The organism is uncultured Pelagibacterium sp., assembly GCF_963972885.1.
Lineage (GTDB): Bacteria > Pseudomonadota > Alphaproteobacteria > Rhizobiales > Devosiaceae > Pelagibacterium > Pelagibacterium nitratireducens.
Genome location: NZ_CAXAXY010000001.1, coordinates 1 through 57,671, shown reverse-complemented (window position 1 = coordinate 57,671; position 57,671 = coordinate 1). Strand labels below are relative to the sequence as shown.

At 61.5% G+C, this 57,671-nt stretch carries 54 protein-coding genes (1 of these 54 running past the window's edge); 36 read left to right on the top strand and 18 right to left on the bottom strand.

All coding sequences use genetic code 11. From position 1 onward, the window contains the following. The 3 genes from AACZ55_RS00270 to AACZ55_RS00260 all read right to left on the bottom strand — a co-directional run. Positions 1-115 carry the start of a carbohydrate ABC transporter permease gene (locus tag AACZ55_RS00270; protein WP_338607832.1) on the bottom strand. It extends 746 nt beyond the left edge of the window, so 115 of the gene's 861 nt are visible here — the first part of the coding sequence; it begins with the start codon at positions 113-115; its stop codon lies beyond the left edge, outside the window. After that, positions 115-1,047, bottom strand: a complete 933-nt coding sequence (locus AACZ55_RS00265; protein ID WP_339641766.1) for a sugar ABC transporter permease — start codon at positions 1,045-1,047, stop codon at positions 115-117. Before AACZ55_RS00265 ends, AACZ55_RS00270 begins: the two co-directional genes overlap by 1 nt. A gap of 112 nt (positions 1,048-1,159) precedes the next feature. Further along, entirely contained in the window at positions 1,160-2,422 is a 1,263-nt protein-coding gene (locus AACZ55_RS00260) for an extracellular solute-binding protein (RefSeq protein WP_339641763.1), read from the bottom strand. A gap of 334 nt (positions 2,423-2,756) precedes the next feature. Here AACZ55_RS00260 and AACZ55_RS00255 point away from each other — a divergent pair, with 334 nt between their 5' ends. Genes AACZ55_RS00255 through AACZ55_RS00245 form a run of 3 tightly spaced genes read left to right on the top strand, consistent with a single transcriptional unit; the run spans position 2,757 to position 7,249 of the window. Beyond that, entirely contained in the window at positions 2,757-3,998 is a 1,242-nt protein-coding gene (locus AACZ55_RS00255; protein WP_338607829.1) for an ROK family protein, read from the top strand. An 8-nt stretch (positions 3,999-4,006) separates the two neighbouring features. Next, positions 4,007-6,358 carry a PIG-L family deacetylase gene (locus AACZ55_RS00250; RefSeq protein ID WP_339641759.1) on the top strand — a complete coding sequence of 784 codons (2,352 nt, stop codon included), beginning with the start codon at positions 4,007-4,009 and terminating at the stop codon, positions 6,356-6,358. Further along, complete coding sequence (locus AACZ55_RS00245) at positions 6,359-7,249, top strand: DMT family transporter (RefSeq protein WP_338607827.1); 891 nt, start codon at positions 6,359-6,361, stop codon at positions 7,247-7,249. A gap of 111 nt (positions 7,250-7,360) precedes the next feature. Here the strand turns inward: AACZ55_RS00245 and AACZ55_RS00240 are convergent, their stop codons facing one another. From AACZ55_RS00240 to AACZ55_RS00230, 3 genes are all read right to left on the bottom strand, one after another. Then, a complete protein-coding gene (locus tag AACZ55_RS00240) occupies positions 7,361-9,853 on the bottom strand; it encodes a PIG-L family deacetylase (RefSeq protein WP_339641756.1) in 2,493 nt (830 codons plus the stop codon). Between the two features lie 238 nt (positions 9,854-10,091). Further along, on the bottom strand, positions 10,092-11,981 hold the full coding sequence (locus tag AACZ55_RS00235) for a TIM barrel protein (protein WP_339641754.1): 1,890 nt from the start codon (positions 11,979-11,981) through the stop codon (positions 10,092-10,094). Positions 11,982-12,089: 108 nt separating this feature from the next. Next, entirely contained in the window at positions 12,090-12,752 is a 663-nt protein-coding gene (locus AACZ55_RS00230) for a TetR family transcriptional regulator (protein ID WP_339641751.1), read from the bottom strand. Between the two features lie 175 nt (positions 12,753-12,927). Between AACZ55_RS00230 and AACZ55_RS00225 the strand changes: the two genes are divergently transcribed. Further along, a complete protein-coding gene (locus tag AACZ55_RS00225) occupies positions 12,928-13,809 on the top strand; it encodes a shikimate dehydrogenase (RefSeq protein ID WP_338607823.1) in 882 nt (293 codons plus the stop codon). Positions 13,810-13,819: 10 nt separating this feature from the next. Here AACZ55_RS00225 and AACZ55_RS00220 read toward each other — a convergent pair whose 3' ends face one another. Beyond that, entirely contained in the window at positions 13,820-14,509 is a 690-nt protein-coding gene (locus tag AACZ55_RS00220) for a GntR family transcriptional regulator (RefSeq protein ID WP_339641748.1), read from the bottom strand. Positions 14,510-14,772: 263 nt separating this feature from the next. Here AACZ55_RS00220 and dctP point away from each other — a divergent pair, with 263 nt between their 5' ends. From dctP to AACZ55_RS00170, 10 genes are all read left to right on the top strand, one after another. Then, positions 14,773-15,759, top strand: a complete 987-nt coding sequence (gene dctP, locus AACZ55_RS00215) for a TRAP transporter substrate-binding protein DctP (protein WP_339641745.1) — start codon at positions 14,773-14,775, stop codon at positions 15,757-15,759. Positions 15,760-15,862: 103 nt separating this feature from the next. Next, positions 15,863-16,369, top strand: a complete 507-nt coding sequence (locus tag AACZ55_RS00210; protein ID WP_339641742.1) for a TRAP transporter small permease subunit — start codon at positions 15,863-15,865, stop codon at positions 16,367-16,369. Continuing rightward, positions 16,366-17,667: a TRAP transporter large permease gene (locus tag AACZ55_RS00205; protein WP_339641740.1), complete on the top strand. Its 1,302-nt coding sequence runs from the start codon at positions 16,366-16,368 to the stop codon at positions 17,665-17,667. The genes AACZ55_RS00210 and AACZ55_RS00205 overlap by 4 nt, the downstream gene beginning before the upstream one ends. Before the next feature lie 18 nt (positions 17,668-17,685). Then, positions 17,686-18,126 (top strand): type II 3-dehydroquinate dehydratase, encoded by a 441-nt coding sequence (locus AACZ55_RS00200; RefSeq protein ID WP_339641737.1) that lies wholly within the window; start codon positions 17,686-17,688, stop codon positions 18,124-18,126. Positions 18,127-18,128: 2 nt separating this feature from the next. Then, positions 18,129-18,545, top strand: coding sequence for a heme-binding protein (locus AACZ55_RS00195; RefSeq protein ID WP_338607817.1), 417 nt, complete (start codon positions 18,129-18,131; stop codon positions 18,543-18,545). Between the two features lie 393 nt (positions 18,546-18,938). Next, entirely contained in the window at positions 18,939-19,832 is an 894-nt protein-coding gene (locus AACZ55_RS00190) for a ThuA domain-containing protein (RefSeq protein ID WP_339641734.1), read from the top strand. A gap of 92 nt (positions 19,833-19,924) precedes the next feature. Beyond that, on the top strand, positions 19,925-20,368 hold the full coding sequence (locus tag AACZ55_RS00185; protein WP_339641731.1) for a c-type cytochrome: 444 nt from the start codon (positions 19,925-19,927) through the stop codon (positions 20,366-20,368). Between the two features lie 61 nt (positions 20,369-20,429). After that, a complete protein-coding gene (locus tag AACZ55_RS00180; protein WP_339641728.1) occupies positions 20,430-22,124 on the top strand; it encodes a PQQ-binding-like beta-propeller repeat protein in 1,695 nt (564 codons plus the stop codon). 100 nt (positions 22,125-22,224) lie between these two features. Continuing rightward, positions 22,225-23,007: a hypothetical protein gene (locus tag AACZ55_RS00175; RefSeq protein ID WP_339641725.1), complete on the top strand. Its 783-nt coding sequence runs from the start codon at positions 22,225-22,227 to the stop codon at positions 23,005-23,007. 92 nt (positions 23,008-23,099) lie between these two features. Beyond that, positions 23,100-23,426, top strand: a complete 327-nt coding sequence (locus AACZ55_RS00170; RefSeq protein WP_339641722.1) for a metalloregulator ArsR/SmtB family transcription factor — start codon at positions 23,100-23,102, stop codon at positions 23,424-23,426. 5 nt (positions 23,427-23,431) lie between these two features. Here the strand turns inward: AACZ55_RS00170 and AACZ55_RS00165 are convergent, their stop codons facing one another. The 3 genes from AACZ55_RS00165 to AACZ55_RS00155 all read right to left on the bottom strand — a co-directional run bounded on the left by AACZ55_RS00165 (position 23,432) and on the right by AACZ55_RS00155 (position 26,343). Then, positions 23,432-23,893 (bottom strand): Lrp/AsnC ligand binding domain-containing protein, encoded by a 462-nt coding sequence (locus AACZ55_RS00165; protein ID WP_339641719.1) that lies wholly within the window; start codon positions 23,891-23,893, stop codon positions 23,432-23,434. Positions 23,894-23,957: 64 nt separating this feature from the next. Beyond that, positions 23,958-25,793 carry a DNA helicase RecQ gene (gene recQ, locus AACZ55_RS00160; protein ID WP_339641716.1) on the bottom strand — a complete coding sequence of 612 codons (1,836 nt, stop codon included), beginning with the start codon at positions 25,791-25,793 and terminating at the stop codon, positions 23,958-23,960. A 91-nt stretch (positions 25,794-25,884) separates the two neighbouring features. Then, on the bottom strand, positions 25,885-26,343 hold the full coding sequence (locus AACZ55_RS00155; protein ID WP_339641713.1) for a MarR family winged helix-turn-helix transcriptional regulator: 459 nt from the start codon (positions 26,341-26,343) through the stop codon (positions 25,885-25,887). 263 nt (positions 26,344-26,606) lie between these two features. Between AACZ55_RS00155 and AACZ55_RS00150 the strand changes: the two genes are divergently transcribed. The 3 genes from AACZ55_RS00150 (at position 26,607) to AACZ55_RS00140 (ending at position 29,555) form a co-directional block, all read left to right on the top strand. Next, positions 26,607-27,149 carry a TRAP transporter small permease gene (locus AACZ55_RS00150; protein ID WP_339641710.1) on the top strand — a complete coding sequence of 181 codons (543 nt, stop codon included), beginning with the start codon at positions 26,607-26,609 and terminating at the stop codon, positions 27,147-27,149. After that, on the top strand, positions 27,146-28,468 hold the full coding sequence (locus AACZ55_RS00145) for a TRAP transporter large permease (RefSeq protein WP_338607807.1): 1,323 nt from the start codon (positions 27,146-27,148) through the stop codon (positions 28,466-28,468). The genes AACZ55_RS00150 and AACZ55_RS00145 overlap by 4 nt, the downstream gene beginning before the upstream one ends. A 61-nt stretch (positions 28,469-28,529) precedes the next feature. Continuing rightward, the gene (locus tag AACZ55_RS00140; RefSeq protein WP_338607806.1) at positions 28,530-29,555 is read left to right on the top strand and encodes a TRAP transporter substrate-binding protein; all 1,026 of its coding nucleotides are present in this window, start codon (positions 28,530-28,532) and stop codon (positions 29,553-29,555) included. Positions 29,556-29,610: 55 nt separating this feature from the next. On the opposite strand, the gene AACZ55_RS00135 is transcribed toward AACZ55_RS00140, so the two are convergent. Genes AACZ55_RS00135 through AACZ55_RS00125 form a run of 3 tightly spaced genes read right to left on the bottom strand, consistent with a single transcriptional unit; the run spans position 29,611 to position 31,975 of the window. Beyond that, positions 29,611-30,474, bottom strand: a complete 864-nt coding sequence (locus AACZ55_RS00135; protein WP_339641705.1) for an SMP-30/gluconolactonase/LRE family protein — start codon at positions 30,472-30,474, stop codon at positions 29,611-29,613. Further along, positions 30,471-31,076: a 2-dehydro-3-deoxy-6-phosphogalactonate aldolase gene (locus AACZ55_RS00130; protein ID WP_339641702.1), complete on the bottom strand. Its 606-nt coding sequence runs from the start codon at positions 31,074-31,076 to the stop codon at positions 30,471-30,473. Before AACZ55_RS00130 ends, AACZ55_RS00135 begins: the two co-directional genes overlap by 4 nt. After that, complete coding sequence (locus tag AACZ55_RS00125) at positions 31,073-31,975, bottom strand: 2-dehydro-3-deoxygalactonokinase (protein WP_339641701.1); 903 nt, start codon at positions 31,973-31,975, stop codon at positions 31,073-31,075. Before AACZ55_RS00125 ends, AACZ55_RS00130 begins: the two co-directional genes overlap by 4 nt. A 227-nt stretch (positions 31,976-32,202) precedes the next feature. On the opposite strand from AACZ55_RS00125, the gene AACZ55_RS00120 reads away from it, so the two are divergent. From AACZ55_RS00120 to AACZ55_RS00060, 13 genes are all read left to right on the top strand, one after another. Beyond that, positions 32,203-32,970, top strand: coding sequence for a FadR/GntR family transcriptional regulator (locus AACZ55_RS00120; RefSeq protein ID WP_339641829.1), 768 nt, complete (start codon positions 32,203-32,205; stop codon positions 32,968-32,970). Between the two features lie 259 nt (positions 32,971-33,229). Beyond that, the gene (gene chvE / locus AACZ55_RS00115) at positions 33,230-34,297 is read left to right on the top strand and encodes a multiple monosaccharide ABC transporter substrate-binding protein (protein WP_339641699.1); all 1,068 of its coding nucleotides are present in this window, start codon (positions 33,230-33,232) and stop codon (positions 34,295-34,297) included. Between the two features lie 84 nt (positions 34,298-34,381). Beyond that, the gene (mmsA, locus tag AACZ55_RS00110) at positions 34,382-35,914 is read left to right on the top strand and encodes a multiple monosaccharide ABC transporter ATP-binding protein (RefSeq protein ID WP_338607801.1); all 1,533 of its coding nucleotides are present in this window, start codon (positions 34,382-34,384) and stop codon (positions 35,912-35,914) included. 33 nt (positions 35,915-35,947) lie between these two features. After that, a complete protein-coding gene (gene mmsB / locus AACZ55_RS00105) occupies positions 35,948-37,150 on the top strand; it encodes a multiple monosaccharide ABC transporter permease (protein ID WP_339641697.1) in 1,203 nt (400 codons plus the stop codon). Between the two features lie 57 nt (positions 37,151-37,207). After that, complete coding sequence (araD1, locus tag AACZ55_RS00100; protein ID WP_339641694.1) at positions 37,208-38,206, top strand: AraD1 family protein; 999 nt, start codon at positions 37,208-37,210, stop codon at positions 38,204-38,206. 12 nt (positions 38,207-38,218) lie between these two features. Then, positions 38,219-39,961 carry an L-arabinonate dehydratase gene (araD, locus tag AACZ55_RS00095; protein WP_339641691.1) on the top strand — a complete coding sequence of 581 codons (1,743 nt, stop codon included), beginning with the start codon at positions 38,219-38,221 and terminating at the stop codon, positions 39,959-39,961. Further along, entirely contained in the window at positions 39,961-40,884 is a 924-nt protein-coding gene (locus AACZ55_RS00090; protein WP_339641688.1) for a Gfo/Idh/MocA family oxidoreductase, read from the top strand. Before araD ends, AACZ55_RS00090 begins: the two co-directional genes overlap by 1 nt. A gap of 242 nt (positions 40,885-41,126) precedes the next feature. Beyond that, a complete protein-coding gene (locus AACZ55_RS00085; protein WP_339641685.1) occupies positions 41,127-42,149 on the top strand; it encodes a TIGR03557 family F420-dependent LLM class oxidoreductase in 1,023 nt (340 codons plus the stop codon). Next, entirely contained in the window at positions 42,149-42,958 is an 810-nt protein-coding gene (gene cofE, locus AACZ55_RS00080; RefSeq protein WP_339641681.1) for a coenzyme F420-0:L-glutamate ligase, read from the top strand. Before AACZ55_RS00085 ends, cofE begins: the two co-directional genes overlap by 1 nt. Before the next feature lie 188 nt (positions 42,959-43,146). Beyond that, positions 43,147-44,085, top strand: coding sequence for a putative F420-0 ABC transporter substrate-binding protein (locus AACZ55_RS00075; protein ID WP_339641678.1), 939 nt, complete (start codon positions 43,147-43,149; stop codon positions 44,083-44,085). Between the two features lie 142 nt (positions 44,086-44,227). Continuing rightward, complete coding sequence (locus AACZ55_RS00070) at positions 44,228-45,286, top strand: putative F420-0 ABC transporter permease subunit (RefSeq protein ID WP_339641676.1); 1,059 nt, start codon at positions 44,228-44,230, stop codon at positions 45,284-45,286. After that, positions 45,283-46,056: an ABC transporter ATP-binding protein gene (locus tag AACZ55_RS00065; RefSeq protein WP_339641674.1), complete on the top strand. Its 774-nt coding sequence runs from the start codon at positions 45,283-45,285 to the stop codon at positions 46,054-46,056. The genes AACZ55_RS00070 and AACZ55_RS00065 overlap by 4 nt, the downstream gene beginning before the upstream one ends. Positions 46,057-46,152: 96 nt before the next feature. Continuing rightward, complete coding sequence (locus AACZ55_RS00060; RefSeq protein ID WP_339641672.1) at positions 46,153-47,154, top strand: TIGR03842 family LLM class F420-dependent oxidoreductase; 1,002 nt, start codon at positions 46,153-46,155, stop codon at positions 47,152-47,154. Between the two features lie 255 nt (positions 47,155-47,409). Here AACZ55_RS00060 and argE read toward each other — a convergent pair whose 3' ends face one another. The 4 genes from argE to eutB all read right to left on the bottom strand — a co-directional run bounded on the left by argE (position 47,410) and on the right by eutB (position 51,854). Beyond that, positions 47,410-48,576, bottom strand: coding sequence for an acetylornithine deacetylase (argE, locus tag AACZ55_RS00055; RefSeq protein WP_338607790.1), 1,167 nt, complete (start codon positions 48,574-48,576; stop codon positions 47,410-47,412). A 75-nt stretch (positions 48,577-48,651) separates the two neighbouring features. After that, the gene (locus AACZ55_RS00050; protein ID WP_339641669.1) at positions 48,652-49,836 is read right to left on the bottom strand and encodes a M24 family metallopeptidase; all 1,185 of its coding nucleotides are present in this window, start codon (positions 49,834-49,836) and stop codon (positions 48,652-48,654) included. Between the two features lie 33 nt (positions 49,837-49,869). Continuing rightward, positions 49,870-50,862 carry an ectoine utilization protein EutC gene (gene eutC, locus AACZ55_RS00045; protein ID WP_339641667.1) on the bottom strand — a complete coding sequence of 331 codons (993 nt, stop codon included), beginning with the start codon at positions 50,860-50,862 and terminating at the stop codon, positions 49,870-49,872. Then, on the bottom strand, positions 50,862-51,854 hold the full coding sequence (gene eutB, locus AACZ55_RS00040; RefSeq protein WP_339641664.1) for a hydroxyectoine utilization dehydratase EutB: 993 nt from the start codon (positions 51,852-51,854) through the stop codon (positions 50,862-50,864). Before eutB ends, eutC begins: the two co-directional genes overlap by 1 nt. 394 nt (positions 51,855-52,248) lie before the next feature. On the opposite strand from eutB, the gene ehuB reads away from it, so the two are divergent. The 5 genes from ehuB (at position 52,249) to AACZ55_RS00015 (ending at position 56,025) form a co-directional block, all read left to right on the top strand. Further along, on the top strand, positions 52,249-53,118 hold the full coding sequence (gene ehuB / locus AACZ55_RS00035) for an ectoine/hydroxyectoine ABC transporter substrate-binding protein EhuB (protein ID WP_339641662.1): 870 nt from the start codon (positions 52,249-52,251) through the stop codon (positions 53,116-53,118). A gap of 112 nt (positions 53,119-53,230) precedes the next feature. Then, a complete protein-coding gene (gene ehuC / locus AACZ55_RS00030; RefSeq protein WP_338607785.1) occupies positions 53,231-53,902 on the top strand; it encodes an ectoine/hydroxyectoine ABC transporter permease subunit EhuC in 672 nt (223 codons plus the stop codon). 4 nt (positions 53,903-53,906) lie between these two features. After that, a complete protein-coding gene (ehuD, locus tag AACZ55_RS00025; protein WP_338607784.1) occupies positions 53,907-54,599 on the top strand; it encodes an ectoine/hydroxyectoine ABC transporter permease subunit EhuD in 693 nt (230 codons plus the stop codon). Then, positions 54,596-55,375, top strand: a complete 780-nt coding sequence (gene ehuA, locus AACZ55_RS00020; RefSeq protein WP_339641659.1) for an ectoine/hydroxyectoine ABC transporter ATP-binding protein EhuA — start codon at positions 54,596-54,598, stop codon at positions 55,373-55,375. Before ehuD ends, ehuA begins: the two co-directional genes overlap by 4 nt. Before the next feature lie 125 nt (positions 55,376-55,500). Next, entirely contained in the window at positions 55,501-56,025 is a 525-nt protein-coding gene (locus AACZ55_RS00015) for an Lrp/AsnC family transcriptional regulator (protein ID WP_338607782.1), read from the top strand. Positions 56,026-56,092: 67 nt separating this feature from the next. On the opposite strand, the gene AACZ55_RS00010 is transcribed toward AACZ55_RS00015, so the two are convergent. Continuing rightward, the gene (locus AACZ55_RS00010) at positions 56,093-57,022 is read right to left on the bottom strand and encodes an aldo/keto reductase (protein WP_339641656.1); all 930 of its coding nucleotides are present in this window, start codon (positions 57,020-57,022) and stop codon (positions 56,093-56,095) included. 196 nt (positions 57,023-57,218) lie between these two features. Here AACZ55_RS00010 and AACZ55_RS00005 point away from each other — a divergent pair. Continuing rightward, positions 57,219-57,671 (top strand): aldehyde dehydrogenase family protein (locus AACZ55_RS00005; protein ID WP_339641653.1); only part of this gene is annotated, 453 nt, incomplete at its 3' end.

Here is a 57,671-nt window from a genome sequence, read left to right as displayed (position 1 = left end):
GGGTGATCATCAGCACTCCGCCAATGAGCAACAGTGTCCAGATCAGGATACGGTCCGGGCGGATGGAAGCGGCGTTGTGTTTGAGCTCGGAGCTCGTGGCAGCTGTGGCGGTCATCAGCGTGTCCTCAGAACCCAGAGTTGCAGCAGCGAAACGATCAGAAGGATGGTAAAGAGCACCACCGTCTGCGCTGCCGCATAGCCCATGTTGAAGGAAGAAAAGGCCGTCTGGTAAATCATCAGCACCAGCGGCTTTGTCGTGTTGAGCGGCCCGCCCGGATCGTTGCTGGTCATGTTGTAGACCTGATCGAAAATCCGCAGGAATCCGATCGAGGAAAAGACGACGAGGAATACGGTCGTGGGCTTGAGAAGCGGCAGGGTGATCTTGCGCAGGATGGCCCACTCGCCAAGCCCGTCAATGCGCGCCGCTTCATAATAGGTCTGGGGAATGGCCCGCAGTCCGGCCATGAAAATGATGATCTGGAACCCCAGCCCCGCCCAGATCGCCGTCACCATGATGGCGGGCAGAGCCTGCTCTGTCGAGCGCAGGAAAGGCTGGGCCGGAAGGCCCACAGTGCCCAGAAAGCCGTTGATTATGCCGATCGGTGGCGGCTGATAGAACCAGCGCCAAACCCACGCCATGGCGGCGGCCGTCGTCAGGAACGGCAGGAAATAAAGGGCACGTATGAAACTGTGCATGAACCGCACACGGTCGAGATAATAGGCCACGGCGAACGAGATGACGAGGCTGATCGGCGTGCCGACAATCAGATACGCGAACGTATTGCGGAACACCTGCCAGAACAGCGGATCGTTGTAGAGCTCGATATAATTTTCGGCCCCGATGAACTCGGCCGGTCGCAGAAGATCCCAATCGGTGAATGACAGCCAGAACGCCTGCACAGTGGGATAGAAACGGATCACCACGTAAAAGACCACGGGCAGGGCCAAAAACGTCCACACCCAGACCAGGCGCTTCTGTCCAATGCTGAGACGATTCCAGGCTCCGGGTCGCTCCACGGTGCCATTTGCCGATGCTGCCGCAGTCATCGCCTGCCACTCCTGCTGATTTGCATAACCGGTACGGCCGGGCTGTTGTCCGGCCCGATTGGATCGAATGCCAAAAGAGCGGACCGGTCAGTCAACCGGTCCGCTCCCATTGTTACTGGTCGGCGTAGAAGTCGTCGAGGATGGCCTGTTCTTCCTCGGCGGCCGCAGCCAGCGAGTCTGCGGGCGACTGACCCTGCAGCGACATGCGGCTTTCCATGTCGATCGCCACCTGCCGCTGGGCGGCCTCGTCCACAAAGATCGTGGTGTGGGCGTATTCAAGTCCTGCAAGGAACGGACCATAGATGGGGTCTGAAAGATTTTCCTCGGTCAGGGCAACATCCTTGCGGGCCGGCAGTTCGCCCACCACGTCGAGCCAGATTTCCATGGCTTCGGGCGAGCTGATATAGGCGAGGAACTTCTGGGCCGCTTCGAGCTCTTCGCCTTCGGCGCGCGCGCCGATCGCATTGGCAAAATAGCTCGCATAGTTCGAACGCATGCCGTCTTCATTGGCAGGCAACTCGGTCACACCCCACTCGAATTCCTCGATGGAGCCGAACGCACCAAGACGGAAAGTGCCATCGATGGTCATTGCGGCGCGGCCGGCGCGGAAGGCGGCCTGCGGCTCATCCATGAACCCGACCTGGGTCACGGCATCATCGCCCAGATAGAGGTCGGCCTGCCATGTTGTTGCGGCAAGGCCCGCTTCGTCATTGTAGGTCACGGTGCGACCATCGTCGGAATAAGGCTGGCCGCCGAACTGGCGGACGAGGCCCTCGCGCCACCACTGGTGGTCCTGACCGGCCATGCCCATCGCAATGCCGACCGTCGTGATGTTGCCGCCGCCGTCACGCTCAACTGTCGCTTCCGCAGCTTCGACGAGCTCGTCGAGCGTCTGCGGAGGGCTTTCCGGATCGAGCCCGGCAGCTTCGAGAATGTCCTTGTTGTAGAACAGGGCCAGCGAACGGACGGCGGTGGGCAGCCCCCAATACTGTCCGTCACGCTCCATGGCGGAAACGATGGGGAAGAAATCGGCTTCGATTTCCTCGGTCGGGAAAACCTCGGGATCGAGCGGCTGGATCAATCCGCCAGCGATGAAATTGTCGAGCCAGCCATAAAACAGCTGGGCCACATCCGGACCCTGACCGGCAACATTGGCGGCCACGACGCGGGTCTGGTAATCGGCATAGGGGAATGTCTGGTGATTGACCGTGATATCGGGATTGGCTTCTTCGAAATTGGCGATCAACTGGTCCATTGCCTGGACGCGGGTGTCAAATACATACTGCCAGTATTCGATTTCCACCGCCTGGGCCGAACCCAGGGCAGCCAGGCTGACGCCAGTTGAAAGTGCGGTCAATGCAAGTGCTCTACGCATGCTAATCCCTCCTTTGGGAGCAGGGAAACATCTTCCCTGCGTGATTGCTTGGCGGCTCGGACCCCTCCGTCCACCATCCGGTCATCGTCAAATGATGTGCGATGCCTTGTCAATAAAATAATTTACTTTCGTTATTGGAGCGACGAGTCACGCCGGATCGAGATTAACGCTTGGCGCAGCCGCGAAAAATCGAAACAATGACCAATCCACTCCGCGTTCGGTGCCGCTGCGGCCGCGGATTAAGCGCGATTAAATTAATCTACTTGTGTTATTCGGACGGCGTGCATAATCTGCTGGTCCGATAGCGCGCGCCCAATCGGCAAGAGGGGAAACCTTGACCAGTTCGGAAAAGCACGGTCGTGGCCCACGCCTCGTCATCGGTTCCAATCCAGAGCGCAACCGGGCTCATAACAGGCGCGTGGTGCTCGAAGTGATCCGCACCCACGGCCATATGGGACGCACCGAAATTGCCCGCCGCGCCCGCATTACGCCTCAGGCCGTCGCCAATATCGTCGATGACCTTTTGAGCGAGGGCATGCTGGTGCAACTGGGCCGGCTGCGTTCGGGCCGCGGCCAGCCGCCGATCCAGTTTGCCATCAATCCCGACGGCCCCTTGACCGGGGGCGTGGAAATCGCCGCCGATCATATAGCGACCACCCTGCTCGATCTCTCTGGTGCCGTCCGCGCTCAGGCGATCGCTCCCCTTCAATCGGCAACGCCCGATCAGGTGCCCGGCAGGGTATCGGAGGAAATCGACAAGCTCTGCGCCCAGATCGGCGCTTCGCGAGACCGGCTGATCGGGTTTGGCGCCGTGATGCCGGGGCCGTTCGAGGTCGAAGGGATGAGTTCGGTCGGACCCGCGACGCTGCCCGGCTGGAAGGGCATCGACGCTAAGGCGACACTCTCCCGGGCCATTGGCCAGCCCGTGTCGATCGAAAATGACGCCACCGCCGCCGCCGTTGGCGAACGGCTCTACGGGGCCGGGCGCCAGATTTCCAATTTCTGCTTTCTCTATTTCGGCGTCGGCCTGGGTCTTGGCGTTCTCAAGGACGGCGTTCCACTGCGCGGTGCCTTCGGCAATGCTGGCGAAATCGGCCATGTGGCGCTGGTGCCGCGCCATGGCTTACCAAGTTACGGTCCCGACGGTGCGCTGGAGCGCTTTGCTTCGTTGTATGCCTTGCGCGAAAAACTGGCGGCCAGTGGCCGTCCCAACATCGACAGCGGCGCTCTCGAACCGCTTTTCACCCAGAACGATCCGGTGCTTGCCGATTGGATCAAGCAAGCGGCCGACTATCTGGCGCCCACAGTTGCCATGATCGAAAACATCTTCGATCCCGAAACCGTGGTGTTCGGCGGCAATCTTCCCGATGTTATCCTCGATGCGCTGATCGCGGCGCTCGAACCGCTGCCGGTTTCTGTCTCTACCCGTACCGGACGTGCCCAGCCGCGAGTCGTTCGCGGGCAAACGGGGCGCTTTACCGCGGCACTGGGTGCGGCTGCTCTCGCCCTGCACGATATCTTGTCGCCTCAACTCTCACTCGAATATTCGCCGGCGGTCGCAGCTGCCCGGCCATAGGACTGTCCATGCCCCTATCGCGCCTTGAGCTTTCCCATCGCTTCACCCAGCGTCGCGCCAATTCACGACTGGTTGCACTCCACCGGGCCCTGGCTCGGTTGAAATCGTGCGTCACGGTGCTTCACACCGGCGCCCATCCTGACGACGAGCAGAACGCCATGCTTGCCTTCATGCGCTTTGGGCTCGGCATGCGTACCATCATCGGCTGTTCGACGCGCGGGGAGGGCGGCCAGAATACGCTCGGTCCCGAGCGCGGCGGCGCGCTTGGAGTGGTTCGCACCCACGAGCTTGAAGAATCGGCAAAGGTTATCGATGCCGATATCGTATGGTTCGGGTTCGGCCCGAGCGATCCCGTCCACGATTTCGGGTTCTCGAAAAACGGTCACGACACCCTCGAACGCTGGCAGCACGACCTGATCGTTGAGCGTATGGTTCGCGCCTATCGCAGTGAAAAGCCCGATATCGTCATCCCCACATTTCTCGATGTGCCCGGCCAGCACGGTCATCATCGCGCCATGACCATGGCCGCCGAGGAGGCGATTGCGCTGGCTGCAGACCCCAACGCCTATCCCGAGCATTTCGCTCAGGGCCTGGCGCCCTGGCAGGTCACCAAATATTATCTGCCCGCCTGGTCTGGCGGGGGATCGACTTATGATGACGAGGTGCCACCGCCGCCCCAAACGGTAAAGTTGGTCGCGACCGACTCCGATTTTGCAACCGGCGTGCCGTTTGACGAGATTGGGGAGTGGTCCCGGCTCTATCATGCCAGCCAGGGCATGGGGCGCTGGCCGGAAAATCCCAGGACCGAATGGCCGCTCCATCTCCGGGTCGGGCCAGATGATATCGGCGAGATCACCGACAATCTTCCCGGCCGCCTCGCCGACATTGTTCCCGGGCTCGCCTCTGCCGATTCGGCCATTGCCACAGCCATCGCGGCCTTCCCCAAGGCCGATGAGATCATTGCCCCCTTGGCGGTGGCCCTTGAGATCATCGAGGCTCATGCCGAAACGGTCCCGGCCGAACACGTCCATCGCATCGAAACCATGATTGCCGATCTCGAATCTGCAATGCTCGTCGCAGCCGGTATCGATTGTGTCGCCGCGCTCGACCGGCCGGTGGTGGCGCAGGGCCAGACGGTCGATCTCAGCCTTACGCTTCGTGGTGTACCCAAAGACGTTTCGATCGATCTGATCCTGCCCGACGGTGTCTCGATCATCGCGCAGCCGCCGGGCAGATATACACTGGAGGTGGCGCCCGACGCCCCCGTCACCGGGCCATTTACCCAGTCGTTCACGGCCTCGGGTGCCAATGGCGATGCGTGCATCGTCCTGACTCTGACCGTTTCCGGACGCACCATAGCGCGCGCCTTCGGTCTGGAACGCCCACTCACCATCGTCCCGGCAGCCTCGGTCAGCCTGACGCCCAGCGCCCTGCTGATGGCGGCAGATGCCGAATTTTCAGGTCTGTCGGTGGAAGCCAGGATCGAAGGCAATACCGGCAATCTAAGTCTTTCCAGCGCTCAAGGCATCGAAATCGTGCCAGGCAGGGACGGCGTTACGCTCTCGGGAAGCGGGCTGGTCGAGGGCCGCTATACCCTCGACGCGCTTCTCGACGATGCGCCGGCCTTCACCGTCCAGCCCATTGACTACGCCCATATCGGCAAAAGCCTTTACCTGACCCCCGCGCGTCTCGATATTCTTGCGCTCACCCTCGCTCTCCCCGAGGACCGCCGCGTTGCCTATATCGGGGGCGGTGCCGACAATGTCGGCCTCTGGCTGGCGCGCATGGGGTTCAAGGTGACCGAACTCGACGCGCGGGCGCTTTCCGAAGATCTTTCGGGATTTCCCGCCATTGTCGTTGGCATCTTCGCCTTCGGGTTGCGCCCCGATCTGGCTGCCAGCACTCAAGCGCTCCGCGCTTATGTCGAGGCAGGCGGCAATCTTGTCACCCTCTACCATCGCCCCTGGGATGGCTGGACGCCGGACGCCGTTCCGCCGCGCTTTCTCAAGATCGGCCAGCCGTCACTGCGCTGGCGGGTGACCAATCCCGATGCGCCGGTGGAGATACTGGCGGCGGACAATCCGATTTTTGCCGGCCCCAACCCGATCTCGGTGCGCGACTTCCAGGGTTGGAACAAGGAGCGGGGCCTCTATTTTGCATCGGAATGGGACGAGGCCTATACCCCGCTCCTTACCATGAGCGACAAGGGCGAAAGCCCGCTGAAAGGCTCGCTCCTGACGGCCGAAATCGGCAAGGGCCGTCACACCCACACCAGCCTCGTCCTCCACCACCAGCTCGATCATCTCGTGCCCGGCGCCTTCCGCATCCTGGCAAACCTCGTGGCAGGCGGCCGCATGTAGATGGCCGACCCGGCGCCTTCCTATCGCAGCGGCATCGCCTGGCTTTTGGCCGACATGACGTTGATTACGGTCATGACCGTTCTCGTCAAGTTCGAGGGCGCCACCTATCCGGCAATCCAGCTGGTGTTCATCCGCTCGCTGATCGGGTTGGTCTCCATCCTGCCGCTGGCTTGGCGCAAGCGCCATGCGGTCATCGGTACCAAACAGCCCCTGCGGCATCTGGTGCGGGTGGGATGCAATACGCTCGCCCTGACCTGCAATTTCACAGCGCTTGCGGCTCTGCCACTCGCGCTGGTCAATGCGATTGGCTTCATGCGGCCGCTGGTCGTCATGGTTTTTGCTGCGTGGCTGCTGGCCGAAAGAATCGCCCCCGTGCGCTGGATCGGCACCGCCATCGGCTTTGTCGGCATTCTTGTCATCCTCGCGCCGGGCGAAGTGACGTTCTCATGGGGCCTTGCCGCGGCGTTCGGCTCGGTGCTGTTTGGCTCGCTTGCCGTCATCCAGATCCGCGCCATGGAAAACGAGGATACCGCCGTCCTCATGGTCTTTTATACGGTCGGGCTCTCCGTGCTGACCGCCATTCCCGCGATGGTTGTCTGGCAGCCCGTGGCATCGGCCGATTGGCCGACGCTCCTTGCCATCGGCATCCTGGCCCAGATCGGACAGTACTGCTTCCTGCGCGCCTACCAGACGACGCCGGCCCGCATACTGGCGCCTCTGGGATATCTTTCCATCGGCTTTGCCGCGCTTGCCGGGTTTGTCTTTTTCAACGAAGTCCCATCCTGGGCGACGGTCATCGGCGTGGCGATCATCCTTATCGCGCTGCAATCGACCAACATGCTCGAAGCCGCCGCCATCCGGCGCAAGGCCAATTCCGAGACAGAGCGATAGCCGGAGCGCGATCTGAAAAAGGTGCAGACTTTTTCGGTTCGACCGCGCGATCCGACAAAAAAGCGCCCCGGCAAACCGGGGCGCTTATCGTCACAACCATGCCTTGGGCAACTATTCGGCCGGCTGGACGAGGTTGGCGAGCAGCCTGAAAGCGCCCGGCACCAGATTGTCGAGCTGGTGGTGCAGGATCAGGCTGGTGTGCGTATGCCGTCCGGCCCCGATCTGGGCCGAAAGCAGCGAGCCTGCCAGCGGATCTTCCCCGCTATCGTGCATGGCCAGGAGCGGCTTGTAGACCTCGTCCCACTCCTCGGCGAAATACAGCCCGCGCTCCTTGTCCCAGTTCGCCCAGTCGTCCGCTCCGATGGTGTTGGGGTAGTTGAGCAACGGATGATCGGGCTCCAGCACGTCGACCTCGGCATTGGGGTCTGTGACGCGGAAACGGATCGAGGGTGAGCCGATCTTGAGATAGGCGACCGGAATGGTCTCGGGATCCCAGCCGTCGGACGGACGGTGATAAAGGGTCACCAGATGCCCGCCATTGCGCACCCATTCGTGGATGCCATCAATGTTCTCGGCCAGATCGGGGCGCCGCCCGAACGCGAAAATACCGACAACGATCGTGCCGAGATCGCCATAGGTACCGCTCGAAATGTCCTCGGGAGACAATTCCACAACCTCGAGCCCGAGCCGCTCCATCCACAGCCCGACATTGTCGTTGCCGCCCGATACGTACCCGATGCGCTTGACCGATGGTAGCTCGGCGCCAACTGCCTGCACGGGAACCGATACCGTGGTGGGAACCACCGACCGGCCGATATGGGGGTAGGTGAAGGTGTCGATCTGATAGGCCTGCTCACCGAGAAGTTCGGGTTCGATATCGAAGCGCAACTGCTCGAGCCCGTCAGGTGGCACCAGCGCGAACGTGCCGCTCATGTCCGAGGCGCGCTCGGTTTCATCGAGCGCCCAACCCTGGGGAACCGGCATCGAGAGGTCACCCAGCGTCGCGTTGGTCAGCGTCGCCGTCAGCGGCACCGGACCCAGCTCGGCGGTGGTGTTGAAGACGATTGCGCTCGGTTCGATTGTCATCGAAGCCGTGGGAATGACGCGCAGCTGGTCTTCCAGATCGACGTCGAGCACAACCGTGCGTCCGCCGATATTCAGCGACACCTTTGTATAAGCATCGCCATTGCCACCCAGCGGATCGAACTCTTCGCTGAGCGGATTGGTGTAGCTGGCGTCTTCGGCAACAGAAACCGTTTCACCCGAAGCCGTGAGACCCTCGCGCGCAACGATCTCGACACCCTCGATTGTAACGTCCTCGGGACCATCGACGATAGTCTTGATGACCACTTCGTCGCCCGGCGTCACATCGCCGCCCTCGGTATAGGACCGGATCTGAACACCGGCCGCAGCGGCAAGGGCGAGGTCGATCTCCTTGACCTTGCGATCCAGCCGGTGTGCGACATTTGCATGCAGCGCTTCGGGCAGGCTCTCGCGAGCCATGTCGATGATTTCACCAACCCGGCCCACTTTCGCCAGCACGACGACCGGGTCGCCATAATCGGCAATGGCTTCCTCGATCAGCCCCTGGGCCTCGCGTAGTGCATCTGCGGTGTCGGACGGCATGCCGTCGAGTTCGGCGATATCCCCGACTGTGGCGATGAGCCCCTCGCGGATGTCGCTTTCCTGGGCGCCTTCGCCGCCACCGGTAACGCGGGAGAGATTGAGCTCCCATTCGGTCGTCGGCTCGGGCCGCCAGCGGCCCATGCCCTGTGTGCGGTGGCAGGAGCGGGACCATTCGCCCATCTGGGGGAAAGTCGCACCGGAAATCTTGTCGCGTTCGGGTGCAGTCACCACCAGCGTCACGGGAGGAGGCGGCACCTCGTCGTCATAGACCCCGCCGCCGCCGCCATAGGCTGGCTGATAGATTTTCGGCACTTCCCAGGTGTCGAGGCCGCCGGCGATCTGGTCGGGGAATTCCTGCGGGTTGCCCGAGAGCTCGGCGGCAATGAATGTCGCGACGTTGGCCGCCCTGTGGTGGCCATGCTGGCCAGGAACATCGAGGAAGCAGTTCATGATGATGTCGGGCTTGTACTTGCGGAACGCCGCCGTCATGCGCTCGACGATCTTGTCGCGGCCCCACTGGTCGATGGTCTCGTTGGGGTCTTTGGAAAAGCCGAAATCGTGAACGGAATCGGTGTGACCGAAACTGCCGAATGCCAGCGAGGCATCGAGCGAGCGCGAGGCTTCTTCCATTTCGCGGGTGCGCAGCACGCCCAGCACCGAGCCCAGTTCCGGCCCGATCGAGTTCTGACCGCCTTCGCCGCGCGTGATGGCATAGACTACCGGATGGATGCCATAGACATGGCGCAACGCCGCCAGCATCGCCGACGGTTCGTCATCGGGGTGCGCCCCTGTGGTCATGATTGTGGCGGTGGAAGTCAGGCGCTCGAGACGGCGATAGAGGGTAACGATGGCCGGCTCGAGTTTTTGCTGGGCGATCAGGTCGAGATCGCTGAGCGGAGCCGCCCAGGCGGGGATGTGCGAGGCTGCATACATCACCGGCAAGGACGCCATGAACATGCGTCGTGTGATCTTGGTCATCGGGTTTGTCCTACCTTTGAAATTACACTCCTATGGCCCGTTCAGCGGCGCCTGGCATCGGATCTTTCCGTCCAATTCGACCACGAGTATGCGCCGTGAAAAACAATAACACAAGTGAGTTACCTTATTGACGTTGGCGCGCGTTGTCCCTGGCTCGGGCCGAGGAACACCGGCCTCCTCCGGCTGCCAGGGCCGAGCAGACAAAGTGTTTATTGCGATGGAAGGGAGGCGGGCCGATCTAGCGTGCGGGAATTTTTCTGTCCCTCAGGCTCCGCTTCTGGGCGGCGATTCTGAACTGGGCATTGGGCGCGCCATAGCCGTTGTATCCGCCGCGGCGCTCGACGATTTCAAAGAAGAAACCATCGCCGTATAGCGAGGAGTAGAGCTGGAAATACTCCCCGTCTCCGTCGCGGTCGTAAAGGATGTTGCCGGCCTTGAGTCGAGCGACGAATTCATCCGCCAGCCCGAACCGGGCCTGCAGATCGGCAAAATAGTTGGCAGAAATCTCAAGGAACTTGAACCCGGTGGCCCTGAGCGCCTCGGCGGTCCTGAAAATGTCGGACGACGCAAAGGCGATGTGCTGGACCGACGATCCGAAACTTTCCGAAATGAAATGTCCCGCCAGCGTCGAGCGCTGATCGGCGCCGTTCAGGGTAAACCTTATGGTGCCTTTCTCGTTCTCAATCACCTGCGACCGCACCAGCCCCGCCGGATCGACCACGTCGAGCATTGGGGTTTTGCGCGTGTCAAACAGGGTCGTGTAGAACAACAGCCAGGTCAGAAGTTCCTCGTAATTCATGGTCTGGCCGACATGGTCGACATGGGTAACGCCCATATCGGGTGTGCCCTGGTCGGTCACCGGAGTGAATTCTGTCTCCCAGACCTTGGCCAGTTCGGTCTTGTCGTCCACGAAATGCATCAGCCCGCCGCCCACACCGCGAATGGCCGGAATCTTGAGCTCGCCCGGCCCAACCGGCTGCTCGAACGGTTCGGCCCCAAGCGCTCTGGCGCGCGCCACCGTCGCCTGCGCATCCTCGACCTTGAGTCCGATATCGCACACGCAGGTGCCGTGCATCAGAAAGGCGGAATGGGCAAAGCCCTCGCGCTCGGTGTTGATGACGATATTGACCCCGCCATTGCGGTATAGATCGACATGCTTGGCGATGTGGCGCCCCGCATGGGCAAACCCCATCGACGCCAGCATCGTCTTCAGATCTTCCGCCTCGGTCTCGTTGGCGGCAAATTCGATGAATTCGACCCCCTCGACGGCAATCGGTGCGGGCATGGGTGCCAGATCGGTCTTGACGGCCGGCTCGGTACGCCGCACTGCATCCATCAGCGCGATCAGCGAGCGATGCCCGTCAGCCGCGATGGTGCCGGGCGTGCCGCCACGGAACTGGTCGTTGAAAATCTCCAGCGACCACATCCCGTCATAGCCGCTGGCCGCGACGGCTGCGGCAAAGCCGGTGACATCGAGATCGCCCTGTCCGGGCATGGTGCGGAAATGCCGGCTCCAATAGAGCAGGTCCATATCGATCAATGGCGCATCGGCCAGTTGCACGAAGAATATCTTGTCGCCCGGTATCGAGCGTATGGTTTGCGGGTCGATCTTGCGCGCAATGGTGTGAAAGCTGTCGACAATCAGGCCGACATTGGCGTGATCGGCACGCCGTACGATCTCCCAGGCATCGCGGTGGTCGTTGACATGCCGCCCCCAGGCCAGCGCCTCATAGCCAATCCGCAAGCCGCGTCTTTTCGCACGCTCGCCCAATTCGCGCAGATCGGCCGCGGCGCGATCGATGCCGCCCAGCGCAGCAGGCGAGACGTTCGAGCAGATCAGCACCAGATCCGTGCCCAGCTCTTCCATCACATCGAACTTGCGTTCAGCCCGATCGAACGCCCGGCTGCGTTCGGGCTCGGGCAGGCCCTCGAAATCGCGGAACGGCTGGAACAGCGATATTTCGAGCCCATGATCGCGCACCATGCGCCCAACTTCGCGCGGGCCACCGTCAAACGCCAGAAAGTCGTTTTCGAAAATCTCGATCCCGTCAAACCCGGCCCCGGCAATCGCGGCAAGCTTTTCGCGCAGATCGCCGCTGATCGATACCGTCGCGATTGAGGTCTTCATGATGGCTCCAAAACATACGAACTGTTTCGTACATTGTACAGACCGCTTGCCCTGCCGGTCAATGTGGTGCGCGAGCCTGAGTTCCGAGGGCTCCCGCCCGATCGATCCCTAGATATATTCGGGCTTGGCCAGATACCGAAAAACCATGTCGATGGCGTTCTGTCGCAGCGTTGCCTGATTTTGCGCCGAACCCATGTCGCGGCCGAACAGGTGGGAAAAGGTCGCCCGGTTCGATACGTTGAAAAAGCACAGCGCGCTGATCTGCCAGTGGATTTCCAGAGGGTCCAGCCCGTCCCGGAAGACGCCCTCCGCGACGCCCTTGGTGTAGATCGATCCGATCCGCGCGATAGCGGCCTCGTTGACGGCGCGCAGCGCCGGTGAGCGTTCCATATAACGCCCCGAATGAATGTTTTCGATCATCACCATGCGGATGAAATCCTCATGCTCGGAATGATGATCGAATGTAAAGCCCACGAGACGGCGCAATCCCTCGAGCGGCGGCAGGCTTTCGATATCAAGCTCGGCTTCCCCTTCGCGCACCACGCGATAGGCGTTTTCGAGAGCGCTGACGTAAAGGCCCTCCTTGTCGCCGAAATAATAATAGATCATGCGCTTGCTGGCGCGGGTCTTTTCGGCAATCTCGTCAATACGTGCCCCGGCCAACCCATTGAGAGCAAATTCGTTCGAGGCGACCTCTATGATGTTGCGCCGGGTGCCCTCGGGGTCCTGCTGACGTCGGCCGGGCCGTTTCGTATCCTCGGTAGTGCTCAATATCCCGCCCCTGTCACCATGCATCGTGGATTGACTAAACTAACTAGTTCGTACATCATTCACCTACTGTCGCGCCTGCATTTAGGTCGAGACGGTCAAAAAACACAAGGGCAAGGCAATGGCCCGAAGGGGAATGGATTTGACTGCACTGTCAGCACAAGCGGGATCTTCAGGCATGGCGAATCTGGGCGGCAATCTTGCGGAATTGCTCGATATCGGCGCCAAGGGGGCCATTCATATCGGATTGCTTGGCCGTGGAATCGGCGCATCGCTCTCTCCCACCATGCACAGGCAGGAAGGCGAGCGCCAGGGGCTCGACTATCATTACCACCTGATCGATTTTGACGCGCTCGCCCTGGGCAACGAGCATTTGGGTGACGTTGTCGATCTGCTCGAAAAGGTCGGGTTCCGCGGTGTCAATGTTACCCATCCGTTCAAGCAGGCCGTGATTGAGCACCTCAATGGTCTCGCGCCCGATGCAAAGGAGATCGGGGCGGTCAACACCGTGATATTCGATGCCGGACAGCGGATCGGCCACAACACCGATTGTTGGGGATTTGCCGAAAGTTTTCGGCTCGGCCTGCCCAACGCGCAGCGCAAGCGCGTGCTCCAGATCGGGGCAGGGGGTGCCGGAGCCGCCGTTGCCCGCGCCCTGATCGAGGTCGGGGTAGAGGAGTTGGTCGTCTTCGACATGGACGCCGCCCGCAGCCAGGGCCTTGCGGCGCGCATGCGCGAGATGGCCTATCAAGTGACTGCAACCACCGACATCTCGTCGGTTTCCAGTTTCGATGGCATCGTCAATGCCACCCCGGTCGGAATGGACAAATATCCCGGCCTGCCGGTCGATGCCGAGCTTTTGAGCGCTGGCCAATGGGTTGCCGATATCGTCTATTTCCCGCGCGAAACCGCGCTGGTAAAGCGTGCGGCTGCGGCGGGATGCGCCACGCTCCCGGGCACCGGCATGGCCATATTTCAGGCAGTCAAGGCATTTGAGCTGTTCACCGGTCGCGTGCCATCGCGTGAGGAAATGACCCGCAGCTTTGAAGCGGCGGCCTGATCGTCCGACGCTAGAGCCGGCCGGTGCTCAGGATATGGTCGATGCCCGAATGAATGTGCTGGGCCAGCTTGGCCTGGGCTCCGGCAACATCCCGTTCAAGCGCCAACCGGAACAACTCCTTGTGGTCCTCGGAAACGCCGTCGCCGCGAAAGCTCGCAGCCAGAAGGTGGTAGCGCATGAATCGGTCGAAAATCGACTGATGGATCGCCAGCAGCGACTTTGATCCGCAGGCCGAAATCAGCGCATGGTGAAACGCAAAATCGTATTTGATCCACTCAAATGTCCGATTCGCATCGCCTCCCAGCAGCGCCCGTTCGATCGATGACAGCTTGTGATGGGCCGCAACCACATCCGCTTCCCAGTCGAGGTCGCCCGCCGCAAAGGAAAGCGCGAGCGCGTGGTTTTCGAGAACCAGCCGCAGGTCGCCCACTTCACGCAGATTGTCCACCGAGGCGGGGCTGACTTCGAACCCGCGCTGTCCCTCCGCCACCACCAGATCCTCGGTCGTGAGCCGGTTGAGGATTTCGCGAAGCGTGGAAACGCTGACGCCATATTTGCTCTTGAGCTGTTCGAGCTTGAGCTTTTGCCCCGGCCTGAGATCGCCCGATACGATGTCGCCGCGAATCTTTCGGAAAGCCTGCTCGCCTACGGTGTCGGAGATTTCGTCCATTGTGTCGTGCAGCGGTTTTGCGTTTGCCATGATCGTTTTCTTCCCCGTCGCCTGTTCCTGCCACGTCTCTGCGCACTTGTCACCTTCACGTTATCACGGTGTAAAATTGTTTCATATGAGATTTTCAAAATTGACAGACGTTATTGGTAAAGGTAGATGCATTGACAGCAGGTGGAAAGCTGCTTGACATAAACGAACTAGTTCGTACATTTGAGATCGGCGAGAGAGGAGAGATGTCGCGCGTCGTGACGCTGCGCCAATCGTCGCCGGATGCAACAAGGAGGAAGATAATTATGCTTTTGAATCTCACCCGCCGGGCTCTCATGCTCGGCTCGGTTGCAGTTGCGGCTGCAGTATCGATGCCGGTCATGGCGCAGGACGCGCCCACGCTCCGCTTTTCGGCTGTGTTTTCCGATCAGGACATCCGCGCCGCCATGATGGGCCAGTTCGCCGATGCAGTGCGCGACATCGCCACCATCGAGCCCTATTACGGCGGAACCCTGTTCCGTCAGGGCACCGAGCTCGTCGCACTGCAGCGTGGAAACCTCGAGATGGGCAATATCGCCCCTCAGGATATCTCCAACCAGATTCCCGAATGGTCGCTTTTGACCTCGGCCTATCTGTTCCGTGATGCCGAGCACCTGCGTACGTTCTTTGAGAGCGAAGTGGGCGAAGAATTCAAGCAGATGGCCGAAGATCAGCTCGGCATTCACATTCTGGGCCCCACCTATTTTGGCGCCCGCCAGGTTGGTCTGCGCATCGATAAGGAAATCCAGACCCCGGCTGATATGGAAGGCGTGCGCCTGCGCATGCCGGGCGGTGATGCCTGGCAGTTCCTGGGTAGCTCCATTGGCGCTAACCCCACACCGATGGATTATGCCGAGGTCTATACCGGCCTTCAGACCGGCGCCATCGACGGCCAGGACAACCCGCTTCCCAACGTTCAGAACATGAAGTTCTACGAGGTGATGGACCAGATCGTTCTGACGTCGCACCTGATCGGATATGATCTTCTGGTGATCTCGTCCGACGCATGGAACGCCATGTCGGCAGAAGACCAGGAAGCCTTCCAGGCCGCCGCCAGCGAGGCCATCAACTGGAGCCAGGCCGAACACATCGCCATGGAAGAGCAGTTGATCGGCGAGTTCGAAGCTGCCGGTCTCAACATCTACGAGCCCGATCAGGACGCCTTCCGCGCCTATGCGCAGGAGCAGTACCTGAACTCCGAGATTTCGGACAGCTGGCCCGAAGGCGCGCTTGAAGCCATCAACGCCCTTTAGGGCACATATCGGGCGCCGTGCTTATTGCCGCGGCGCCCTTTCTGTATTTCCCTGACGCCTGCCCCGGGTTTTGCCCGGAGTGTTTAGGGAAGAGGAGATTTTCATGTCCGGACTATTGCGTGTTGGGCGCTGGCTTGTCGCGCGGGCCGAGAACATCCTGGCCTTGATGCTCGGCGCCATGTTTGCGTTGTTCATTCTACAGATCGTGTTCCGCTACGGCCTGCGCATGCAGAGTGGCTGGGCCTATGAACTCAGCGCAATCTTGTGGGTCTGGATCGTCCTTTTCGGGACAACTTTCGTCTTGCGCTCGCGCGACGATGTGCGGCTCGACATCATCTACAGCTCGGTAAGTTCGCGGTCTCGCAGGATAATGACCGTGATCACGGCCATTGCGCTCGTCGCCCTGTTCGGGCTGGCCCTGCCCGCCATCGTCGATTACGTGCTGTTCATGAAGGTGGAAAAGACCGCCTATCTCAAATTCCGTTACGACTACGTCTATTCGATCTTCATTGTTTTCACCGTGGTGACCATGGCCCGCTACATCTGGCGGGCGGGCGTTGCGGTGTGGGGCAAGGATGCCGATGACGAGTTGGAAGGCCCGGCCAAATGATTTTTCTCGATCCCTTCTTTCTCTGCATCGTCTCGATTTTGGTGCTTGCCGTGCTCGGCCTGCCGATCGGCCTTTCCATGATCGCCGGGTCCATTCTCTATCTGTTCATGTCGGGCCTCGACATGGGCATCGCGGCCGAGCAGTTCCTCAACCGCATGTATTCCAACTACATCATCCTGGCCGTTCCGCTCTTCATCCTCGCTGCCGAGTTCATGAACACCGGCTCGCTCTCCGACAGGCTGCTGGCATGGTGCAACGCGGTCGTCGGCCGTTTCCGGGGCGGGTTGGCCCAGGTCAACGTGCTCCAATCGATGGTGTTTGCCGGCATGTCCGGATCCGCCATTGCCGACGCTGCCGGCACCGGCAAGATGATCTATTCGCTCATGACCCGCGACGGCAAATACCCCGCTTCCTTTGCCGCGGCGCTCACCGCATCGTCCGCGGTGATCGGGCCGATCATTCCGCCCTCGATCCCCATGGTGCTTTACGCCCTCGTTTCCGACGCCTCGATCGGATACCTGTTTTTGGGCGGCATCGTCCCCGGCGCCATCATGGGCATTTCGCTGGCAATCATTGTCTATTTCAAGGCCCGCACCAACAACTTCCCGGTGGAAGACCCGGTGCCGCTGCGCGAGTTGCCGCGCATAACCTGGACCTCGCTTCCCGCGCTGATGATGCCCGTCGTTCTGCTGTTCTGCATTTACAGTGGCATCACAACGCCCACCGAAGCCGCAGCGGTCGCCGCCGCTTACGCACTCATCATCTCGATTGTTCTTTATCGCTCGATCAGCCTCAGGAGTTTCTACCGGTCGCTGGTAACCTCTTCGAAGACGACGGTCTCAATCGGCATGCTGATCGCCGGGGCACTGGTTCTCAATTACGTCGTCACCGTCGAAAACATTCCCGCCACCCTCAGCTCCATACTGACCGCTTGGAATCTCGATCCGATCACCTTCCTGATCTTCGTCAATGTCGTGCTTTTGCTTTTGGGGTGCATGCTGGAGGGGACGGCGATCATCCTGATCATCGTGCCGGTGCTCGTGCCCTCGGCAGCGGCGTTGGGCATCGATCTTGTCCATTTCGGCGTGGTCGTCGTCATCAACGTGATGATCGGGCTGATTACCCCGCCTTACGGCATGCTGCTCTTTGTCATGCAGTCGATCTCACGGGCCAAGCTGCGCCACATCGTGGGCGATACGCTTCCTTTCCTGGGCGCCCTTCTGGCGGCGTTGCTTCTTTTCACCTTCGTTCCCGATACCGTGCTGTGGCTGCCGCGTATGTTCGGCTATCAGGGTTAGTTTTCGAAAGTTCGCGTAATGACCAAACCCATTTTCGTGCTCAACGGCCCCAATCTCAACCGGCTTGGTCTTCGTGAACCCGAGCTGTATGGCGCAACCACGCTGGCCCAGGTCGAAGACCTGTGCCGGGCAAGCGCGGGAACACGTCCGATCGAGTTCCGGCAGACCAATTCCGAAGAACGCCTGATCGATTGGGTGCACGAAGCGATCGACACCGCGGCCGGCATCATCATCAATCCGGCGGCCTTCACCTTCACCTCGCTTGCCCTGCTCGACGCGCTCAAGATGTTCCCAGGCCCGATCTTTGAGTTCCACATCACAAATGTGCACCGGCGTGAGGCCATCTATCACCATTCCTATGTGTCCAAGGTCGCAACCGCGGTCATGGCGGGAATGGGAGCGGATGGCTATGGCATGGCCGTTCAGGCCATGTGTGCCCGCAAGGACCTTCTGAACTGACCATGGAACGGCGTGCGCTCACATGTGCTCAAGCTGAGGCCATCGCCAAAGCGGCAATGGCCGGTGCGCGCGAGAAAGGGTTCGAGCTGGCCATCGCCATAGTTGATGATGGCGGCTGGTCCAACGTTCAAATGCGCATGGATGGCGCGTTTCCCGCAGCGGTCGATGCCGCCCTGGCCAAGGCCCGTAGCGCTGCCCTGTTTCGCAGGCCGACCTCAGACTTTTCGCGGCGGGTCAAGGAGGGCATGCCCCTGGCTCATCTTCCCCATGTGACACCGCTCGGTGGCGGCGTTCTGCTTGAGCGTGACGGCGTCTTCTTCGGCGCTATGGGGCTGAGCGGTGCCCGTGAGGATACCGAGACCGAGCTGGCTGAACGCATCGCCGCCGAATTCGCGGCGGGCCGCATAGTCCAGACCTAGAGCGTGTCCAGCAAAAGTGAAACGATTTTTGCGGCTCGGACACGCGAAAAAACAAGGACTTAGAGCCAAGGATTTGAGTCAATCAAACCCTGAACGGCTCTAGGAGCCTGCCGGCGGCTCCATCGACAGCGCGCCCGAGCCCGGCAACCGACAGCGCAAATCAGGCTCCAGCCGGTCGTATTCTGGACGTCCGGGTGTTGACGTTTGTCGTTTTGACGACGAAAAGCAAAATCAACATATGAAACACAAAGTCTCATATTAAATCTTGCATGACGGATTTTATCGTGCCATCAATCGCGGGGGCTGGAGATCAGATTGTCCAACCGGCGCAGCCGCTGGCCATCACCGCTCAGCGGCGCTGCAGCCCGACCGAGATTTTTGGAGGAGACTTAGATGACCAAGCTAATCGCGCGCCTTGCCGGCGCCGCCACGGTGTTGACCGCCCTGACCGCCATGCCCGTTCTGGCGCAACAGCCCGAGCAGTACACGACGTTCGAGAAATACGGCTTTTGCGGCAGCATCGACGATAGCTGCTACAACGCCTGGTATGACCGTACTTCGGGTGACGAAGAGCCCTGGAAGGTCTTTATCTTCTCTCACGTCGCTACGGGCGTGAACCCGCATGACAATCGCGATGCGGGCGTCGAGGCGCTCACTGAACTGCTCGAGGGACAGGGCTACGAGGTCACCACCAGCCAGGACCCCGCCGATCTCGAAAGCGGATTCGGTCTTCGCCCCTATGATGCCATCGTATTCTTCAACACCGGCCGCGATGCCGTGACCAGCCTGGGCATGATGGCTCTGCGCATCTATGTCGAGGGCGGTGGCGGCTTTGTGGGTATCCACAACGCATTCGGCACCAATTTCAACTCGACATGGTTCGAAGGTCTTCTTGGCGCCCAGCTCTATGACCACGGCCCGCGTCAGGCAGGCACCGTCATCGTCGAGAGCGAGAACGACGTCTCGGTCGCGCATCTGGCCGAGGGCACTCAATTCAGCGATGAAGAGTTCTACAACCTCAACCCCGATCCGCGTTGGCTCAGCGATGTCCGCATTCTGCTCAGCGTCGACAATGCGACGCGCGAGCAGGGACTGGCCGGCTATTACGGCAATCCCGGCATGGGCGAAACCAACCCCGTGTCCTGGTGTCACTACTACGATGGCGGCCGGGCGTGGCTCACCACACTCGGCCACAGCTTCGAAATTCTCGAGGACGAGAACTGGCGCCAGCACGTGCTTGGCGGCATCGACAGCGTGATGGGCAAGGAGCCCTTCTGTCAGGACTGATCCTCCCGGGTGTGCCTGCCGGATGCGCCTTTTGGCGCTCCGGCAGGGCATCCGCGTCTCGCTTTCCCTCTCTGCATCAATGGAGTTCTCCCGTGCAAACTCTCTTCAGGCACCCGCACATCCAGGTCCTTGGGTGCGCGCTCGCATTGGCGGCCTTCACCGGGCTGCCGGCGATCGCGCAGGACCATGCGCTTGAGGGCGGCTCCATCGGCGCCGAGCAGGTCGAGCGCGGTCAGGAGGAGTACATGGCAAACTGTTCGAGTTGCCATGGCGAGGACCTCCATTCGGTCCTTTCGACGGCACCCGATCTTACAGGGTCCGTGTTTAAATATGGCTGGGTCGGGCAGACGGTCGGCGCCAAATACAACGTCATTTCGACAACCATGCCCGCCGGCATGGGCGGGTCGCTCTCGGACCAGACCTATGTCGATATCGTCGCCTACATTCTGTCCGCCAACGGCGTCCCGGCGACACAAGATGGTGAACTGCCGGTCGATCCCGAGGCCCTTCAGGCCATCACCATCACCGCTCCCTGATACCTGCGGGACCCGAGCGCGGGGCCCGATACCAATTCTGGAAATTTCTGGAGGAGATACAATGAAACTCAAATCTATTGTCAGCGCGGCAGCGTTGATCGCTGCCCTTGGCGTCTCGGTCCCTGCATGGGCCCAGGACGATGCGTTCACCCCGGTCACCGATGCAATGCTGAGCGCCCCCGCCGATGGCGACTGGCTGCTCTGGCGGCGCGCCCTCGACAGCTGGGGCTATTCCCCGCTCGATGAGATCGACCGCGAAAACGTAAGCGATCTGACCCTTGCCTGGGGCTGGTCCATGGAACCAGGCTGGCAGGAAACGGCGCCCATCGTCTATGATGGCGTCATGTACCTCGCCAATCCCGATGGTATCGCCCAGGCACTCGATGCGGTGACCGGCGATCTTTTGTGGGAGTATCGGCGCGAAATGCCCGAAGGGTTCCGCCCGGGCATGATGAGCCGTGGTTTGGCCATCTACGGCGACAAGGTCTTTTTTGCCACGCCCGACGCGGGACTTGTCGCGCTTGACGCGGTCTCGGGGCAGGTTGTCTGGGAAACGGACGTCGCCGGAGAGGGCAAGACCGTGACCGCCGCTCCCGTAATCGCCGACGGCAAGGTCATCGTCGGCTATATGGGTTGCTTTGGTTTTGTTGAGGACAAGTGCGGTGTTGCCGCGTTCGATACCGAAACCGGTGACGAAGTCTGGCGCACCATCACCGTTTCCGATGCCCCCGAAGGTGAAGACAGCTGGGGCGGCATGCCTTACGTCCTGCGCGGCGGTGGTGATATCTGGACCTCGGCGTCCTACGATCCCGAAGCCGATCTGGTCTATATCGGCTCCTCCCAGGCCAAGCCCTGGGCCCGCGTCAGCCGCGGCCAGGACGATGCCTCCCTCTATACCAGCTCCACCCTGGCGCTCGACCCCGATACAGGCGAAATCGAATGGTTCCGCCAGTACATTCCGGGCGAAACAAACGACATGGACGAAGCTTTCGAGCACATCCTTGTCGATATCGACGGGAAGCCCTCCTACGTCAACATGGGCAAGCTGGCCATTCTCTGGCGCGGCAACCGCGAGACGGGTGAGCCCTATCCCGCCTTCGACCTCGGCTGGCAGGACCAGATCGACATCACCGATGAAGGCACTTTTGCCAACTATCGTGAAGGCAAGATTGCCGAACTGGGTGAGCCCATCACCATGTGCCCGAGCACGACCGGGTTCCGCAGCTGGCGTTCGCTTGCCTACAGCCCGCAGACTCGCGCCGTCTATATCCCCATGAGCATCAACTGCGACACGGCCATGACCTATGGCGAAGTCGAGATGGTCGAGGGCGGCGGCGGCAACGGCCAGGTCGGCAGCACCCGTGCCATCCATCCCGACAGCCCGGACAATATCGGCCGCTTCGTTGCCATGAACATCGATACCGGCGAAGTGCTCTGGGAGAACCCCTCGCGCTCTCCGGCTAATACGGCCATGCTCACCACCGCGGGTGGCCTGGTGTTCGGCGGCGATTGGGATCGTCACATGTACGCATGGGACGAAGAAACCGGCGAAGTGCTTTGGGAAACCCGCCTGCCGCAGGCTGCCCAAGGTTATCCCATCGCCTATGCCGTCGATGGAAAGCAATATGTTGCGGTTCCGGTCGGCGTCGGGGGGTATTCCTGGTCGTCGAGCGTCCCGAGCCAGCTGACGCCTGAAATCAAGCGCCCGAGCTCTGGCAACGCCGTCCTCGTCTTCGCGCTGCCCGATCGGGGCTGACGGTCAGAAGGCAGCAAATTGATGGGTCGGCACACGCCGGCCCATTTCCTGTTTAAGAGCGAAACCGGGAAATTGATTTGAGGGTCGCATGGGTCTTGGCGTGCTAAAACAGATTATCTGCTGTGCGAGCCTGCTGGTTGTCGCGCTTCCGGCTGCATCGTCGGCGCTGGCCCAACCTTTCGTGCCCGTGGAATCCTATAACCGCACCCGCCCCGACTTTGAAAACCGGCTGCCGCTCTGTGTCATTCCCAACAGCCCCACGCTCGTCCGGGACCGCGAGGTTGCCATCGAGTTGGCCCATGTCCTGCTGCTCGAGCCCGAGATCGTCGAAATGGACGTCAATATCGAGCTCCTCGACAATGAGGGCCTCTGGCCCTCAATTCTTGTCCACCTCGCGGAAAAATGCGTCGGCGTCATGGGCGTCCAGATCGTCCCCGGCGAAATCGCGCCCGATTGGATGACCTTGTCGCGGCCCTATTTCGAAGCGCCCTATGTCCTCTTGACGCGCGACGATGAGATCGAAGATCTGACCGATCTGGCGCCCGGAACGCGTCTGGGCGTGCCCCTTTATTCGCCGATCGACGCCGATATCATGCTCGCCATCGCGGCCGGAACTTTCGATGGGGTCCGCCGGCTGCCCTACGACCGCCCCGAGCTCATGATGTCCTTGATGGAGGCCGGCGAACTCGATGCAGCCATCGTCTGGCAACCCCATCTCGACCGGCCCGCCCTGCAGTCGGGCGATTTCTATTCCCATCAGGGCACGGTTGCGCCCCTTGAGCGCGACACCCGCGCTGTTGCGGTCCTCATGCGCACGCAGGATCAGATGCTGCGTACCATGATCGATCAGGCGATCGATGCGGTCGAGACCGAGACGCCCTGACCATCCGCGAGAACGAACCCATTGTGCATGCGCGGCAGAATCCGGGTAGGATGACGATCCCATAGTTCATACCGCCCGCACGAGGCCCCCTTTTGAGAGACAGCCGCAGCCCAACGGAAACCGAAATCCTCGTCGTTGCCGAGACCTTCAAGCTGCTCGGCGATCCCACCCGTCTCAAGATCCTGCTCGCCTGCCTCGATCAGCCCATGGCGGTGGGCGATATCGCCCGCAAGATCGATGCGTCCCAGTCCCTCGTCAGCCATCATCTACGCCTGCTGCGCGCCGCGCGGCTGGTCCGCGGCACGCGACACGCCAAGCACGTTCACTATGAAGCGGACGACCACCACATCCGCCATGTCATTTCCGACATGATCGTGCACGCCGGCGAACATGAGCCGGAAGCCGAATTGCCAGAATGAGGTCTTCAGAGCGGCAGAACGCCGTCGTCCTTGACCTCTTCGATCACTGGATAGGAGCGGGTCTCGCGCACGCCGGGCAGCGAGAGCAGAACCTCCCCAAGAAAGGCTCTGTAGCGTCCCATGTCGGGCAGCCGCGCCTTGACCAGATAGTCGAACCCTCCGGCCACCATATGGCATTCGAGGATTTCCGGTTGCTTGCGCACTGCCGCCGCGAACTTTTCGAAAATATCGGGAGTGGTCTTGTCGAGTGACACTTCCACCAGAACCAGAAGGCCCAGCCCCATCTGGTCGGCGTCGAGAATGGCGCGGAAGCCCTTGATGTAGCCATGGTTCTGCAGACGCCGCACCCTGTCGCTCATCGATGTGGGAGCCAGCCCCACGCGCTGCGCCAGTTCGGAATTGGTGATCCGCCCATCGTTCTGGAGCTCGATGAGAATTCTGCGATCGATCCTGTCGATTTCACTCATGATGGATATCCATCCAAATAGGGCTCAGCGCTCGAACCATATTCGAGCCGGCGCACCGGAAAATCTAGTCTGCGCTGGCAATCGCCGTGAGGAATGCCGTGCCGTACCGCTCGAGCTTGGCATCGCCCACCCCCGGCAGGGCGCGCAGATCATCGAGCGTCGCCGGCAGCCTCTGCGCCATGGCCCGCAATGTCGTATCCTGAAACACCACATAGGGCGGCACACCCTGCGCCGAAGCGATTTCACGCCGCTTGCGCCGCAACCGCTCGAATACGGCCTCGGCTTTGCCAGAAAGCGCTTCGCCGCCCGCCAGGGCCCGATTGGTGTCCGATTTCTTGCGCTCGGGATCGCGCCGCAGCGTCACCGTCCGTTCGCCCCGAAACACGGCCCGCGCGCCTTCATCGAGATAGAGGGCGCCATGGGCTTCGTGGTTCACATGGACCAGCCCCATGGCCGTCAACTGCCGCACAACCGACCGCCAGGTCTTGACCGAAATATCATGCCCGACCCCGAAAACCGGCAAATGCTGGTGCCTGAATTTTTCCACCTTTTCGGTGGCCTTGCCCATCACGACATCGATCACATGCGCCGCGCCGAACCTCTGGCCCGTGCGATAGATCGACGACATGACCTTGTTCGCCGCCTCCGTGCCGTCCCAGGTATCGACCGGGTTGATGCAGGTGTCGCAATTCCCGCAATTGCCCTGATGCTGCTCGCCGAAATGAGCAAGAACCGCTTGTCGACGGCAGCCCGCCGTCTCGCACACTCCGAGCAGGGCGCTCAGCTTGGTGTTTTCCAGCCGCTTGATCTCGTCGGGCGCGTTGCCTTCGGCGATCATCCGCCGCCTCTGGCTCACATCGGACAGCCCATAACACATCCAGGCTTCCGAGGGCTGGCCGTCGCGTCCGGCCCGGCCCGTTTCCTGATAGTAAGCCTCTATCGAGGAGGGCAAATCCATATGCGCCACATAGCGAACATCTGGCTTGTCGATCCCCATCCCGAACGCAACGGTTGCCACCAGACACACGGCGTCTTCCTTTAGGAACGCATCCTGATTGCGCGCCCGCACACCAGCATCGAGCCCGGCGTGATACGGCAGGGCGGGGATACCCTTTTCGGTCAGGAACTCGGCAATCGCCTCCACCTTGGCGCGCGACAGGCAATAAACGATGCCGCTTTCGCCCTTGTGGCGGGCCAGAAAATCGAGCAATTGCGCTCGCGCATTGGCGCGCTCGACAATCGAATAGCCGATATTGGGCCGATCGAAACTCGAGATGAAAAGCTGCGCATCCTCCAGCCCCAGCCGCTCGATCAGATCGGCGCGGGTTGTGGGGTCGGCCGTCGCCGTCAGCGCAACGCGCGGGACGTGCGGAAACAATTCGCGCAATTTGGCCAGTTCGCGATATTCGGGCCGGAAATCATGACCCCACTGGCTCACGCAATGGGCTTCGTCGATGGCAAAAAGCCCGATGTCGACGCTGGCAAGAAGGTCGAGAAACCCCGCCGCCGCCAAGCGCTCCGGTGCCACATAGAGAAGATCGAGTTCCCCATCGCGCAGGGCTTGGCGCACGCTGCGGTTTTCCTCGGGCGAAAGCGAGGAATTGAGCGCTGCAGCCCGCACGCCGGCCTGCTTGAGCGCTTCGACCTGGTCGCGCATCAGGGCGATCAGAGGAGAGATGACAACGCCGACCCCGGGCCGGCCGATCGCCGGAATCTGGTAGCACAGCGATTTCCCCGCCCCGGTGGGGAAAAGCACCACAGCGTCACCGCCACCCATGACGTGATCGACTACGTCTTGCTGCTGGCCGCGAAACGCATCGAGCCCGAACACGGATCGCAAGATATCCAGTCCGCCGGCCGGCGCAGCATCAAGGGCCGTAGCGTTGGAAAAAAGCGACATGGAAGACAGGAAAATCCGGCGGTCAGGGAAAGTTGATTCGCTGGCCCATTTGACTCTTATCGGTTCTTTGGCGCAACCCGCGATGGCGCGATCAGCACAACCGGCCCAGCAGGTCGAGCAGCGTGTCTCGCGCCTTGGGCCCACCCAGACGGGCGATGCAATCGGCCTCGAAATCATCCTGTACGGCGCGCGCCGTTTCTAGAAAATCCTCGCCCTCTTTGGTCAGAAACAGCGCATTGGCGCGCCGGTCGCCATGCGCGGCCCGGCGCTCGGTCAGCCCTCGGCCCTCCAGGCCGTTGATGAGCGCCACGAAATTGGCGCGCTTGATACCCAGGATTTCGGCGATCTCGGTCTGTTTGCGGCCGGGATTGTCGCCGATCAGCGTCAAGGCGGAATATTCGGCCGGGCGCAGATCGAGCGCCGCGAAGGCCGAAAGGAAGCGCTGAAAGACGCTCAACTGCGCCCGGCGCAACCGGTATCCGACAATGTCGGTGGTCGACCCGGTTTCGAGCATGGCATCGTCGATGACGGACCCCGGACCAGCGGACATGAACGCTCCCCTTATTGTTATGCTTTAGAATTTAAAGCGATCGGCGAAAAACGCAACGCCGGAGCGGTGCACCTCCACCGGGCGCTTGCCAAAACTAGTTATGTTATATAAACAATATGCGATGGGATGGCCGATCGATGTTCGGATGATCCTATCGTTTGTGTGAATTGTCCATTGTTCGATCAGACGGCGAGAGACAAGGGTGCGCTTGGCATTATCGGGTGATAGAGAGGTATCATCGGAGCGTGCAGGGGAGGATGGGTTTGTTCCAGGATCAGTCGCCGCTTGGGCGCACCATTTACGGCTTGGCCAAGCTGATGGCGCTGGCCGGAGGCATAGTCCTTGTCGGCCTGGTTGTCATGGTCGTCGTCAGCGTCACCGGCCGCGCTCTGCTTTGGGCCGGTCTGCGTCCGATCAGGGGTGATTATGAACTCGTAGAGGCTGGTATCGGCTTTGCAGTCTTCGCCTTCCTGCCATGGGCGCACCTTGAGCGCGGACACGCCATTGTCACCATAGTGACCGACCGCTTCGGCCCCCTCGTCAACCGGTGGATCCTCGTCATCACCGATATCATGATGCTCGCCGCCGCCGGATTTATTGCCTGGCGGCTTTATGACGGCATGCTCGACAAGTTCCGCTACAACGAGACCACGCTGTTGCTGCGCATGCCGCTGGGCTGGACTTATGCGGCCGGCTTGGTTGGCGCGGTCGTCTTTTTTGCCGTCGCGCTTTACGTGCTGGGCCGCTCGGTCTCCAACGCGCTGGCCGGCCGTTCAGAACTGCAGTCGTCGGGAGCCGACCTGTGAGCAATGTACTTATCGGACTGCTCTCGTTTCCAGTAATTCTGCTTCTGATTTTCCTGCGCGTGCCCATCGGGCTTGCCATGCTCGGCGTCGGCATTTTCGGCTCCTGGGTGCTCACCGGCACGTTCAATCCGGTCATGGCCCAGTTCAAGAGCCTCACCTATTCGACTTTTGCGTCCTATTCGCTCTCGGTCGTGCCGCTGTTCATCCTGATGGGGCAGTTCGCCACCCTTTCGGGCATGTCGGCCGCACTGTTTAATGCCGCCGCGTCCTGGCTGGGTCACCGAAGGGGTGGTGTGGCCATGGCTGCCGTGGGCGCCAGCGCCGGGTTCGGCGCCATCTGCGGGTCTTCGCTTGCAACCGCCGCCACCATGGGCCATGTCGCTCTGCCAGAGTTGAAAAAGCACGGCTATTCGGGCGCGCTTTCGACCGGTGCGGTCGCTGCCGGCGGTACGCTTGGCATCCTGATTCCGCCCTCGGTCATCCTTGTCATCTTTGCCGTTTTGACAGAACAGAACATAGCCAAACTGTTCATGGCGGCCTTCGTGCCGGGCATTCTCGCCGCCATCGGCTATCTGCTCGTCATCGCCATTTATGTGCGGGTCAGTCCTGAATCCGCCGGCGTCCGCGACCGCGTGCCCTATGGCGAGCGCTTCCGCGAACTGGCCCATATCTGGCCGGTCGTGGCGATCTTTGTCCTGGTGATCGGCGGCATCTACACCGGCATCTTTACACCCACCGAAGCCGCCGCGGTCGGTGCCGCCGGCACGGGGCTTGTCGCGCTGGTTTCGCGCAGTCTGTCGCGCAACGGGATCAGAGAGGCCATTCTGGGAACCGCGTCCTCCACCGCGATGATTTTTCTCATCGTGCTTGGCGCCGCTTCGCTCAACGGATTCCTGGCGCTCTCGCAATTGCCCCAGTTCGCCGCAGGATGGGTCACCGAGCAGGGCTTCAACCCCTGGGTGGTGATGGCTATCGTCCTGCTGCTCTATCTCGTGCTCGGCTGCGTCATGGACTCGCTTTCAATGATCCTTCTGACCGTGCCGATCATCTTTCCGATGATGTCTGCCCTCGATTTCGGACTGACCCCGGACGAATTTGCCATCTGGTTCGGCATTCTGGTCCTGATCGTCGTCGAAGTCGGGCTGATAACGCCACCGGTGGGGATGAATCTGTTCATTATCAATTCGATGGCCAAGGGCACACGCCTTTCCGAAACGTTCCGGGGGGCGCTGCCCTTCGTGGCCAGCGACATCATTCGCACCATCATTCTTGTCGCCTTCCCACCGATAACGCTGGGGCTGGTGTGGCTGCTCTATTGAGCGGCCCGGGACATATGGGAGTTCACACGCGAACAAGCGTGCAACAAAGGGAGAAGATCAAATGAAACTGAAATCGATATTGCTCGGGGCGGTTGCCAGCGTCTCGTTTGCCGCCGGCGCCATGGCCCAGGAGGTAACGCTGCGCGTCCACCAGTTCCTGCCCGCGCAGGCCACCATTCCTGCCACCGCCATCGCGCCTTGGGCCGAGGCCATTCAGGACCAGTCCGACGGCCGTATCGCCGTGGAACTCTACCCGGCCATGCAGCTCGGCGGCGCGCCAGACAGCCTGTTCGCCCAGGCTCAGGATGGCGTGGTCGACGTCATCTGGACGGTGCTTGGCTATACGCCGGGCCGCTTTCCGAAATCGGAAGTGTTCGAGTTGCCCTTCCTGATGTCCAACAGCGCCGAAGAAACCTCGGCCGCCTTTTACAACTACGTCATGGAAAATTCCGCTGACGAGTTCGAAAGTGTCCAGGTCATTGCGCTGCACACACACGGTCCCGGCCTGTTCCACACCCAGGAGCCCATCAACGCTCTTGAGGACATCCAGGGCATGAAGATCCGTGGCGGTTCGCGCATCATCTCCAACATGCTAGCCCAGCTCGGCGCTGAGCCCGTCGGCATGCCCGTGCCCCAGACCACCGAAGCGCTGTCGCGCGGCGTGATCAACGGCACCACGGTTCCCTGGGAAGTCACACCCTCCATCCGCGTCGCCGAACTGGTCTCCAACCACACCGGCTTTTCCGGCGAAAACGGTCTTTACACCCAGACCTTCGGGTTCGTCATGAACCGGGGCACCTATGAAGGCCTGCCCGATGACCTCAAGGCCGTCATCGATGCCAATTCCGGCCTCGAAACCTCGAAAATGTTCGGTCGCGCCATGGATGCCGGCGACGATGTCGGCCTGCAGATCGCCGAGGACGCCGGCAACAACATCGTGACGCTGGACGAAGCCGAAACCGCCCGCTGGAAGGAAGCCGCCCAGCCCACAATCGAGCAGTGGTTCGCCGATATGGAAGCCATCGGCATCGACGGCGAAGCGCTCTATGCTGCCGCTCAGGAAGCCATGGCTGCCGAGCGCCAGTAAGGGGCTTTATCTCTCATGCAAAGGGGCGCTTCGGCGCCCCTTTTTTCATGCCGGCTCAAACGATAACTGCAGGTTCGGGCCGTCCCCGCCCAACGCCCTCGGCAAAAAAGACTTTTCCCGATTCCGGGTGGTCGGCCAGCGCCTCGGCATCGAGCCCTTCACGGGCGGTGGTGCAATAGAGCGTTGAAAAACGGGTCCCGCCAAAGGCCGGGCATGACGTGTGGGGCGCATCGACCGAAACGGCCTTGAGAAACTGTCCCGATGGATCATAGACGGCAACCCGCCCAGCACCCCATTGAGCAAGCCACATATTGCCCTCGGCATCGATCACCGCCCCGTCGGGGTTCAGTCCTTCGCCAGTCAGGTCCAGATAGATTTCCGGTTCGCCGACCGGCGCGCCGCTTTCCGGATCGAGCCCGACGCGCTTGACGATACTTCGGTCCGTGTCGGCGAAATGGCCGAAAGCCCGGTCGGGTGAAAAGCAGATGGCATTGGGTATAGTGATGGAAGAAAACAGCTTTTTGACCTCACCGTGATAATACCGATAGATCGCTCCGGCGTCGTTCTCGGCCTTCTTGCCCATCGAGGAGAACCAGAACCCACCCCACGGATCGGCGCGACCGTCATTGGTCCGCAGCCCCTCGCCGATGTCGAGCCTGGCGACGACGTCGCGGGTCCGGGTTTCGATATTGAGTTTGAGCAACGCCGTTTCGCCGGCAATCAAGAGATTGTCCCGGTCGATCCAGCCTGCCGCCGAAACCATGTCGTCAAATGTCCACGCCCCGGTCTCGCCGTCCTTGCGCGTCAGCAGCGTGCGGCCGATGATGTCGAACCAGAAAAGCTGCTGGCGCTCGGGATGCCACAGCGGACCTTCGCCCAGAAAACAGGACCGGTCGTCGAAAACGTGCGCGTCGCTCATGCCATAACCTCGTCATAGGCCAATACAAGTTTGCGGGCTCGCTCACCCACCTCTTTTGCTGTCAGGCCGGGCGTATAAAGCGCCGTGCCGATGCCGAACCCGTCGGCTCCGGCGGCTCGCCACTGGGCGAAATTATCTGGCCCGGCACCCCCAACCGCATAAACCGGAACCGAGGACGGCAGCACGGCCTTCAGCGCCGAAACTCCGGCTGGTCCCATGATTGCGGCGGGAAAAATCTTGAGCCCGTCCGCCCCCGCCTTGAGCGCCGCGAAACATTCGGTGGCGGTGAACACCCCGGGGAAGGATTGAAGGCTCGCCGCCTTGGTCGCCCCGATCACCGCCGCGTCGCAATTGGGCGAAACGATCAGTTTTCCGCCCGCCCGTGCGACGTCGGTCACGTCCTTTTCACTCAACACCGTCCCCGCGCCGATCAGAGCGTCGCTGCCAAATTCACGCACCATTGCCGCGATGGAATCAAACGGTTGCGGCGAATTGAGGGGCACTTCGATGGCGGTAATCCCCGCCTCGAGCAGGGCTTGGCTTATGCTCAGCGCCTCATCGGGTTTGATGCCGCGCAGGATAGCGATCAGATTGCGGCTCATTGCGTCTCCTCCAGCGCTGCGCGGGCGGCGCAAAGCCCAGCCAGTGTCATATCCCCGGCGTCCAGCACCCGGGCGGAAACCCCGGCCAGGCCCAGTGCGGTCTGGTATAGCGCGCTCAATCGCGATGCGCCAATCAGGGCGATGTCACCGCCCTGCCAGTAATCGCCGGCTCCGGCAAGTTCAGCGCCGATCAACAGCCCCGACAGGCGCGATCTGGAGACCTGTGGCAATACCCCGTCGAGCAGGCTCCCGGCCCGGATCGAAAACAGCTTCGTTATGATTTCCGCATCGTCCAGCGCCTCGCGAACGCCTGCGGCAAACCCGTCCTCGCTCCAAATATTTGTTCCGACACTATGGCGCAGAACGGATTTCTCGGCGAGCAGGGAAAAGATTTCCCCGGTCATTGCCGTACGAAACCGGGTGATGCGCCCGTCGGCGATCTCGACCCATTTGCTGTGCGTGCCCGGAAGACAGATAGTGCCGGAAGGCCCGACCGCCGAGACATACCCTGCAATCTGGGTTTCCTCGCCGCGCATCACGTCGGGTGGCGCCATTTGGCTGACGCCGGGCAGGATGAAAACGGCGATGCGGCTGTCGGCAACCGGGGCACGGGTCGCTTGCGCGGCGATGGGCGGGGTAGGGGTATTTGCGTATTCAGCCTCGATCCAGCCCTGTCGCGCACCCACCATGCCGCAGGCGATGATTGGGGTGACGCGTTCTGAATTGAGCCATTGTTCAACAGCTTCAAGCAGCGCCGGCTCGAATTGAGACGGCGTGAGTTGGCCCATGCCCTTGGCGCTTTCGCCCCGCGCCAGAACGGTGCCGTCTGCCCGCATCGCCCAGGCACGCATGTTGGATGTGCCCCAGTCGACCGCGATCCAGTCGGCGCTCAAGGACATGTCACGCGCGCGGTGTGCTCAAAGACCGATTGCGTCATGGATTGATTCTTTCCTCGATTTGGCGGCACATCATGCTGGACGGCCGCCCGATTCCCCCGCAAGCCGTCAATTATCTTATTATATTTTTATTTTGACAATCCATCGCGCCCTTTGTCATGTTCTGTTTGCGCCGTGTTTTGCCCGGCGCGACAGAACAGGGATTTGGGCGAACCGGCATGGCGGGAACGATGGACGATCAGGAGGGGACGGGGGTTGCTGCCGGACCAGCGGTCGCGCCCGCGCGCCGCAAGCCCCACAATTTCCACGCCCATGTCATGTATACCTTGGGGACCGCCATCGTGGGCGGAACCTATGAAGAGGGCCGGATCCTGCCCGGCGACAGCGATCTGATCGACCAGTTCGGCGTGTCGCGCACGGTGCTGCGCGAAGCGCTCAAGACACTGTCGGCCAAGGGTCTTGTCGAAGCGCGGGCCCGGGTCGGCACGCGCGTCCTGCCGCGGTCGCGCTGGAACATGTTCGATTCCGACGTGCTGCTCTGGCATCTGGAATCGGGAATTTCCTTTGATTTCATTGCCTCGCTAGCCGAAATCCGCATGGCCGTCGAGCCCGATGCCGCAGCGCTCGCTGCCGAGCGGCGATCCGACGAGCAGGCCGATGAACTGATGGCCTGGCTTGCCGGCATGGCGACCAAGGGCCAGAGCGCCGAGGATTTCGCCCGCAACGACGTAGGATTTCACCGTGTGGTGGCCCAGGCGTCGGGCAATCCGTTCATGGTCTCGCTCTCCAATGTTGTCGAGATTGCGCTGATGGCGTCCTTCACCATTTCCTCGCCGATGGAAGGCGGGGCGGCGTTCGACAAGGCGGTGCGTCTGCACCGCAACATCGCCGAGGCCATCATGGCCAAGGACCCCGAAATGGCCCGCGTCGCCATGCGCCAGGCCATCCAGTCCGGTGTCGATCGGGCCACGACCACTTTGGGTGTGGCCCAAAGCTAAGCCGCAGAAATCGCCGCCGGTTTCCGGCCCAGCCCACTGACCACACCACTCCAGCATCGTGGGGCTCCATGTCCCCACATTGCACCGGCGTGCGACACGCAGCGGAGCTGTGTTGAAAAAGCGCGTGAGGGGTTCAAACACCCGCTTTACAAATAATCATACTATATGCAAATGTGCTGGCGATTGTTGCGCTTGACGTGCGGCATGGGAGGTCGCTGTGGCGAGAGGCGCCGGGGCGAAACTGACAGGGAGAAACCTCATGAAATCGATTTTGGCAGGGCTGGGCGCCCTGGTGATGACGTCTGCCCTTGCGGCGATGCCCGCAATCGCGCAGGACGCCGGATCGGTGGGCATTTCCATGCCGACCCAATCCTCCGCCCGCTGGATCTCGGACGGCAATTCCATGGTGGAGCTGTTCGCGGCCGCCGGCTACCAGACCGATCTGCAATACGCTGAAGATGATATTCCCAACCAGCTCGCCCAGATCGAAAACATGATCGTGCGCGGCGTCGATGTGCTGGTTATCGCCTCGATCGACGGGACGACGCTGACCACGGCACTTGAAAACGCCGCCGCCTCCGGCATCCATGTGATTGCCTATGACCGGCTGATCCGCGGTTCGGAAAACGTCGACTATTACGCCACCTTCGACAATTTCAAGGTCGGTGTGCAGCAGGCCCAGTCGCTGGTCGACGGGCTCGAAGCCTCCGATCGCGAAGCGCCCTACAATATCGAATTGTTCGGTGGTTCGCCCGACGACAACAATGCCTACTTCTTCTATGACGGCGCCATGAGCGTTCTCCAGCCGCTGATCGATGACGGCACGCTTGTCGTCAAATCGGGCCAGATGGGCATGGATACGGTCGGAACGCTGCGCTGGGACGGCTCGGTTGCCCAGGCCCGCATGGATAACCTTCTGTCGGCCCACTACACCGACGATCAGGTCGATGCCGTGCTTTCGCCCTATGACGGGCTTTCCATCGGCATCATCTCCTCGCTGCGCGGGGTTGGTTATGGTTCGGGTGACATTCCCATGCCGATCATTTCAGGCCAGGATGCCGAGCTCCCCTCGGTTGCTGCAATCATGGCCGGCGACCAGTATTCGACAATCTTTAAGGATACCCGCGAATTGGCGCGTGTGACGGTCGGCATGGTCGAAGCGCTGATCAACGGCGCCGAGCCCGAGATCAACGACACCGAGACCTACGAAAACGGCGTCAAGGTTGTCCCTTCCTACCTGCTCGAGCCGGTGCTGGTCACCGCCGACAATCTCGAAGAGGTTCTTGTGGGTTCGGGCTATTATACCGAAGACCAGATCGCCAATTAATCGACCAATCCTCCTCCAGAGGCCGTGCGGTGGGGCAGTATTTCGCCCCGCCGCACACACTTAACAAAAGAGAGCGGGAACGCCATGACGTCCATTCTCGAAATGCGCGGCATCACCAAGAGCTTTCCGGGCGTCAATGCGCTCGAAAACGTCAACCTCGTTGTCGAGCAGGGCGAAATCCATGCTCTGGTTGGCGAGAACGGGGCGGGCAAGTCCACCCTCATGAAGGTGCTCTCGGGCGTCTACCCGTCCGGCGACTACGAGGGCCAGATCTTTTTCGAGGGCGAGGAACGCCATTTCCATTCCATTTCCGACAGCGAGAAATGCGGCATCGTCATCATCCATCAGGAACTGGCGCTGGTCCCGCTGCTCTCGATTGCCGAAAACATCTTTCTGGGCAATGAGCGCGCCCAAAACGGAGTGATCGACTGGACCGAGACCTACCGTCGCACCGAAGATCTGCTCAAGCGCGTATCCCTTAAGGAATCGCCGCGCACCAGGATCACTCATCTAGGGCTGGGCAAACAGCAGCTTGTCGAAATCGCCAAGGCGCTCTCGAAACAGGTCAAACTTCTCATCCTCGATGAGCCCACATCCTCGCTCAACGAGACCGACAGCCAGGCGCTCCTAAAGCTGCTGGTCGAACTCAAGGAAAGAGGCATATCCTCGATCCTGATCTCCCACAAGCTCAACGAGATTTCCCAAGTCGCCGACCGTATCACGGTGCTGCGCGACGGGCATACGGTCTCCACCCTTGATTGCCACACCTCCGAGATTTCCGAAGCCGATATCGTGCGTGACATGGTGGGGCGCTCCCTGACCGACCGCTTTCCGCCCCGCGCACCAAAGATCGGCGAGGTGCTGTTCGAAGTCAAAAACTGGACCGCGCACCACCCCATCCATTCCGAGCGCAAGGTGGTCGACGATGTCAGCTTTTCGGTGCGCGCCGGCGAAGTGGTGGGCATTGCCGGGCTGATGGGCGCCGGCCGGACCGAACTGGCCATGAGCCTGTTCGGAAAATCCTATGGCGACAAAATTTCCGGCGAAGTGTTTCTGCGCGGCCAGTCCGTCGATACCTCCTCGGTCCCCAAAGCCATAGCGAACGGCATCTGTTACGCCACCGAGGACAGAAAGACCTATGGCCTCGTCCTCGACCAGCCGATCCGTGACAACGTCCCCCTCGCCAATCTCAACGGCATCGCCAACGGTCTCGTGGTGGACAATCACAAGGAGCGCGAGGTCGCCGAGCGCTATCGCAAGCTCATGGCGATTAAAAGCTCGGGCATCGGCCAGAAAACGGTCAATCTCTCGGGCGGCAACCAGCAAAAGGTCGTGTTGTCCAAATGGCTTTATGCCGGACCCGACGTTCTGATCCTCGACGAACCCACCCGCGGCATCGATGTGGGCGCGAAATACGAAATCTATTCAATCATCAACGACCTGGCGAGCCAGGGCAAAGCCATCGTCCTGATCTCCTCGGAAATGCCCGAACTGCTGGGCACCTGCGACCGCATCTACGTCATGAACGCGGGCCGCTTCGTGGGCGAATTGCCCATCGCCGAAGCCAGCCAGGAAAAGATCATGTCGATGATTTTAAAGACGGGAAAAGCCGCATGATCGCCCTCAACTGCTCATCAACGGAACACCGCAATGACTGATCTCACCCAACCCTCGTCCGCAACCGGCGGCCCGTCGGTGTTTGTGGGCTATCTCAAGACCCATCTGCGTGAATACGGCATCCTGTTTGCGCTGATTGCCATCGTGGTGTTCTTCCAGATCGCCACCGACGGCATCCTTTTGCGCCCTGCCAACGTCACCAATCTGGTGCTCCAGAACTCCTATATCGTCATCATGGCGGTGGGCATGCTGCTGGTCATCGTGTGCGGCCATATCGATCTCTCTGTCGGCTCGGTCATGGGCTTTGTCGGCGCACTCGCTGCCGTCCTGATGGTGCAGTTCGATCTCCATTTCGTGCCCGCGGCCATCATCTGCCTGGCTGTCGGCGCGGCCATCGGTGCCGTTCAGGGTTACTGGATCGCGTACTGGAAAATCCCCAGCTTCATCGTGACGCTCGCCGGCATGCTGGTGTTCAAGGGCCTGATGATGGTGCTCTTGAAGGGCCAGTCCATCGGCCCGTTCCCGGACTCGTTTCGCATGATCGCCTCCGGCTTCATCCCCGATCTGTTTGCCGTCGAGGGAATCCATATGCTTTCGATGCTGCTCGGCGTTGCCGCTGCGGCGATCCTCGTCCTGCTCTCGGTGCGGGCCCGCGCCAAGGAGGCAAAACACGGCACGCCCGACGAACCCTTCGCATTCTTCACCGGCCGCAACATTCTCGCCGCCGGGGCCGTGGTCTACCTGGTGTACCTTCTGGCCACATCGCGCGGTCTGCCCAACGTCTTTATCATCATGGCGGTGCTCATCGCCGGCTACAGTTTCGTTGCCAAGCAGACCACCATCGGACGCCGCGTCTATGCCGTGGGCGGCAATCAAAAGGCCGCAAAACTCTCGGGCATCAATTCCGAACGCCTGACCTTCCTGGTTTTTGCCAATATGGGCATGCTCGCTGCGCTGGCGGGCCTCGTGTTCGCGGCCCGTCTCAACATGGCCACGCCCAAGGCCGGCGAAACCTTCGAACTCGACGTCATCGCCGCCGTCTTCATCGGTGGCGCCTCGATGGCCGGCGGTGTCGGCACCATTGTCGGCGCAGTGATCGGCGCGTTCATCATGGGGGTGATGAACAACGGCATGTCGATCATGGGCATCGGCATCGACTGGCAGCAGATGATCAAGGGACTTGTCCTCCTCGCCGCCGTGATCTTCGACGTCTACAACAAGAACAAGGCCGCCTGATCTTTCCGGCGCGCCCAGGGTGCGCCGGATTCCCCAATCCCCGGAGTAATTATCAAAGTGCTGCTCTCCCAGATTACCCATACCAGCGGTTCCCAGTGCGTCGTGGCGCGTGAAGGCGACAATGCCAGGATCGTCAATGGCGCAGATTCCATTCTGGCGCTGGCCAAACGCGCCATCGCAAGGGATATGGCGCTGGCCGAACTGATCGCCGAACAGGGGCTCGGCGACAGCGTCGATCTCGACGCCGCCTATGCCGAGGGCAGGGTTCTGGCGCCCATAACCCCCGATGATCCCGCGCGCCTGCATCTCACCGGCACCGGGCTCACCCATCTCGGTTCGGCCTCGACCCGCAACGCCATGCACCTCAAAGCCGGCGCCGAAGAAAACGTCACCGATTCCATGAAGATGTTCCGGCTGGGCGTCGAAGGCGGCAAGCCTGTGGGCGGCAAGACGGGCGTGCAGCCCGAATGGTTCTACAAGGGCAATGGCCATGCCCTGGTTGCGCCGGGCAAGCCCATCACCTCGCCCGGCTTTGCGCTCGATGCAGGCGAAGAGCCTGAAATCGCCGGCATCTATATCGTCTCCTACGAGGGCGTTCCGCACCGGATCGGTTTTGCGCTGGCAAACGAGTTTTCCGATCACGTCACCGAGCGCCAGAACTATCTCTATCTCGCGCACTCGAAACTGCGCCCGGCCTCCATCGGCCCCGAAATTCTTGTCGGTGAACTCCCCGCCCATGTCGAGGGCACCTCCCGCGTCGTCCGCGATGGCACTGTGCTGTGGGAAAAGCCCTTCGTTTCGGGCGAGGACAATATGAGCCACACCCTCGCCAATCTCGAGCACCATCACTTCAAATACGAAATCTTCCGCAAGCCCGGCGACGTGCATGTCCATATGTTCGGCACCGCGACTTTAAGCTTTGCCGACGACATCCGCACGCAGGAAGGCGACATCTTCGAAATCGAAGCCGCCCCCTTCGGACTGCCGCTCAAGAACCCCCTGGCCATCGACAAGACACGCCCTGCCGACGCGCCTGTCGCGGTCAAATCATTGTAGAAAGGGCAGGGAATGGCATTTGAAAAGGCCCAATGGCCGCGCAAGCTGCGCTCGCAGGAATGGTATGGCGGCACCTCGCGCGATACGATCTACCACCGCGGGTGGCTCAAAAATCAGGGCTATCCCCACGATCTGTTCGACGGCCGCCCGGTCATCGGGATCTTAAACACCTGGTCCGATCTCACCCCCTGCAACGGGCATCTGCGTGAACTGGCCGAAAAGGTAAAGGCCGGCGTCTGGGAAGCCGGCGGCTTTCCTCTGGAGGTGCCGGTGTTCTCGGCCTCGGAAAACACCTTCCGCCCCACCGCAATGATGTATCGCAACCTCGCCGCCATGGCGGTGGAAGAGGTGATGCGCGGCCAGCCCATCGATGGCGCCGTCCTGCTGGTCGGTTGCGACAAGACCACCCCATCGCTGCTGATGGGCGCGGCCTCCACCGACATTCCTTCGATCGTTGTCACCGGCGGCCCCATGCTCAATGGCTGGTTCCGGGGCGAGCGAGTCGGCTCGGGCACCGCGCTGTGGCAGATGAGCGAAGCGATCAAGGCCGGCGAAATGAGCCAGGAGGATTTCCTCGAAGCCGAACAGGCCATGAGCCGGTCCTCGGGCTCGTGCAACACCATGGGCACTGCCTCCACCATGGCTTCTATGGCCGAGGCACTGGGCATGGCGCTTTCGGGCAATGCGGCAATCCCCGCCGTCGACAGCCGTCGCCGGGTTATGGCGCAACTCACCGGCCGCCGTATCGTCGATATGGTGAAAGACGACCTCAAACCTTCCGATATCCTCAGCCGCGAAGCGTTCGAAAATGCGATGATGACCAATGGCGCCATCGGCGGTTCGACCAACGCCGTGGTCCATCTGCTGGCCCTGGCCGGGCGTGTCGGGATCGATATCGGGCTCGACGATTGGGACCGGCTGGGCCGCGATATCCCAACAATCGTCAATCTGATGCCCTCGGGCAAATATTTGATGGAAGAATTCTTCTACGCTGGTGGCCTGCCCGTAGTGCTCAAATCCCTGCTCGACGGAAAAAAGCTCCATGGCGATGCGCTGACCGTTTCCGGGCGCACCATGGGCGAGGAAGTCGCCGGCGCCCGCAACTGGAACGAGGACGTGATCCGGCCGGTCGACAAGGCTCTCACCAGCCATGGTGGCATCGCGGTTTTGAAGGGCAATCTTGCGCCCAATGGCTGTGTGCTCAAACCTTCGGCCGCCAGCCCGCACCTGATGGTTCATACCGGCCGCGCCGTGGTGTTCGAGGACATCGACGATTACAAGGCAAAGATCAACGACGAGGCGCTCGATATCGACGAGACCTGCGTCATGGTGCTCAAAAACTGCGGCCCCAAGGGCTATCCCGGCATGGCCGAAGTGGGCAACATGGGCCTGCCGCCAAAGGTGCTGCGCAAGGGCATAAAGGATATGGTGCGCATTTCCGACGCCCGCATGTCGGGCACCGCCTATGGCACGGTGATCCTGCACACCTCCCCCGAGGCAGCGGTGGGCGGTCCGCTGGCAGCCGTCCGCAATGGCGACATGATTTCCATCGACGTGCCCAATCGCACCATTCATCTCGATGTTCCCGAGACCGAGATCGCCGCCCGCCTGGCCGATTGGACCCCGCTGCCCGATCAGCCGCAATCGGGTTACGCAAAGATGTTCCTCGATCACGTCGATCAGGCCCATACCGGCGCCGATTTCGATTTTCTCAAAGGCGCGCGCGGCAGTGCGGTGGGCAAGGATTCCCATTGATGACCCACAAGATTGCCATTGTCGGTCTGGGCAAGATCGCCCGCGACCAGCATTTGCCCTCGATTGCCAAAAATCCCGATTTCGAACTGGCCGCCATTGTCTCGCGCAATGCAGAGCTTGAAAGCGTCGACCATTTCCAAGCGCTCGATGACATGCTCGCGGCCCGTCCCGATATCGGCACCGTCGCTCTGTGCACGCCGCCACAGGTGCGCCGCCAATACGCTGAGGCCGCCATCCGCGCCGGCCGGCATGTTCTGCTGGAAAAACCACCCGGTGCCACGGTGGCCGAAGTCGAATGGCTCAAAAATCTGGCAGCAAAGCACGGGGTAACCCTGTTTGCCACCTGGCACTCGCGCTACGCACAGGGCGTTGAACCGGCCCGCACATGGCTCGCCGGCAAGACCATAAAAAGCGTCGATATCGTCTGGCGCGAGGATGTGCGCCGCTGGCATCCCGGGCAGGACTGGATCTGGGAGCCCGGCGGCATGGGTGTCTTCGATCCCGGCATCAATGCGCTCTCGATCCTCAGCCACATGCTCCCCGCACCCGTTCTGGTGACCGGCGCGGTGCTTGAGGTGCCGGAAAACCGCCAGACCCCCATCGCTGCGAAGATCGATTTTGTTGCGGTCACCGGCCATCTGGTCACCGCAGATTTCGACTGGCGCCAGGAAGGCCCGCAAACCTGGGATATCACCGTCCGAACCGATGCCGGGCTGCTCGAACTCTCCAGCGGCGGCGCTGTGCTGCGCATCGATGGTGATACCCAACTGGCCGCCGACGATACCGAATATGACGGCATCTACGCCCATTTCGCCGCACTTCTGGCGCAGGGCAAAAGCGACGTCGATATTGCCCCGCTGCAACTGGTGGCCGATGCCTGTATGCTCGGCGAGATGCGCAAGGTAGAGGCGTTCATCGAGTAGGGTGCTGTTCGGGTCCCAGCCTCTCCTCCTGCGCTTCCCCGGCGAAAGCCGGGGCCCATGGGAACCAGCCGCGGACTATGGAGTCGCGGCTAGGCTGCTGGGTCCCGGATCAGGTCCGGGACAGCGAGGGGAGTAAACCGGCCCTCTCCCCATGAAAAATTTTACCAAAAGGTCAAAATCCCCTCTGTTGCTCTTTTGCCCTTTGTGATTGACTGATCGCAAAGCCAAGGGGAGTCGCGTCGATGTCCGTTTTCAAATCCGGACCCGAAGGGTTGATCGGCTATGCGGTGATGCTCGAGCAGTTCCATCCGCGCGATTGCGTGGAACTGACCGAATATGCCGAGCAAAGGGGCTTTAACGGCGCCATGGCTGCCGACCATTTCCAGCCCTGGGTGCCCCAGCAGGGCCAGTCGGCCTTCGTCTGGAACGTCCTGACCGCCATCGGCGAGCGCACCAGGGGCGATATGGGCCCCGGCGTCACCACCCCCACGTTCCGCTGGCACCCTGCCATGGTGGCGCAGGCTTCGGCGACCCTTGCCGCCATGTACCCCAATCGCCACTGGCTCGGGGTAGGGGCAGGCGAGGCCCTCAACGAAAGTTTCCTCGCCCAGTATTGGCCCGATGTGGGCGAACGTTCCGCCCGCATGTTCGAGGCCGTCCAGATCATCAAGAAGTTGTTCGAGAACTCGGCTGCCGGCAAGGACACCAAACACAAGGGCGATTATTATCGTATAGAATCCACAAGGCTGTGGACCATGCCTGAAACCGCGCCCGAAATTCTCGTGGCAACCGCCGGACCGCTCAACGCCAAAAAGACCGGAAAATTTGCCGATGGGATCATTACGGTCGGCGCTCCACTCGGCAAGATCGAGATGCTGTTTGAAAAATTTTCCGAGGGCGCCCGTGAGGCCGGCAAGGACCCCGACGCCATGCCCAAAGTGCTCCAGCTCCACCTGAGCTGGGCCGAAACTTACGAAGAAGCGCTGGCCAACGCCATGACCGAATGGCCCAATGGCGGCATGAAATTCCCAAAGGCCGACATCCGCTCTCCTTTCGATTTCGAGCAGATGGCCAAGCTGGTCCGGCCCGAGGATTTCAAGGGAAGAATGGTGATTTCGCCCGATCCCGAAGAGCACCTCGAACACATCCAGAAGTTTGCCGATTTCGGCTTCGACCGCATTTATCTCCACAATGTGGGCCGCAACCAGCGCGAATGGATCGACGTCTTCGCCGAAAAAGTGCTGCCCAAACTCAAGAAGCGCTGATGGCCGATCGTCTGACACTCTGGGGCATCGAGGGCATCCCCGAAATCGGGCCAGGTGACGATCTGGTGGCGCTGATTTCGAACGCCATCGACACAATGGCCACCTCCGATCCGGACGCTGCGCTGGCCGATGGCGATATCCTGATCGTCACCTCCAAAATCGTCTCCAAGGCCGAAGGCATGCAGGTGCCTATCGCGGCGCGCGATATGGCCATCGAGGAAGATACGGTCCGCATCGTCGCCGAGCGCGCCCATGCCGGTGGGATCACCAGAATTGTCGAAACCCGGCAAGGCTTGGTGATGGCCGCCGCCGGGCTCGACACCTCAAACGTCCCCGATGGCCTCGCTCTGCGCCTGCCGCGCGACCCCGACGCTTCTGCCCGGGCGCTCTGCGGCGCCCTGCGCGAAAAGACCGGCAAGAGGCTCGGCCTCATCATTACCGATACCCTCGGTCGCCCCTGGCGCGTGGGCCAGACCGACGCCGCCATAGGCGCAGCCGGCGTGCAACTGGTCGATGATCTGCGCGGTGGCGTCGATGCGAATGGCCGGCCCTTGAACGTAACGGTCACCGTGCTTGCCGACGAGCTCGCCGCAGCCGCCGATCTGGTCAAGGGCAAGGCCTCTCGCATGCCCGTCGCTGTGGCGCGGGGCCTGGCAAAGCTGGTCATCGATCTCGACAGCCCCGGCGCCAAGACCCTGGCCCGGCTGGGCGAAGACGACATGTTCCGCTTCGGCTCGACCGAGGCCTATAAGCAGGGCTATGAGGCGGCCATGCGCGAGCTGGTGGCGAAAAAGGAAAAGGTAAAATGAGCGGTGTCACGTCCTTTGCCCCAAACACCACCGTCATCCCGGGCTCGACCCGGGATCCAGTAAACGGCAGCGCCCCGGCAAAATCGCAAACATCGCCGTTTACTGGGCCCCGGCTCAGGGCCAGGGTGACAGGTGAGGTGCGTGGTCATGCCCAGCGCCCGTCGCCGCTCCGGCTCAAGCGGGGGGGCATGGCCATTGCGGTACTTTCCGGTCTCTTGTTCGCCGCGGCCCTCTCAACCCCCGCCCTCGCCACCGACTACCCGCTCACCATCGAAAACTGCGGCACCACGGTAACCTTCGATGCCCCGCCCGAACGGGTCGTCACCATCAAGTCCACCGCCACCGAACTGCTTCTGGCTTTGGGCCTTGGCGACAAAATCGTCGGCGTCGGCTTTCAGGACGGCCCGGTGCCCGATGAATGGGCGCCCGACACCCAATTGACCGTCCTTGCCGATCGCGTTCCCTCCCAGGAAGTGGTGCTCGAAGCCGAGCCCGATTTTGTCTATGGCGGCTGGGAATCCAGTTTTGCCGCCGATGCGGCGGGGACGCGCGACAGCCTGCACGCTCTCGGCGTTGCCACCTATGTCGCCCCCACCGCCTGTCGCTCGGAAGGTACCCCCGAAAAGCTCTCGTTCGAGGATGTGTTCGACCAGATCGTTGAAATGGGCGCCATTTTCGATGTCGAGGACCGCGCCGCCCAACTTGTCGCCGAGCAGCGCACCATGCTCGAAGAGATCAAACCAACCTCAAACCTGACCGGCGTCTGGTATTCCTCGGCCACCTCCACCCCCTATGTCGGCGCCGGCCTGGGCGGCCCGCAAATGACCATGGAGGCGCTGGGCATCGCCAACATCTTTGCCGATGTGGAAGACACCTGGACCTCTGCCAGTTGGGAAGCCATTGTCGACGAGGACCCCGACGTGATGATCCTTGTCGACGCCGCATGGAATTCGGTCACCCAGAAGATCACCCTCCTCAACGACAATCCGGCGACCGCGAACCTGAGCGCCGTCCAGAACGAGCGCTACATCATCATCCCGTTCCCCGCCGCCGAGCCGGGCATCCGCTCCATCCCCGCCACCGCCGATCTGGCCCGGCAGCTCCAGGAACTGGATCTGAACCCATGACTCCCCTCCTTCGCTTCCCCGGCGAAAGCCGGGGCCCATGTGAGCCAGCCTCGGGCGCTGGAGTTTCGATTGGCGCTGCTGGGCCCCGGATCAGGTCCGGGGCAGCGCGGTGGGTTGGGAACACTTGGGGGAAAGCTCTCTAATGGTCGCCGCCCCGCTCGGCCTGTCCGCCCTCACGCCCGCCGCCCTGCGGCGGCTGAAGTTTCAGGCCGGGCTGGCGGGGCTGGCACTACTGCTTTGTGCTTCTCTCGTCATCGCCGTCACCATCGGCCCCGCCGATATTTCCCCCGGTGAAGTCTGGGCGGTGATCGCCCACAAACTTGGTCTTATTGCCGAAAACCCGGTCTCGCGCCTGCGCGAGGGGATCGTCTGGGAATTGCGCCTGCCGCGCGTCCTCGCTGCCGCTGCCGTGGGTGCCGGGCTGGCCATTTGCGGTGCCGTCATGCAGGCTCTGACGCGCAACCCATTGGCCGATCCCTACCTCCTCGGCCTTTCGTCCGGTGCCTCGGTGGGTGCCGTTTCCATGATGCTGATCGGCGCGACGCTGCTCCTGCCGGTCGGCGCCTTCATCGGTGCCCTGGTCGCCATGGGACTGACGCTGGGGCTGGCCCGCTCGCTCGGCGCCATCACCGCGTCGCGCGCCATTCTCGCCGGGCTGGCCGTTTCCGCGCTCGCGTCCGCGCTCACCTCGTTTCTGATCTTCTGGACGGCGACCGGGGATTCCTACCGCGAAATCCTGTCCTGGCTGATGGGCTCGCTGGCCGCGGCGCGCTGGTCCGATACAGGTTTGGCGCTTGTGGCGCTGGCCGCCGTGGGCGCGCCATTGATCGCCTCGGGCCGTATCCTCGACGGGTTCGTCTTTGGCGATACCGCCGCCCGCGCGCTGGGCATCGATGTCGAAAGAACCCGCTGGGTCATGCTGGGCGGTACCGCGCTTCTGACCGGCGTTCTCGTTGCGATTTCGGGCGCAATCGGCTTTGTTGGCTTGATCCTGCCCCACGCGGTGCGGCTCGTCGCCGGCGGACGGCACCGCCATCTGCTCCCGCTCGCGGCTTTGGCCGGGGCCGTTTTCATGGTCTGGACCGATACGGCGTCCCGCACCCTGTTCGACCCGCGCGAGCTGCCTGTCGGCATCGTCACCGCCATGATCGGCGCCCCGGCCTTCTTCCTCATCCTCTTGCGCAACAGGCGGGCCACATGAGCCTTGCCATCCAAAGCGCCAGTCTCACCCTCGAGGGCAAGACCATCCTCGATGATGTATCCTTTGCCCTCCAGCCAGGCCGTCTCAACGCGCTGATCGGCCCCAATGGCGCCGGAAAATCCTCGCTGCTGCGGGTGATCCTCGGTTTCGAGCCGGGCGCGCGCGCCCATATCGAATTCGCGGGCGCCGATTTTCACGCCCTGCCGCGCCGGGAGCGCGCCCGCGTCGCCGCCCTGGTCGAACAGACCGCCGGAACCGACCAGCCCATCGACGTTCATGACGTGGTGATGCTCGGCCGCCTGCCCCATCAGGGCCTATGGGCCGCCGACAGCCAGACCGGCGACGAGGAGATCGCCGCCCGCGCCATGGCCCGGGCCGGGGTCGCAGAGTTCACAACGCGGCGCTTTTCCACCCTGTCCGGTGGTGAACAGCAGCGTGTGCACATTGCCCGCGCCCTCGCCCAATCCCCGCGCCTGCTGCTGCTCGACGAGCCCACCAACCATCTCGATCTTTCCGCCCAGATCGCCGTCATGGAAATCCTGCGCGCCCTTGCCCGTGAAGGGCTCACCATCCTCGTCACCATGCACGATCTCAACCTGACCGCCGCCTGGTTCGATCACGTCGTGGCGCTCGATCGGGGCAGGGTGGTGGCACAGGGCACGCCCGAAACGGTCATCGATTCCGCGTTTCTCGCCCGCGTCTATGGCGTCGCCGCCACCATAGTGCCCAACCCGGCCTCTGGCCGCCCGATGATCGCCTATGGGCCGTGACGAATTCCTCTTGCGCCCCGTCTAAAAATTTGATCGTCTGGTCAAAATATTCCCGCACGGCAAATGCGGGGTGCCGGTTCTGAAAGGGTAGGGACAATGGAATTCGGGATCACCTTCAAGGGTTTCGTCGATCACGACAGGGCGCGCTATCTGATTCAAGCCGCCGAATATGCCGGTTTCACCTATTGCTGGTTCTACGACTCCCACATCCTCTGGCGCGATCCGTATCCGGCCATGGCCATGGGAATGGAATGGACCAAATCCATGCGGTTCGGGCCGCTGGTCACCAATCCCGACGTGCGTGACTGGTCCGTCGCCGCTTCGCTGTTCGGCTCATTGGCCAAACAGAGCGGCGGGCGCTTCGATCTGGCCGTCGGCCGAGGGGATTCCTCGCGCCGGGTGATGGGCCACAAGCCCGCAACGCTCAAACGCGTGGCCGAATTCATCGCCAAGACCCGCGCCATGGTGCGCGGCGAAGAGGTAATGTATGGCGATGTGCCCAACCCCGTCCAGTTTCCCTGGGCCGTGGGCCACGATATACCCTCCTGGATCGCTGCCTATGGGCCCCTGGCGCTCAAAACCGCTGGGGAAAGCGCCGATGGCGTCGTGCTCCAGATCGCAGAACCGGGCCTGTGCAAATGGTTCACCGACCAGTGCATCGCCGCAGGCAAGGCCGCGGGACGGGATATGAGCAGCTATCGCTCAATGGCCGCTGCGCCCGCCTATTTCGGGGACAAGGCAAAAGCCATCGAAGCCACCAAATGGTTCCCCGCCATGGTGGGCAATCACGTGGCCGATATCGTCGAGAAATACGGCGCCGACAGCGACAAGGTCCCCGCCAGCCTCACCTCATATATCGAAGCGCGGCGTGGCTATGACTATTCCAAGCACGGCCAGTCCGATAACCCGTACCTCGATTTCATCACCGACGACATCGTTGAAAGCTTCTGCGTGCTCGGCGAGCCCGAAGACCACATCGCAAAGATCCGCGATCTCGAAGCGGCGGGCGTTACCCAGTTCAACATCTATCTCGACAGTGGCGAGGAAGAAGACATCATCGCCCGCTATGGCCGCGAGGTCATTCCGGCGTTCCGGTAGCGCTCCTGAGCGCCAGCGATATGCTCTAGCTCTATAACCCCGCCACCGTCACCCCGGGCTTGACCCGGGGGCCAGTGCCCCCAACGCGTGAGATGGAGCCGCCAAGCTGCCGCTTACTGGATCCCGGGTCTCGGCCCGGGATGACGGCAGAGCGCAAATGCACCACCCCTCGCTATCTCCCCCACCGTCAGCCGCTTTCTCACCTCTCCCTGCGGGAGGCTGGACCCAAGGTCCAGGTTGAGGGGGCTTCCCAGCCTACTGGTGCTTTTCCAATCCCTCGATCATTTCCAGACAGGCGCTCAACTGGTCCAGCTCCACGAATTCGTCGGGCTTGTGCGCCTGTTCGATCGAGCCCGGTCCGCAGATTACCGTATCGATGCCCATTTCCTGAAACAGGCCCGCCTCGGTCGAAAACGCCACGCATTCGGCAGGATCCTCATTGCCGGTCAGCGCCCGCACCAGTGCCACGGCCTCCGATTTGGTCATTGGTTCGAGCCCGGCCACTTCCCCGATGGTTTCGGTGATGACCGCCGCGTCGGGATGGATATCGACCATTTTGGGCAGCAGAACATCCTCGACAAAGCCGGTGATCTGCTCATGGGTGAAGGCAAAATCGCCCGAATTGACGTGCCGCAACTCCCACTCCACCGAACACTGCCCGGGGATGATGTTGCGCGCGATGCCGCCGGCCATTTTACCGATCTGAATTGTCGACCAGGGCGGTTCGAACCGGCTGCCCTCCGGCGCGCGCGATTTCAGCGCGCCGCCGATTTCGAGCAGCTTGGTGACATATTGCACGGCATATTCGACGGCATTGACCCCCCGGTCGGGCATCGAGCCATGGCCCTCGAGCCCGGTAAAATGGGTGGTGTATTCGCAGCACCCCTTGTTGCCCTCGACGATCTTCATCATGGTCGGTTCGCCCACGATGCACAGCGAAGGCTTGCGGCCGGTCGCCTTGAGTTCCTTGAGCATCACATGTGCGCCAAGGCACCCCACCTCCTCGTCATAGGTAAAGGCCAGATGGATGGGGCGCTTTAATCCGATTTCCTGGAAATAGGGGGCAAAAGCCAGCGTGCAGGCGATGAACCCCTTCATGTCGCACGCCCCGCGCCCGTAGATCTTTCGGTTGCGCAGCGTTGCCGTGAACGGGTCCGAACTCCAGTCCTGCCCTTCCACCGGCACCACATCGGTGTGCCCCGACAGAACGATCCCGCCATCGGCTTCCGGCGGGCCCAGCGTTGCAAAAAGGTTGGCCTTGTTGCCCGTCTCGTTCAGCGTCAGATAGGTGCGCGTGCCGATCTGGTCGAGCCGGTGGTTGATATAGGCGATCATCTCGAGATTGCTGTCCGCCGACACCGACTCAAAGCCGATCAGGTCCGCGAGGATTTCGAGCGTTTCACCGAGCAGTCTATGGGCCAAGAATCAAACTCCACAATATCTGGTTAGGGCCGTGCCCCTCTGGGGAGAGGGTCGGGGCGAGGGGCCTTGCCCTTTCTAGTTCTTCACAAACATCTCGCGCGGCACATTGGCCAGGCACTCCGGCCCGCCCTCGTCAGTAATCCGCATGGTTTCGGTGATCTCCAGCCCCCAGTCGGGGGTCCAGATGGCCGGCATGAAATGGAACACCATGTTGGCGCGCAGGATCGAGGGGTCGCCCGGACGGATGCTCATCGTGTGCTCGCCCCAATCGGGCGGATAGGACAGCCCCACCGAATAGCCGGTGCGCGAGGTTTTCTCGACGCCGTATTTCTTGAGCACACCGAAAAACGCATCGGCGATTTCCCCGCACGTATAGCCGGGTTTTGCCACCGCCATGCCCGCTTCCATGCCTTCGAGCACCGCTTCCTGCGCCTTGAGCATGTCCTTGGGCGGCTTGCCCAGATAGCCGGTGCGCGAAATCGGGCAGTGATAGCGCTTGTAACATCCGGCAATCTCGAAAAACGTGCCTTCGCCCTTGACCATCTCGCGATCGTCCCAGGTCAGATGCGCCGCCGCCGCATCGCGCCCCGAGGGCGTGAGCGGAACGATCGCCGAATAGTCCCCCCCATAGCCATCCGCGCCAACCAGCGAGGCGTGATAGATTTCCGCGACCAGCTCGTTCTTGCGCAAACCGGGCCGCGTCACCTCGCGAATACGTGCATGCATCGCTTCAACGATCCGTGCCGCGCGGCGCATATATTCGATCTCGGCTTCCGATTTGACCGAACGCTGCCAGGTGACCACCGAAGTGGCATCGATAATTGCGACATCGGGGATTTCGGCCCGCAGCGTCTCAAGGCAGGAGGCGGTGAAATAATAATTGTCCATTTCCACGCCAATCCGGCGCTGGTCCCAGCCCTTGTCCTTGAGCACGCCGCACAGATGCACATAGGCGTGCTTTTCGGGGTTCTGAACGAAATCGTCGGGATAGAAATAGATCGAGTCCGTTGCCAGCCAGGTGGTCTTTTCGGCGCCCACCGCATCCATGGGCCGCCCCCACCACAAAGGCTCGTCGGTGAGCGAAACGATCACCGCCTGATGCACGTAAAAGCTCCACCCGTCATAGCCGGTCAGCCAGTGCATGTTGGAGGGATTGGTGACGATCAGAACGTCGATGCCCTGCGTCTGCATCGACCGGCGGACGGCCTCCAGGCGCTCGTAATATTCGGGCAGGGTAAAAGGCAGGCGGGTATTGGGCATTTTGCCTTGGCGCTCCAGAAAGAGACCCGACAATCAGGTCTGAAAGAGTGTGCCCGCGCCGCTGGTCAGCGCGCGGGTTCGGGCCAGGGTGGCAATCGCCGTATCCTGAACCCCGGTGCCGGTGAGATCGGCGAAGGTGATCTGCGCTTGAGATGTCCGGCCCGTTGCCGTCCCGGCGATCACAGCGCCCAGTTCGGCAAAGCTGTCCTGCTCATCCACCAGCCTGGTCTTTATGGCGTGGTGCAATTCCCCCAAAAGCCGCGTCTGACTCAACCGGTCGGCGACATAGAGGTCGGCTTTTTTGACCAGTGCGGGATCGATTTCGTTCTTGTGCTCGGCGTCCGATCCCATGGCGGTCACATGCTGACCGGCTTTGATCCAGTCGGCCATGATCAGCGGTTCGGTGGCCGGGGTCGTCGTGACCACGATATCGGCACCGTGCACCGCAGTCTCCGGGCTGCTGGCCACAATGGCGGCGATCTTTAGTTTCTGCGAAGCGTGCCGCGCCAGGTCCTCGGCCTTGCCCCGGTCGCGCGCCCAGATCACGGCCTTCTTGATCGGCCGCACCAGAGCCAGCGCTTCAAGCTGCAGTTTGGCCTGCATGCCGGCCCCGATGATCGCGGCGCTTTCCGAATCCTCACGCGAAAGATGTCTGGCCGCCACGGCCCCCGCCGCTGCCGTGCGCACATCGGTCAGATACCCGTTGTCGAGCAGCAGCGCTTCGAGCAGCCCCGTCTTTGCCGACAAAACCACCATCAGCCCGTTTGTCGAAGCTAGCCCGATTTTGGGATTGTCGAAAAAGCCCGGGCTCATCTTGATGGCAAAGCTCTCGAGCCCCGGCACATAGGCGGTTTTCACATCCACCTCGCCATTGGCTTCGGCGATATCGAGCCTGAGGATAGGCGGCATCACCACCTTGCCGCCCGCCAGCGCCGCAAATGCATCCTCGACACATTGGACGGCCTCGAGATCGAGCGGCACGAGCTTTTTCAGATCGGTTTCGGTGAGAATCTGAACGTCAGCCATCACGCAGCCTCACTCAACGCCGTGTGCGTGCCCGCTATGATCTGGCCGTGAACGCCCATGTCGATATTTTTGCCCGACAGCACCAGCGCGGTCGGGCCTTTGGGCACGAACTTGCCCGAAAGGATCGCCCCGATCCCCACGGCTGCCGCGCCTTCGAGCACCTCGCGCTCCTTGAAATACCCATGCGCAATCGCCTCGGCGATTTCCTTTTCGGTCAGGACGATGGTTTCATCGACCAGATCGCGCACCATCGAAAAGGTGTAGCGATTGGACAGCCCGATCCCGCCCCCCAGCGAATCTGCAAGCGTTTCGAGCTCTTCAACCTCCACCGGCTGGCCCGCAGCAAGGCAGGCAACCATGGCCGCGCCGCGCTCCATGCACACCCCGACCACCCGCGTCTTGGGCGAAAGCGTCTTGATCGCCAGCGCCACGCCCGCGATCAACCCGCCACCGGAAAGCGGCACCAGCACCGCGTCGAGTTCGGGCGCATCCTCTAAAATTTCCAGCCCCAGTGTGCCCTGTCCGGCGATCACTTCGGCCCGATCGAACGGCGGGACGTCGATAAGGCCTTCCTCGGCGACCAGCCGGTCCACCTCGACCTGCGCATCGTCCTGGCTCCTGCCCACGATTCGCGCTTCGGCCCCCAGCGCCCTGATCGCCTCGACCTTGTTGGCGGGCACCAGAGACGACATGCAGATCACTGCGCGCGTGCCCGCAGCCTTGGCGGCATGGGAAAGCGCACGGCCATGATTTCCGGTCGAGGCTGCGGTAACGCCCCGCCCGCGCTCCTCATCGGAAAGCGAAAGCACCGCGTTGGTCGCACCCCGCAGCTTGAAGCTGCCGGTCAATTGCTGCTGCTCGTTCTTGAGCAGGATCGTCTGCCCGCTCGCTTCGGACAGCGACAGGCTCGGTGTCAGCGCGGTGCGATGCACGAGCGGACCAATGCGCCGGCGGGCCGCCAGAACGTCTGCCATCGTCACCATTTCGGCCATGCACCATCCCTTAATTCTGTCTAAGAGTCAGCCGACACGCCGACCCTATGCGCCACCTAAGGGCTTGGCCGGCAATTGATAATCGACCGACTATGCAGCCCCGGCGCGTGGGCGGTCCTTCCATTTTGAACGACCCGTGCAGTCGATCTTGCTGCCAAACCCCGCCCTATATAGACGTATCGTCCCTCGACTTGTGGCCAGAAGTTGGCAACCCTATCCCGTGTTAAAGCATTATGTGCAGAGAACGCTCAAGTTCGGCAGTGATGAGGTGGCTTTGTCCCCGGAGTGACTTCGGGAACGGTGCCGCCCGACTTTGAATGAATTGGGGTCATATTTGCCCTCAATTTCGGCACTGCGCACAATGTCAGCGATAATATCAAAGGACAGGAACATTATGCACGCAACAATTTCCAAGGCCCTCAAGACAACCCTGCTCGCCAGCGCCGCTGCGCTCACCGTCGCAGGCGCCGCTCAGGCCGCCAGCCTTGAAGAAATTCAGGAAAGCGGTTCGATCCGCATCGCCGTCGCCAACGAAATCCCCTATGGCTATATCGATCCGGTTTCCGGCGAAGCCATGGGTGCCGGCCCCGATGTGGCCAAGCACATTGTCGAGGAACTCGGCGTGACCGATATCGAGTGGGTCACCACCGATTTTTCCTCGCTGATCCCCGGCCTTCAGGCTGACCGTTTCGATATGGTCGCCGCCGAAATGGCCATCATCCCCACCCGTTGCGAAACGGTCATCTATTCGGAGCCCAACACCTCCTACGGTGAAGGTCTTCTGGTGCCCGCCGGCAACCCCGAGGGGCTGAGCGGCTACGCCGATTTCGCCGAAAATTCCGATATGACGGTTGCCATCATGGCTGGCGCCAATCAGCTCGACATGATGCAGGCGCTCGGGGTGTCTGAAGATCAGCTCGTGACGATCTCGTCCAACGCCGACGCGATCTCGACGGTTTCGACCGGCCGCGCCGATGCCTATGCAGCGACCGGTCTGACCGCCAGCGAGCTGGCCGGCCAGAGCGATGCCGTTGAAGTGGCCGAAGGCTTCACCGATCCGGTCATCGACGGGACCGAACAGCGCTCCTGGGGCGGGTTCGTCTTTGCCGAAGGCAATGAAGAGCTCCGCGACGCGGTCAACGAGGTGCTCGCCGAGTACAAGCAGAGCGACGAATGGCTCGAAACCGTGTCCGGCTACGGCTTTACCGATGCCGACACCTCGCGTTCGTTCGACATGAGCACTGAGGAGCTCTGCACCGAATAAGGCGCATTGCTCTGATACCGATCTGCCGGTGGGCGCGACCAGAAAAGGCGCCCGCCGGCAACTTGGTTAGGCTTCACCCGTTTTCCAGAAAAGCTGTTTCGAGAACGCCTTCATGGATTGGACCCAATATCTCAACCCCCTGATGCTAGGGGCTTGGGTGACCGTCGAGCTGACGATCTATTCAACGGTGTTCGGGGCGATTCTCGCCTTCGCCGCAGGTATCGGCAAGCTCGCCCACAACCCTCTCATCAAGGCGATTTCGGTCGGCTATATCGAGATCTTCCGCGGCACATCGCTGCTGGTGCAGCTCTTCTGGCTCTATTTCGCGCTGCCGGTGGCAGGGCAGGCCATCGGCATCGATCTGCGATTGCCCCCGGTCGTTGCCGGTGTGCTGGCGCTCTCGCTCAACATCGGCGCATACGGCGCCGAGGTGGTGCGCGGAGCCATCCAGTCGGTTTCCAAGGACCAGTACGAGGCCGCCAAGGCGCTCAATTTCACGCCGCGTCGGACGCTCTGGCGCATAGCGCTGCCTCAGGCCATCCCCGAAATGATGCCCTCGTTCGGCAATCTGGCGGTCCAGAACCTGAAAGACACGGCACTGGTCTCGCTCATTTCGCTCTCCGATCTGGCCTTCCGCGCCGAGCAATTGCGCAATTTCACCCAGGATTCGACGACGATCTATTCATTGGCGCTGCTGATGTATTTCGGGCTGGCGCTGGTCTTGACCGCCATGATGAAACTGCTCGAGCGGTTCGTGGGCCGCTGGCGCGCCGGAGCGAGGTGACGAGATGCTGTTCGGAATTGCATGGGACGCCTCGTCCAACTGGGCTTTTGCCACCTCGATCCTGCCCATCCTCTTGATCGGCATGTGGGTGACCATTCAGGCCACCGTGCTGGGCTTTTTCATCGCGCTGGTCGTGGGGCTCGTCTGGGCCGCGCTCAAGGCCGCGCCGCTTAAGATCATTTCCTGGCCCGCCGCGGTGGTCACCGAGTTTCTGCGCGATACCCCGCTTTTGATCCAATTGTTCTTTCTCTATTACGTGCTGCCCGAATTCGGCATTACGCTCCCCGCTTTCATGACCGGCGCGCTGGCTCTGGGCCTGCAATATTCGGCCTATACATCTGAAGTCTATCGCGCCGGAATCGAGGCGGTGGCCAAGGGCCAGCACGAGGCGGCCCGCGCCCTCAATCTTTCGGGCGGCCGTACCTTCACTCACATCATCCTGCCCCAGGCGGTGCCGCGCATCATCCCCGCCATGGGCAATTACCTCGTCTCGATCATGAAGGACGTGCCGCTGCTTTCGGTCGTGACCGTGCTCGAAATGCTCAACGTGGCCCGCATCATCGGCGACCGCACGTTCAATTACATCATTCCGCTCTCGATGGTGGGCGGGCTTTATCTCATCATGACTCTGGTGGCTTCAACGGGCGTCCGCTTCGTTGACCGCGCCCTGCCCAAAAGAGGGATTCCGCTTAAATGACCGACCCCATCATCAAGTTCGACAAGGTCGTCAAACGTTTCGACACCTTCACGGTCATCAACGAACTCGATTTCGAGGTTCAGCCGGGCGAGAAGGTCACCATCATCGGGCCCTCTGGATCGGGCAAATCCACGGTGCTGCGCATCCTTATGACCCTCGAGCCGATTTCGGGGGGCGTGGTCTATGTCGATGGCGATACGCTCTGGCACGAAAAGTCCGGCGATGGCAGCCTCAAGCCGGCCGGCGAGTCCCATCTGCGCAGGATGCGCGAAAAGATGGGCATGGTGTTCCAGCAGTTCAATCTGTTCCCGCACATGACCGTGCGGCGCAATCTGACCGAAGCGCCGACCCAGGTTCTGGGCGTCTCGAAAGGCGAGGCGAAAGAGCGCGCCGACGATTTGCTCGAGATGGTGGGTTTGACCGACCAGGCCGACAAATACCCCCACCAGTTGTCCGGTGGCCAGCAGCAGCGCGTGGGCATCGCCCGGGCGCTGGCCATGCGGCCCAAGATCATGCTGTTTGACGAGCCGACCTCCGCGCTCGATCCCGAACTGGTGGGCGAAGTGCTCGGCGTCATCCGGCGCCTGGCCGAAGAACACGATCTGACCATGCTACTGGTCACCCATGAAATGAATTTCGCGCGGCAGATTTCCGATAGAGTCTGCTTTTTCGACCAGGGCAGGGTGCTCGAACAGGACAAGCCCGAGGTTCTGTTTACCGACCCCAAGGAAGAGCGCACGCGCGAATTTCTCAAGGCCGTTCTGGAAGACAACTAGCGCTTCTGAACGGCACTCGGCAACGGGCGACCCATCGGACCTGCTTCCGGTGGGGTATTGGCCTGTGAAACTTTTTCTTGTCATAAATCTGGACGTTAGCCCCCCCGAGAGAGTAGCTTGCGCCGATGCAAAAGCATTTGGCAAAAAGGGGCGCTGCCATTCGCCAGGTTCAACTCAAGCTCGATGACCGGGACCTGAAAATTCTGGCGATCCTCCAGCGCGAGGGCCGCATACCCAAGGCTACGCTCGCCGAACGGGTCAACCTCACCCCCACCCCCTGCTGGGAGCGCCTCAAACGCCTCGAAGATGCAGGCATCATCGAAAGCTACGGCGCCCGCATCTCGCTGCGCGCCTTTGGCCCGCTGACCATCGTTTTCGTCCAGATCGAACTCGAAAGCCATCAGGCCGAGGACTTTTCCCGCTTCGAGGCCGCTATCGGCAAGATCGAGCGGATCGTCGAATGCTGGGCGGTGGGCGGCGGCATCGACTACATGCTCAAGATCATCACCCGCGACCTCGAAGATTATCAAAAACTCATCGAGGACCTTCTGGCCGCCAAGATCGGCGTGCGGCGCTACTATTCCTACGTCGTCACGGCCCCGGTAAAAGATACGCCCCTGCCAGTGAGCGCGGTGGCCGACGCGGGGTAGAGGGGCTTACAGCCTATCGGTAAAGCCGCGATGTGCAGCCACCCGTCACCGGGATAACGGCACATCGTCAGGGCAGCGTATGCCCCGCTGCCGTAAACAGCCGATACCATTCCTCCCGGCTCAGCTCCACGTCCGACCCCGCCGCCGCTTCGGCAACCCGGCTGGCTTTGGTGGTGCCCAGCACCACCTGGATATTGGCCGGATGCCGGATGATCCAGGCCACCGCAATGCCCGATGGCGTCACGCCATGGGTTCCGGCCAATTCGTCAAGCACCGTGTTGAGCGCGGGAAACCGCTCGCGGTCGCCCACGAAAACCCCATCGAAAAACCCCGCCTGAAACGGCGACCATGCCTGCAGCGTCATTGCGTTGATGCGCGAATATTCCAGCAGCCCATTGTCGCGGCTGACAGATTGCTCCAGCCCGGCCATATTGGCCGCCACCCCTTGCGCAAACATCGGCGCGTGCGCGAGCGAAAGCTGCACCTGATTGAAGATCAGGGGCTGACGCACCGCCGTCTTGAGCAATTCGATCTGCCCGGGCGTATGGTTGGATACCCCGAAATGGCGCACCTTGCCCGCCGCGTGCAAGGCATCGAATGCCGCGGCCACTTCCTCGGGTTCGACCAGCGTATCGGGGCGATGGAGCAGCAACACGTCGAGATAATCGGTCCTCAGCGCCGCAAGCGATTCATCGACGGTCGAAACGATATGGCTGGCCGAAAAATCGAAATATCCTTTGCGGATGCCGACCTTCGATTGAATGGCAATCTGCTCGCGCTCGCCCGCCGATAGCGCGACCGCCTCGCCGAACCGCGCCTCGCATCTGTGGCGCTCTCCGCCATAGATATCGGCATGATCGAGCACATTGACCCCATGATCGAGCGCCCCGCGCACCAGGGCGTCGATCTCGCTGTCCTCCATTTTCGCAATGCGCATCATGCCCAAAACGATGCTGGAAACATCCCGGCCGAACGCTGGGAGTGTATAGGTTTTCATTTCGGATCGGACCTTGTGGAATACGGGAATGAGACGGGCTGGAATGGGGCGAGTCGGGTCCGGCAGAATAACCCTCTTCGCTTCGACCATCAAACCATCAGAACCATCGCCTTACCCCCGGTCAGTTTGGCGCCCACCTCTCCCGCTTCCCCGTTATGGTCAGTCTGGTTCCCCGCTAAACGAAAGACTCGTGCCCATGTCGAGCCTGTCCGCCAAATATGCCCCGTCCGGCCTTGCCACGACGCTGACCGATCCCGAGCTGTTCTGCCAACTGGCCCATGTCGCCGGCCGTCCGGTGGCCGCTGCGTCGGGCGAAGACATTGCCGTTACCGATCCCGCCACCGGCGATGTGGTCGGCACCATTCCGGCATTGAGCGCAGAAGAATCCTCTGCCGCCATCGATCAGGCCGATGCGGCCTTTGCCCAGTGGTCGGGGCTGTTGCCCCAGGAGCGCTCCACGATCCTGCGCCGCTGGTACGATCTCATCATGGATGCGCGCGAAGACCTCGCCCAGATCATGACCGCCGAACAGGGCAAGCCAATCTCCGAATCGCGCGGCGAAATCGCCTATGCGGCCTCTTTCGTCGAGTTCTTTGCCGAGGAAGCCAAGCGCCCCAATATCGAATCCGTCACCTCCCACCTGCCCGAC

Bases quoted from the DNA above. Each gene is read 5' to 3' on its own strand.
- AACZ55_RS00265 (WP_339641766.1), bottom strand. From the start codon at position 1,047: ATGACTGCGGCAGCATCGGCAAATGGCACCGTGGAGCGACCCGGAGCC.
- AACZ55_RS00260 (WP_339641763.1), bottom strand. From the start codon at position 2,422: ATGCGTAGAGCACTTGCATTGACCGCACTTTCAACTGGCGTCAGCCTG.
- AACZ55_RS00250 (WP_339641759.1), top strand. From the start codon at position 4,007: ATGCCCCTATCGCGCCTTGAGCTTTCCCATCGCTTCACCCAGCGTCGC.
- AACZ55_RS00245 (WP_338607827.1), top strand. From the start codon at position 6,359: ATGGCCGACCCGGCGCCTTCCTATCGCAGCGGCATCGCCTGGCTTTTG.
- AACZ55_RS00240 (WP_339641756.1), bottom strand. From the start codon at position 9,853: ATGACCAAGATCACACGACGCATGTTCATGGCGTCCTTGCCGGTGATG.
- AACZ55_RS00235 (WP_339641754.1), bottom strand. From the start codon at position 11,981: ATGAAGACCTCAATCGCGACGGTATCGATCAGCGGCGATCTGCGCGAA.
- AACZ55_RS00225 (WP_338607823.1), top strand. From the start codon at position 12,928: ATGGCGAATCTGGGCGGCAATCTTGCGGAATTGCTCGATATCGGCGCC.
- AACZ55_RS00220 (WP_339641748.1), bottom strand. From the start codon at position 14,509: ATGGCAAACGCAAAACCGCTGCACGACACAATGGACGAAATCTCCGAC.
- dctP (WP_339641745.1), top strand. From the start codon at position 14,773: ATGCTTTTGAATCTCACCCGCCGGGCTCTCATGCTCGGCTCGGTTGCA.
- AACZ55_RS00210 (WP_339641742.1), top strand. From the start codon at position 15,863: ATGTCCGGACTATTGCGTGTTGGGCGCTGGCTTGTCGCGCGGGCCGAG.
- AACZ55_RS00205 (WP_339641740.1), top strand. From the start codon at position 16,366: ATGATTTTTCTCGATCCCTTCTTTCTCTGCATCGTCTCGATTTTGGTG.
- AACZ55_RS00200 (WP_339641737.1), top strand. From the start codon at position 17,686: ATGACCAAACCCATTTTCGTGCTCAACGGCCCCAATCTCAACCGGCTT.
- AACZ55_RS00195 (WP_338607817.1), top strand. From the start codon at position 18,129: ATGGAACGGCGTGCGCTCACATGTGCTCAAGCTGAGGCCATCGCCAAA.
- AACZ55_RS00190 (WP_339641734.1), top strand. From the start codon at position 18,939: ATGACCAAGCTAATCGCGCGCCTTGCCGGCGCCGCCACGGTGTTGACC.
- AACZ55_RS00180 (WP_339641728.1), top strand. From the start codon at position 20,430: ATGAAACTCAAATCTATTGTCAGCGCGGCAGCGTTGATCGCTGCCCTT.
- AACZ55_RS00165 (WP_339641719.1), bottom strand. From the start codon at position 23,893: ATGAGTGAAATCGACAGGATCGATCGCAGAATTCTCATCGAGCTCCAG.
- recQ (WP_339641716.1), bottom strand. From the start codon at position 25,793: ATGTCGCTTTTTTCCAACGCTACGGCCCTTGATGCTGCGCCGGCCGGC.
- AACZ55_RS00155 (WP_339641713.1), bottom strand. From the start codon at position 26,343: ATGTCCGCTGGTCCGGGGTCCGTCATCGACGATGCCATGCTCGAAACC.
- AACZ55_RS00140 (WP_338607806.1), top strand. From the start codon at position 28,530: ATGAAACTGAAATCGATATTGCTCGGGGCGGTTGCCAGCGTCTCGTTT.
- AACZ55_RS00135 (WP_339641705.1), bottom strand. From the start codon at position 30,474: ATGAGCGACGCGCACGTTTTCGACGACCGGTCCTGTTTTCTGGGCGAA.
- AACZ55_RS00130 (WP_339641702.1), bottom strand. From the start codon at position 31,076: ATGAGCCGCAATCTGATCGCTATCCTGCGCGGCATCAAACCCGATGAG.
- AACZ55_RS00125 (WP_339641701.1), bottom strand. From the start codon at position 31,975: ATGTCCTTGAGCGCCGACTGGATCGCGGTCGACTGGGGCACATCCAAC.
- AACZ55_RS00120 (WP_339641829.1), top strand. From the start codon at position 32,203: ATGGACGATCAGGAGGGGACGGGGGTTGCTGCCGGACCAGCGGTCGCG.
- chvE (WP_339641699.1), top strand. From the start codon at position 33,230: ATGAAATCGATTTTGGCAGGGCTGGGCGCCCTGGTGATGACGTCTGCC.
- mmsA (WP_338607801.1), top strand. From the start codon at position 34,382: ATGACGTCCATTCTCGAAATGCGCGGCATCACCAAGAGCTTTCCGGGC.
- mmsB (WP_339641697.1), top strand. From the start codon at position 35,948: ATGACTGATCTCACCCAACCCTCGTCCGCAACCGGCGGCCCGTCGGTG.
- araD (WP_339641691.1), top strand. From the start codon at position 38,219: ATGGCATTTGAAAAGGCCCAATGGCCGCGCAAGCTGCGCTCGCAGGAA.
- AACZ55_RS00090 (WP_339641688.1), top strand. From the start codon at position 39,961: ATGACCCACAAGATTGCCATTGTCGGTCTGGGCAAGATCGCCCGCGAC.
- AACZ55_RS00085 (WP_339641685.1), top strand. From the start codon at position 41,127: ATGTCCGTTTTCAAATCCGGACCCGAAGGGTTGATCGGCTATGCGGTG.
- cofE (WP_339641681.1), top strand. From the start codon at position 42,149: ATGGCCGATCGTCTGACACTCTGGGGCATCGAGGGCATCCCCGAAATC.
- AACZ55_RS00075 (WP_339641678.1), top strand. From the start codon at position 43,147: ATGGCCATTGCGGTACTTTCCGGTCTCTTGTTCGCCGCGGCCCTCTCA.
- AACZ55_RS00070 (WP_339641676.1), top strand. From the start codon at position 44,228: ATGGTCGCCGCCCCGCTCGGCCTGTCCGCCCTCACGCCCGCCGCCCTG.
- AACZ55_RS00065 (WP_339641674.1), top strand. From the start codon at position 45,283: ATGAGCCTTGCCATCCAAAGCGCCAGTCTCACCCTCGAGGGCAAGACC.
- AACZ55_RS00060 (WP_339641672.1), top strand. From the start codon at position 46,153: ATGGAATTCGGGATCACCTTCAAGGGTTTCGTCGATCACGACAGGGCG.
- AACZ55_RS00050 (WP_339641669.1), bottom strand. From the start codon at position 49,836: ATGCCCAATACCCGCCTGCCTTTTACCCTGCCCGAATATTACGAGCGC.
- eutC (WP_339641667.1), bottom strand. From the start codon at position 50,862: ATGGCTGACGTTCAGATTCTCACCGAAACCGATCTGAAAAAGCTCGTG.
- eutB (WP_339641664.1), bottom strand. From the start codon at position 51,854: ATGGCCGAAATGGTGACGATGGCAGACGTTCTGGCGGCCCGCCGGCGC.
- ehuB (WP_339641662.1), top strand. From the start codon at position 52,249: ATGCACGCAACAATTTCCAAGGCCCTCAAGACAACCCTGCTCGCCAGC.
- ehuC (WP_338607785.1), top strand. From the start codon at position 53,231: ATGGATTGGACCCAATATCTCAACCCCCTGATGCTAGGGGCTTGGGTG.
- ehuD (WP_338607784.1), top strand. From the start codon at position 53,907: ATGCTGTTCGGAATTGCATGGGACGCCTCGTCCAACTGGGCTTTTGCC.
- ehuA (WP_339641659.1), top strand. From the start codon at position 54,596: ATGACCGACCCCATCATCAAGTTCGACAAGGTCGTCAAACGTTTCGAC.
- AACZ55_RS00015 (WP_338607782.1), top strand. From the start codon at position 55,501: ATGCAAAAGCATTTGGCAAAAAGGGGCGCTGCCATTCGCCAGGTTCAA.
- AACZ55_RS00010 (WP_339641656.1), bottom strand. From the start codon at position 57,022: ATGAAAACCTATACACTCCCAGCGTTCGGCCGGGATGTTTCCAGCATC.